The organism is Halobaculum rubrum (assembly GCF_019880225.1).
GTDB classification, from domain to species: domain Archaea; phylum Halobacteriota; class Halobacteria; order Halobacteriales; family Haloferacaceae; genus Halobaculum; species Halobaculum rubrum.
In genome coordinates, this window is the sequence record NZ_CP082284.1 from 725,832 (window position 1) to 779,431 (window position 53,600).

At 69.7% G+C, this 53,600-nt stretch carries 61 protein-coding genes, 1 tRNA gene and 1 pseudogene (2 of these 63 cut by a window edge); 33 read left to right on the plus strand and 30 right to left on the minus strand.

The features are described 5' to 3' along the window. Positions 1–619: the 3' portion of an NAD-dependent epimerase/dehydratase family protein gene (locus K6T25_RS03780; RefSeq protein WP_222916618.1), read on the plus strand. 374 nt of this gene lie to the left of the window's left edge; only the last 619 of its 993 coding nucleotides appear in the window; the start codon falls outside the window, past its left edge; its stop codon occupies positions 617–619. Positions 620–709: 90 nt separating this feature from the next. On the opposite strand, the gene K6T25_RS03785 is transcribed toward K6T25_RS03780, so the two are convergent. Then, a complete protein-coding gene (locus K6T25_RS03785; RefSeq protein ID WP_222916620.1) occupies positions 710–1,405 on the minus strand; it encodes an HD domain-containing protein in 696 nt (231 codons plus the stop codon). Positions 1,406–1,618: 213 nt separating this feature from the next. Between K6T25_RS03785 and K6T25_RS03790 the strand changes: the two genes are divergently transcribed. From K6T25_RS03790 to K6T25_RS03805, 4 genes are all read left to right on the plus strand, one after another. Continuing rightward, a complete protein-coding gene (locus K6T25_RS03790) occupies positions 1,619–2,548 on the plus strand; it encodes an alanyl-tRNA editing protein (RefSeq protein WP_222916622.1) in 930 nt (309 codons plus the stop codon). Positions 2,549–2,678: 130 nt separating this feature from the next. Beyond that, positions 2,679–3,137 carry a FlaD/FlaE family flagellar protein gene (locus tag K6T25_RS03795; protein WP_222916624.1) on the plus strand — a complete coding sequence of 153 codons (459 nt, stop codon included), beginning with the start codon at positions 2,679–2,681 and terminating at the stop codon, positions 3,135–3,137. Between the two features lie 2 nt (positions 3,138–3,139). Then, the gene (locus tag K6T25_RS03800) at positions 3,140–4,213 is read left to right on the plus strand and encodes an actin-like salactin (RefSeq protein ID WP_222916626.1); all 1,074 of its coding nucleotides are present in this window, start codon (positions 3,140–3,142) and stop codon (positions 4,211–4,213) included. A gap of 7 nt (positions 4,214–4,220) precedes the next feature. Further along, positions 4,221–5,105: a hypothetical protein gene (locus K6T25_RS03805; RefSeq protein WP_222916628.1), complete on the plus strand. Its 885-nt coding sequence runs from the start codon at positions 4,221–4,223 to the stop codon at positions 5,103–5,105. A gap of 109 nt (positions 5,106–5,214) precedes the next feature. Here the strand turns inward: K6T25_RS03805 and K6T25_RS03810 are convergent, their stop codons facing one another. The 3 genes from K6T25_RS03810 to K6T25_RS03820 form a co-directional block, all read right to left on the minus strand. After that, positions 5,215–6,357 (minus strand): CBS domain-containing protein, encoded by a 1,143-nt coding sequence (locus K6T25_RS03810; protein WP_222916630.1) that lies wholly within the window; start codon positions 6,355–6,357, stop codon positions 5,215–5,217. A gap of 263 nt (positions 6,358–6,620) precedes the next feature. Beyond that, complete coding sequence (gene nikR, locus K6T25_RS03815; RefSeq protein WP_222916632.1) at positions 6,621–7,040, minus strand: nickel-responsive transcriptional regulator NikR; 420 nt, start codon at positions 7,038–7,040, stop codon at positions 6,621–6,623. 51 nt (positions 7,041–7,091) lie between these two features. Beyond that, on the minus strand, positions 7,092–8,555 hold the full coding sequence (locus K6T25_RS03820) for a globin-coupled sensor protein (protein ID WP_222916634.1): 1,464 nt from the start codon (positions 8,553–8,555) through the stop codon (positions 7,092–7,094). Between the two features lie 313 nt (positions 8,556–8,868). Between K6T25_RS03820 and K6T25_RS03825 the strand changes: the two genes are divergently transcribed. Next, on the plus strand, positions 8,869–9,231 hold the full coding sequence (locus K6T25_RS03825) for a response regulator (RefSeq protein ID WP_222916636.1): 363 nt from the start codon (positions 8,869–8,871) through the stop codon (positions 9,229–9,231). 82 nt (positions 9,232–9,313) lie between these two features. Here K6T25_RS03825 and K6T25_RS03830 read toward each other — a convergent pair. Next, positions 9,314–9,388 (minus strand) — tRNA-Val (locus K6T25_RS03830). A gap of 103 nt (positions 9,389–9,491) precedes the next feature. Between K6T25_RS03830 and K6T25_RS03835 the strand changes: the two genes are divergently transcribed. Further along, positions 9,492–9,743, plus strand: a complete 252-nt coding sequence (locus K6T25_RS03835; RefSeq protein ID WP_222916638.1) for a DUF7120 family protein — start codon at positions 9,492–9,494, stop codon at positions 9,741–9,743. Positions 9,744–9,842: 99 nt separating this feature from the next. Here K6T25_RS03835 and K6T25_RS03840 read toward each other — a convergent pair whose 3' ends face one another. The 3 genes from K6T25_RS03840 to K6T25_RS03850 form a co-directional block, all read right to left on the minus strand. Further along, positions 9,843–10,109, minus strand: coding sequence for a DUF7553 family protein (locus K6T25_RS03840; protein WP_222916640.1), 267 nt, complete (start codon positions 10,107–10,109; stop codon positions 9,843–9,845). Between the two features lie 74 nt (positions 10,110–10,183). Beyond that, on the minus strand, positions 10,184–10,720 hold the full coding sequence (locus K6T25_RS03845) for a cob(I)yrinic acid a,c-diamide adenosyltransferase (RefSeq protein WP_222916641.1): 537 nt from the start codon (positions 10,718–10,720) through the stop codon (positions 10,184–10,186). 11 nt (positions 10,721–10,731) lie between these two features. Further along, complete coding sequence (locus K6T25_RS03850) at positions 10,732–10,971, minus strand: glutaredoxin family protein (RefSeq protein WP_222916643.1); 240 nt, start codon at positions 10,969–10,971, stop codon at positions 10,732–10,734. Between the two features lie 139 nt (positions 10,972–11,110). Between K6T25_RS03850 and K6T25_RS03855 the strand changes: the two genes are divergently transcribed. Further along, a complete protein-coding gene (locus tag K6T25_RS03855; protein WP_222916645.1) occupies positions 11,111–13,255 on the plus strand; it encodes an alpha/beta hydrolase family protein in 2,145 nt (714 codons plus the stop codon). Positions 13,256–13,652: 397 nt separating this feature from the next. Here K6T25_RS03855 and K6T25_RS03860 read toward each other — a convergent pair whose 3' ends face one another. Both K6T25_RS03860 and K6T25_RS03865 read right to left on the minus strand, forming a co-directional pair. Beyond that, positions 13,653–14,825, minus strand: coding sequence for an MFS transporter (locus tag K6T25_RS03860; protein WP_222916647.1), 1,173 nt, complete (start codon positions 14,823–14,825; stop codon positions 13,653–13,655). Further along, the gene (locus K6T25_RS03865) at positions 14,822–15,208 is read right to left on the minus strand and encodes an acyl-CoA thioesterase (RefSeq protein WP_222916649.1); all 387 of its coding nucleotides are present in this window, start codon (positions 15,206–15,208) and stop codon (positions 14,822–14,824) included. Before K6T25_RS03865 ends, K6T25_RS03860 begins: the two co-directional genes overlap by 4 nt. A gap of 105 nt (positions 15,209–15,313) precedes the next feature. On the opposite strand from K6T25_RS03865, the gene K6T25_RS03870 reads away from it, so the two are divergent. Beyond that, positions 15,314–15,484, plus strand: a complete 171-nt coding sequence (locus tag K6T25_RS03870) for a DUF7838 family putative zinc beta-ribbon protein (RefSeq protein ID WP_222916651.1) — start codon at positions 15,314–15,316, stop codon at positions 15,482–15,484. Between the two features lie 38 nt (positions 15,485–15,522). Here the strand turns inward: K6T25_RS03870 and K6T25_RS03875 are convergent, their stop codons facing one another. From K6T25_RS03875 to K6T25_RS03885, 3 genes are all read right to left on the minus strand, one after another. Then, positions 15,523–16,134, minus strand: coding sequence for a DUF2391 family protein (locus K6T25_RS03875; protein ID WP_222916653.1), 612 nt, complete (start codon positions 16,132–16,134; stop codon positions 15,523–15,525). A gap of 104 nt (positions 16,135–16,238) precedes the next feature. Beyond that, on the minus strand, positions 16,239–17,273 hold the full coding sequence (gene aceA / locus K6T25_RS03880; RefSeq protein ID WP_222916654.1) for an isocitrate lyase: 1,035 nt from the start codon (positions 17,271–17,273) through the stop codon (positions 16,239–16,241). Beyond that, complete coding sequence (locus K6T25_RS03885; protein ID WP_222916655.1) at positions 17,273–17,479, minus strand: hypothetical protein; 207 nt, start codon at positions 17,477–17,479, stop codon at positions 17,273–17,275. The genes aceA and K6T25_RS03885 overlap by 1 nt, the downstream gene beginning before the upstream one ends. Before the next feature lie 359 nt (positions 17,480–17,838). On the opposite strand from K6T25_RS03885, the gene K6T25_RS03890 reads away from it, so the two are divergent. From K6T25_RS03890 to K6T25_RS03910, 5 genes are all read left to right on the plus strand, one after another. After that, the gene (locus K6T25_RS03890; protein WP_222916656.1) at positions 17,839–18,237 is read left to right on the plus strand and encodes a fluoride efflux transporter FluC; all 399 of its coding nucleotides are present in this window, start codon (positions 17,839–17,841) and stop codon (positions 18,235–18,237) included. A 29-nt stretch (positions 18,238–18,266) separates the two neighbouring features. After that, positions 18,267–18,650, plus strand: a complete 384-nt coding sequence (crcB, locus tag K6T25_RS03895; protein WP_222917837.1) for a fluoride efflux transporter CrcB — start codon at positions 18,267–18,269, stop codon at positions 18,648–18,650. 81 nt (positions 18,651–18,731) lie between these two features. Then, the gene (locus K6T25_RS03900; RefSeq protein WP_222916657.1) at positions 18,732–19,172 is read left to right on the plus strand and encodes a universal stress protein; all 441 of its coding nucleotides are present in this window, start codon (positions 18,732–18,734) and stop codon (positions 19,170–19,172) included. Positions 19,173–19,268: 96 nt separating this feature from the next. Continuing rightward, positions 19,269–20,786 carry a carotenoid oxygenase family protein gene (locus tag K6T25_RS03905; RefSeq protein WP_222916658.1) on the plus strand — a complete coding sequence of 506 codons (1,518 nt, stop codon included), beginning with the start codon at positions 19,269–19,271 and terminating at the stop codon, positions 20,784–20,786. 96 nt (positions 20,787–20,882) lie between these two features. After that, positions 20,883–21,077 (plus strand): cold-shock protein, encoded by a 195-nt coding sequence (locus tag K6T25_RS03910; RefSeq protein WP_073306691.1) that lies wholly within the window; start codon positions 20,883–20,885, stop codon positions 21,075–21,077. A 173-nt stretch (positions 21,078–21,250) separates the two neighbouring features. Here K6T25_RS03910 and gcvPB read toward each other — a convergent pair whose 3' ends face one another. Together gcvPB and gcvPA are read right to left on the minus strand one after the other, a co-directional pair. Next, entirely contained in the window at positions 21,251–22,765 is a 1,515-nt protein-coding gene (gene gcvPB, locus K6T25_RS03915) for an aminomethyl-transferring glycine dehydrogenase subunit GcvPB (RefSeq protein WP_222916659.1), read from the minus strand. Positions 22,766–22,817: 52 nt separating this feature from the next. Then, on the minus strand, positions 22,818–24,158 hold the full coding sequence (gene gcvPA / locus K6T25_RS03920; RefSeq protein ID WP_222916660.1) for an aminomethyl-transferring glycine dehydrogenase subunit GcvPA: 1,341 nt from the start codon (positions 24,156–24,158) through the stop codon (positions 22,818–22,820). A gap of 167 nt (positions 24,159–24,325) precedes the next feature. Here gcvPA and K6T25_RS03925 point away from each other — a divergent pair, with 167 nt between their 5' ends. Further along, entirely contained in the window at positions 24,326–24,523 is a 198-nt protein-coding gene (locus K6T25_RS03925) for a hypothetical protein (protein ID WP_222916662.1), read from the plus strand. A 15-nt stretch (positions 24,524–24,538) separates the two neighbouring features. Here the strand turns inward: K6T25_RS03925 and K6T25_RS03930 are convergent, their stop codons facing one another. The 3 genes from K6T25_RS03930 to K6T25_RS03940 form a co-directional block, all read right to left on the minus strand. Beyond that, positions 24,539–25,549 (minus strand): hypothetical protein, encoded by a 1,011-nt coding sequence (locus K6T25_RS03930; RefSeq protein WP_222916664.1) that lies wholly within the window; start codon positions 25,547–25,549, stop codon positions 24,539–24,541. A 128-nt stretch (positions 25,550–25,677) separates the two neighbouring features. Continuing rightward, the gene (gene gcvH / locus K6T25_RS03935) at positions 25,678–26,052 is read right to left on the minus strand and encodes a glycine cleavage system protein GcvH (protein WP_222916666.1); all 375 of its coding nucleotides are present in this window, start codon (positions 26,050–26,052) and stop codon (positions 25,678–25,680) included. Positions 26,053–26,105: 53 nt separating this feature from the next. Beyond that, complete coding sequence (locus tag K6T25_RS03940; RefSeq protein ID WP_222916668.1) at positions 26,106–27,323, minus strand: glycine cleavage system aminomethyltransferase GcvT; 1,218 nt, start codon at positions 27,321–27,323, stop codon at positions 26,106–26,108. A 245-nt stretch (positions 27,324–27,568) separates the two neighbouring features. On the opposite strand from K6T25_RS03940, the gene K6T25_RS03945 reads away from it, so the two are divergent. Next, entirely contained in the window at positions 27,569–29,260 is a 1,692-nt protein-coding gene (locus K6T25_RS03945) for a sensor histidine kinase (RefSeq protein ID WP_222916670.1), read from the plus strand. Here K6T25_RS03945 and gap read toward each other — a convergent pair. Next, positions 29,254–30,312, minus strand: a complete 1,059-nt coding sequence (gene gap / locus K6T25_RS03950) for a type I glyceraldehyde-3-phosphate dehydrogenase (RefSeq protein ID WP_222916672.1) — start codon at positions 30,310–30,312, stop codon at positions 29,254–29,256. The genes K6T25_RS03945 and gap overlap by 7 nt on opposite strands. Before the next feature lie 178 nt (positions 30,313–30,490). Between gap and K6T25_RS03955 the strand changes: the two genes are divergently transcribed. Next, positions 30,491–30,859, plus strand: a complete 369-nt coding sequence (locus K6T25_RS03955) for an Hsp20/alpha crystallin family protein (RefSeq protein WP_222916674.1) — start codon at positions 30,491–30,493, stop codon at positions 30,857–30,859. Between the two features lie 36 nt (positions 30,860–30,895). Here K6T25_RS03955 and K6T25_RS03960 read toward each other — a convergent pair whose 3' ends face one another. After that, complete coding sequence (locus K6T25_RS03960; RefSeq protein ID WP_222916676.1) at positions 30,896–31,822, minus strand: ATP-grasp domain-containing protein; 927 nt, start codon at positions 31,820–31,822, stop codon at positions 30,896–30,898. 298 nt (positions 31,823–32,120) lie between these two features. Between K6T25_RS03960 and K6T25_RS03965 the strand changes: the two genes are divergently transcribed. Next, positions 32,121–32,438, plus strand: coding sequence for an RPA12/RPB9/RPC11 RNA polymerase family protein (locus tag K6T25_RS03965; RefSeq protein WP_222916678.1), 318 nt, complete (start codon positions 32,121–32,123; stop codon positions 32,436–32,438). Between the two features lie 83 nt (positions 32,439–32,521). Here the strand turns inward: K6T25_RS03965 and K6T25_RS03970 are convergent, their stop codons facing one another. Continuing rightward, a complete protein-coding gene (locus K6T25_RS03970) occupies positions 32,522–33,241 on the minus strand; it encodes a class I SAM-dependent methyltransferase (RefSeq protein ID WP_222916680.1) in 720 nt (239 codons plus the stop codon). A 581-nt stretch (positions 33,242–33,822) separates the two neighbouring features. Between K6T25_RS03970 and K6T25_RS03975 the strand changes: the two genes are divergently transcribed. The 9 genes from K6T25_RS03975 to K6T25_RS04015 all read left to right on the plus strand — a co-directional run bounded on the left by K6T25_RS03975 (position 33,823) and on the right by K6T25_RS04015 (position 42,257). Next, complete coding sequence (locus tag K6T25_RS03975) at positions 33,823–34,476, plus strand: HVO_0476 family zinc finger protein (protein ID WP_222916682.1); 654 nt, start codon at positions 33,823–33,825, stop codon at positions 34,474–34,476. 96 nt (positions 34,477–34,572) lie between these two features. Further along, on the plus strand, positions 34,573–35,826 hold the full coding sequence (locus K6T25_RS03980; RefSeq protein ID WP_222916684.1) for an MgtC/SapB family protein: 1,254 nt from the start codon (positions 34,573–34,575) through the stop codon (positions 35,824–35,826). A 96-nt stretch (positions 35,827–35,922) separates the two neighbouring features. Continuing rightward, a complete protein-coding gene (locus tag K6T25_RS03985; RefSeq protein WP_222916686.1) occupies positions 35,923–36,369 on the plus strand; it encodes a universal stress protein in 447 nt (148 codons plus the stop codon). 313 nt (positions 36,370–36,682) lie between these two features. Further along, positions 36,683–36,832, plus strand: coding sequence for a DUF7557 family protein (locus tag K6T25_RS03990; RefSeq protein WP_222916687.1), 150 nt, complete (start codon positions 36,683–36,685; stop codon positions 36,830–36,832). 216 nt (positions 36,833–37,048) lie between these two features. Continuing rightward, positions 37,049–38,128: a hypothetical protein gene (locus tag K6T25_RS03995; protein ID WP_222916688.1), complete on the plus strand. Its 1,080-nt coding sequence runs from the start codon at positions 37,049–37,051 to the stop codon at positions 38,126–38,128. A 134-nt stretch (positions 38,129–38,262) separates the two neighbouring features. Next, positions 38,263–39,189 (plus strand): class I SAM-dependent methyltransferase, encoded by a 927-nt coding sequence (locus tag K6T25_RS04000; protein WP_222916689.1) that lies wholly within the window; start codon positions 38,263–38,265, stop codon positions 39,187–39,189. Between the two features lie 248 nt (positions 39,190–39,437). Further along, entirely contained in the window at positions 39,438–40,808 is a 1,371-nt protein-coding gene (locus tag K6T25_RS04005; RefSeq protein ID WP_222916690.1) for a glycosyltransferase family 2 protein, read from the plus strand. Further along, positions 40,805–41,848 carry a glycoside hydrolase family 26 protein gene (locus K6T25_RS04010; RefSeq protein WP_222916691.1) on the plus strand — a complete coding sequence of 348 codons (1,044 nt, stop codon included), beginning with the start codon at positions 40,805–40,807 and terminating at the stop codon, positions 41,846–41,848. The genes K6T25_RS04005 and K6T25_RS04010 overlap by 4 nt, the downstream gene beginning before the upstream one ends. 79 nt (positions 41,849–41,927) lie before the next feature. Further along, on the plus strand, positions 41,928–42,257 hold the full coding sequence (locus K6T25_RS04015; protein WP_222916692.1) for a hypothetical protein: 330 nt from the start codon (positions 41,928–41,930) through the stop codon (positions 42,255–42,257). Positions 42,258–42,273: 16 nt separating this feature from the next. Here the strand turns inward: K6T25_RS04015 and K6T25_RS04020 are convergent, their stop codons facing one another. After that, on the minus strand, positions 42,274–42,567 hold the full coding sequence (locus K6T25_RS04020; RefSeq protein WP_222916693.1) for a MarR family transcriptional regulator: 294 nt from the start codon (positions 42,565–42,567) through the stop codon (positions 42,274–42,276). A 138-nt stretch (positions 42,568–42,705) separates the two neighbouring features. On the opposite strand from K6T25_RS04020, the gene K6T25_RS04025 reads away from it, so the two are divergent. Both K6T25_RS04025 and K6T25_RS04030 read left to right on the plus strand, forming a co-directional pair. Beyond that, complete coding sequence (locus K6T25_RS04025; RefSeq protein WP_225917800.1) at positions 42,706–43,479, plus strand: protein-L-isoaspartate O-methyltransferase family protein; 774 nt, start codon at positions 42,706–42,708, stop codon at positions 43,477–43,479. Positions 43,480–43,588: 109 nt separating this feature from the next. Beyond that, on the plus strand, positions 43,589–45,289 hold the full coding sequence (locus K6T25_RS04030) for an alpha-amylase family glycosyl hydrolase (protein WP_222916694.1): 1,701 nt from the start codon (positions 43,589–43,591) through the stop codon (positions 45,287–45,289). Here K6T25_RS04030 and K6T25_RS04035 read toward each other — a convergent pair whose 3' ends face one another. After that, positions 45,290–47,347 carry a PAS domain-containing protein gene (locus tag K6T25_RS04035; RefSeq protein ID WP_222916696.1) on the minus strand — a complete coding sequence of 686 codons (2,058 nt, stop codon included), beginning with the start codon at positions 47,345–47,347 and terminating at the stop codon, positions 45,290–45,292. A gap of 136 nt (positions 47,348–47,483) precedes the next feature. Here K6T25_RS04035 and K6T25_RS04040 point away from each other — a divergent pair, with 136 nt between their 5' ends. Beyond that, positions 47,484–47,966, plus strand: coding sequence for a MaoC family dehydratase (locus tag K6T25_RS04040; RefSeq protein WP_222916697.1), 483 nt, complete (start codon positions 47,484–47,486; stop codon positions 47,964–47,966). A gap of 75 nt (positions 47,967–48,041) precedes the next feature. Here the strand turns inward: K6T25_RS04040 and K6T25_RS04045 are convergent, their stop codons facing one another. The 5 genes from K6T25_RS04045 to K6T25_RS04065 are packed head-to-tail and all read right to left on the minus strand — an operon-like array spanning position 48,042 to position 50,879. Continuing rightward, entirely contained in the window at positions 48,042–48,230 is a 189-nt protein-coding gene (locus K6T25_RS04045; protein WP_222917840.1) for a PaaD-like zinc ribbon domain-containing protein, read from the minus strand. Beyond that, positions 48,230–48,697, minus strand: a complete 468-nt coding sequence (paaD, locus tag K6T25_RS04050; RefSeq protein ID WP_225917801.1) for a 1,2-phenylacetyl-CoA epoxidase subunit PaaD — start codon at positions 48,695–48,697, stop codon at positions 48,230–48,232. The genes K6T25_RS04045 and paaD overlap by 1 nt, the downstream gene beginning before the upstream one ends. Beyond that, entirely contained in the window at positions 48,698–49,600 is a 903-nt protein-coding gene (gene paaC, locus K6T25_RS04055) for a 1,2-phenylacetyl-CoA epoxidase subunit PaaC (RefSeq protein ID WP_222916699.1), read from the minus strand. Beyond that, a complete protein-coding gene (gene paaB / locus K6T25_RS04060; RefSeq protein WP_222916701.1) occupies positions 49,597–49,938 on the minus strand; it encodes a 1,2-phenylacetyl-CoA epoxidase subunit PaaB in 342 nt (113 codons plus the stop codon). The genes paaC and paaB overlap by 4 nt, the downstream gene beginning before the upstream one ends. A 2-nt stretch (positions 49,939–49,940) precedes the next feature. Then, positions 49,941–50,879 (minus strand): Phenylacetic acid catabolic protein, encoded by a 939-nt coding sequence (locus K6T25_RS04065; protein WP_222916703.1) that lies wholly within the window; start codon positions 50,877–50,879, stop codon positions 49,941–49,943. A 95-nt stretch (positions 50,880–50,974) separates the two neighbouring features. Between K6T25_RS04065 and K6T25_RS04070 the strand changes: the two genes are divergently transcribed. Further along, the gene (locus K6T25_RS04070; protein WP_222916705.1) at positions 50,975–51,613 is read left to right on the plus strand and encodes a helix-turn-helix domain-containing protein; all 639 of its coding nucleotides are present in this window, start codon (positions 50,975–50,977) and stop codon (positions 51,611–51,613) included. A 158-nt stretch (positions 51,614–51,771) separates the two neighbouring features. Then, positions 51,772–51,948 (plus strand): hypothetical protein, encoded by a 177-nt coding sequence (locus K6T25_RS04075; protein WP_159668766.1) that lies wholly within the window; start codon positions 51,772–51,774, stop codon positions 51,946–51,948. A 162-nt stretch (positions 51,949–52,110) separates the two neighbouring features. Here the strand turns inward: K6T25_RS04075 and K6T25_RS04080 are convergent. Continuing rightward, a pseudogene (locus K6T25_RS04080) lies at positions 52,111–52,235 on the minus strand (VOC family protein); the annotation flags it as partial. 321 nt (positions 52,236–52,556) lie between these two features. On the opposite strand from K6T25_RS04080, the gene K6T25_RS04085 reads away from it, so the two are divergent. Further along, entirely contained in the window at positions 52,557–52,862 is a 306-nt protein-coding gene (locus K6T25_RS04085; RefSeq protein ID WP_222916707.1) for a HalOD1 output domain-containing protein, read from the plus strand. Positions 52,863–52,938: 76 nt separating this feature from the next. Here the strand turns inward: K6T25_RS04085 and K6T25_RS04090 are convergent, their stop codons facing one another. After that, positions 52,939–53,600, minus strand: partial view of a hypothetical protein gene (locus K6T25_RS04090; protein WP_222916709.1) — the 3' portion only. Its footprint extends 217 nt past the window's final position; the window shows 662 of its 879 coding nt (coding positions 218–879); its start codon lies beyond the right edge, outside the window; its stop codon occupies positions 52,939–52,941.

The following is a 53,600-nucleotide window of genomic DNA, read 5'->3' on the forward strand; positions in this document are numbered from 1 at the left end:
GCAGGCGACCGACGACTCCCACGAGTCGTACGGCCCGCGCAAAGCCGAGGGCGACCGCGCGATCGCCGCGGCCGCCGAGGAGGGCGTCAACGCGATGAGCGTCCGCCCGTGCATCGTCTACGGCCCCCACGACTACACCGAGCGGCTCGACTACTGGGTCGACCGCGTGCTGAATCACGATCGCGTGGTCGTCCCCGGCGACGGCCAGAACCTCTGGCACCGCGCGTACGCCGAGGACGTGGCGAGCGCCCTGCGGATCGTCGCCGAGAAGGGCGAGCCCGGCGAGGCGTACAACGTCGGCGACCGCACGCTGGTCACGATGGAGGAGATGGTCGACCTGATCGCCGAGGCCGCCGATACCGACGTGGAGGTCGTCCACGCGGGCGGTCGCGAACTCGCGGCCGCCGATCTGGCGGCGGACGACTTCGTCCTCTACCGCGAGTACCCGCACGTGCTCGACACGACCAAGCTGGCCGCGCTCGGGTGGGAGTCGACGCCGCTCGCCGAGGCGATGGAGCGGACCGTCGCCGAGCACCGCGAGAGCGACCGCGACGGGAGCGAACACGACCCCGGCCGGGAGGCCGAGGAGCGCGTGCTCGGCGTGCTCGACACGCTGTAAGCCGGCGGCGACGCCGCCTGCGACCGGGACGCGACTGCTGCTCACCGCGGACGCGGCGGCGACGCGGTCGCCCGGGCGTCACTCTCGGCGTCAGATCTCGTCGAACTCGCGGTCGTGACTCATCTCGCGCACCTCGTCTTCCAGCCACTCGCGGAACCACTTCACGCGCTTGATGCGCTCGTGGGCGATGGACTCGGCGGTGTCGCTCTCGACGCGCGAGGCGTGCTCGCGGCCGCGCTCCAGCACGCGCTGGACCATCTCGGCGGCGTCCATGTGGGTGCGCGCCTCGTAGCCCATCCGGAGGATCATGAGCGTGGTGCCGTTCGCGCCGACCTTGTCGAGCAGGTCCGCCTCGATGAGACACCGCGTCTCCAGCGGGAGGTCGGACAGCGGCCCCTGGTAGGAGTGGTCCTCGACGGCCGAGCACACCTCCGCGACGAACGACTCGGGGTAGTCGCCGTGCGTCTCGAGGTACTGCCGGGCGACGCGGGCGCCCTCCTCGGCGTGGACGTCCTGCTCCGCCTCCAGCTTCGACACGTCATGAAACAGCGCGGCCACCCGCACCACGTCGGTGTCGGCGCCCTCCTTGGCGGCGATCGTCTCGGCGATCTCGACGACGTTCAGGATGTGGTTGAAGCGGTACTCCGCGGAGTGCCACGGGTACCACCGCATCCGGCCGCCGTCGTCCTCGCTTTCGACGGACGCGGCGAGGTACTCGCGGACGAAGTGCTCCATGTCCGCGACCTCCTCGGCGGTGACGCGCGAGCCCTTTATTTCGACGCCCACTGCGGCCACCCCCTTGACGGATCGAGTTGGGAAGAAACGAATGTCGTTCTCATTACGGAACGATACGGCCTGTTCCGTCCTTAGTCGTTACGACAGGCCGGACTCGGCGAACCGGACCGAGGCGGTCGCCCCCGGACCGCGGATGTCAGTGGTCCGTCGGTCGAGACCGCCGCGTCGCGAACCGCTAAGTGCACCCGTCGCCCACGTCCGGGCGTGACCGATCAGCTGTATCTCGCGGACAGCACCGTCGGCGAGTTCGCGGCGACCGTCGAGCGGTCGCTCGACGAGCGCGTCGTCCTCGACCGGACGCACTTCTACCCGACCGGCGGCGGCCAACCCAACGACACGGGAACGCTCCGGGTGGTCGACGCCGGCGGCGGTGCTGACGGCGCGGACGGGGACGGCGGCGACACCGATAGCGACGCCGGCGTCGACGCGGACGGTGACGACGCGGTCGGCACCGAGTTCGCCGTCACCGACGTGGAGAAGGCGGACACGGTGTACCATCACCTCGACGGCGCGGCGCCGCCCGCGGGCGCTCGCGTCCGTGGCGTCCTCGACTGGGATCGTCGACACGCCCACATGCGGTATCACACCGCCCAGCACCTCCTCTCGGCGGTCCTCCTCGACGAGTTCGACGCCCGGACGGTCGGGAACCAGCTGTACGCCGACCGCGCGCGCCTCGACGCCGAGTACCCGAAGTTCTCCGAGGCCGACCTCGCCGACGTCGAGGCGCGCATGAACGCCCTCGTCGACGACGGGCTCCCCGTGCGCCACTACACGATGGACCGCGAGGTCGCCGAGGCGGAACTCGACGCCGAGCGCACGCGGATCGACCTGCTCCCGAGTTCGATCACGGAGCTTCGGATCGTGGAGGTCGGCGGGACGCGGAGCGGCCCGGGGAACGCGAGCGGGGAGGGGAGCGAGGCCGAACGAAGTGAGGCCTCGAAGCGAACGGGGAGTGAAGCGACCCGTGAACAGACCGACCCGCGAGCAGGCGACGCGGACGACCCGTTCGACCGCACCGCCTGCGCCGGCACCCACGTCGAGAACACCGACGCGATCGGCGAGGTGACCGTCCAGGGCCGGACGACGCAGGGCGGCGAGACGGAGCGCGTCGAGTTCACCCTCGCGGACACCTGACGGCCGAAGCGTCGACCGCGGCCGCTTGCCCCCGCGTTCGGTTTCAGCCGTGATATTCAGGGGGGCACATATTTACGCCGTTTCCGGATAGGTGGTAGCAGCGGCACAGGGAGTGCGGACGAACCAGGACATGCTCAGACCGAGCGATTACGACCCGAAGGAGTTGCGAGCGTTGACGGGAGCGGCGGCGCCGACGCACGCCGACGAGGAACCCGCCCGGTGGACACAGCCGGACGATTACCTCGGTCGAGCGGACGCGCGCGTGCGGGCGGCGCAGGTGGAAGACGCCTTCCTCCTTCAGGCGGCGGCCGGCGGCACGAGTAGGCCCTACCTGCCGAGTCTTCCCGACTCGGTGGTCGGGACCCGACTCGTGCTCGACTGGTTACGCTACCTCGTCGGCGTCGGCGGGCGCGAACGCGCCCGCGAGGCGCTCGCCTTCTATCGGGACGTGGAGTGGCTCGACGAGTCCGTCGAGGACGCCCTCGCGGCGTACCTCGAGGCCTTCGACGACACCGACGGCTCTCGGATCTCCGTCGACCATCACCGCACGAGCCTGCTGTTCGTCGCCCGCCTCGCCGCGCTCCGATAACCATGGCAGCAGAATCCGAACCCGCAGACGACGACAGTTTCGAGTCCAGCAACCCAACCCCCATCGGCGTGAAGCTCGGCTCCACGCGAACCGTGCTTCGGTACCCCGAGGACGCCGACAGCGACGAGCTCACGACGGTGCGAACGCTCACGTGTCTCGCGCTGTACGAGGACGCGATCACGGGGGAGGAGAAGGCCCTGTTCGGGGAGCAGGCCGCCGCAGAGTACCCCGACCGGGTCCAGTATATGCTCCGCTCCGGACTTCCGGAGGACGACGAGCGCGCGGAGCTCGCCGGCCGGTTCTTCCGGGAGCTGCTCTCGGCCAACGGCGTTCCCTCCGACTCGGCGGTCGTGTACGCCATCCCGACGATGGACAACGACGCCGGCCTCGAGAACCTCACCGAGGTCATCGAGTCCTCGGACATCGGCGCCCACACGATGCGCGCGTACCCCGAGTCGCTGTGCGGCGCCATCCCCGCGATGGGCGCCGGGGTCGAGGCCGTCGACGACGTGTTCATCTCGGTGAACATGGGGTCGACGAACCTCGAGGCGTGCGCGTACCGCCGCGGCGACCAGCTCGTCCCGTTCTCCACCGGCTCGGTGACCGGCAACGACGTCGATCGGCGGATCGTCGCCAACGTCGAGGAGGAGACGCAGGGGCGCGTCCACGTCGACCTGACGACCGCCCGCGAGTACAAGGAGGAGCACGGGAACGTCGGGAACTTCGAGCCGTTCTCGGACGTGATCCAGCAGCCCGGCGGCGGCTCCCACGAGTACACCATCGAGGACAGCGTCGTCGACGCCCTCGACTGGTACCTCGACGCCGCCGTGAACGAGGTCGCCAACGAGTTCCTGCCGGAGCTCGCCAACGACTACATGAAGGTGTACCAGCTCTCGCTGAACAACGACATCGCCGTCACCGGCGGGATGGCGTGCATCCCCGGCCTCGCCGAGGAGTTCGAGCGTCGGCTCTGTGCGGAGCTCGACCGCGACGTGAACGTGGTCGTTCCCGACGAGCCCGACCTCGCGGCCGCCGAGGGCGCCCGGCGCATCGCCGAGAAGCTCGCCGGCCAGTAGGGGCCCGATGGGCGGCTTCGATCTCGGGGACGACGGTGACGACGACCACGACCGGCCGAACGACGCCGGCGTTCAGCCCGGCGACGACGGCGCCGGCGACGCCGACACCGTCGTCTCGCCCGCCGAGCCGTCGCCGCTCGAGGACCCCGATTCTCTCGGTTCGACACGTGAGTCCGCCAGCGGCGACGGTGGCGACGACGGATCCGGCACCCCCGTCGCGACCCACGACGCCGCGAGCGACGACGCGACCCCGGGAACCGCGGCGAGCGACGACGCCGACCCGACCCCGGACACCGCCCGGATCGAGCCGCTGTTGTACGCCGGCGAGGAGGTCCGCGCGAGCCTCCCCGTCGCCGACGGCCGCCTCGTCGCGACGACCCACCGCGTGCTCGCACACACTCCCGCGGCCGACGAGCGGGCGACCCTGCGCGCGGTCCAGCGCGTCAACGTGACCGACGTGTCGCCGTCGTCGACCGCGACCGACTGGCTCGTCCGTCCCATCGCGTACACCGTCGTCGGCGGTCTGGCGATGGTTCTGGGCGGATCCGTCGTGTCGTTCGATTCGATGGGCGCGTCGATGCCCGACGCCGCCGGCGCGACCGGCGTCGGCGGGCTCCTCTCGATGATCGGCGGCGTGCTCTCGGCGCTCTCGCTCGTCGACGACGCGCTCCGGGTCGCCGGCGCGCTCTCGCTGTTGCTCGGGGCGGCGCTGTTGGGCGTCTACGCGGCCACCCGCGGCCGGGAGGTCGTCGTCGACACCGAGGGCGACGCCGACACGCTCCGCCTCGACGCCGGCGGCGTCGGCGACGACGCGATCGCGCGGTTCCGTGCGGAAGCCGGGATCGACGACGAGTCGTCGAACGGGACGCTGACGCGGCTGTTCGGTCGCTAGCGCGAGCGCGCGGGCCGTCGGAGAACGCGAGACCGAACCCCGAGCGGCGGCGACGATCACGCCGCCGCCGATTCGCCGTGCTGGGTGTGCGTGTCGGGAGCGCTCCCGCTTACAGCTCGCCGAGCTTCCGGAGGAGCTGGCCGCGGTAGCGCTCGTCGGCGGTGACGCCTTTCACCTCGAGGACGTTGCGCTCCAGTTTGTCGAGCGCGACGTGGAAGGCGTGCTCGGCGCCGTACCCCTCGCCCGAGCCGGCGACCTGGCCGTGCGTGGTGCGCAGGCGGATCTGCGCCTGGATGAGCGGCGTGCCGCGGAGCTTCTCTTTGTGCTCGTGGAAGCGGACGTGCGCGTGAACCACGCGCATCTCCTTGTACTTCTCCGCGACCTGCCCGATCGAGTTGCGGATGTCCTCACGCGAGAGCGTGTCGAGCAGGGCGACGTTCGTCACCTGCACGTCCATCGCGTCCTCCTCGGTGAAGGTGAGCGCGCGGAGCACGTCGGTCTTCGTGAGCACGCCCGCGACCAGGTCGTCGCGCTCCTCGGGCGTGACGACCAGACCGCTGATGTCGTTGTCCATCATCAGCTCGACAGCCTCGCGAACCGACTCGTCCGCGGTGACGGTGTGCACCGGCGAGGACATCATGTCGTACACCGGCAGGTCGAGCATGCGGTCGATGTCGCCGCTGCGGTCGCCGCGCGTCTGTCGGTCGTCGTCGCGGACGACGAAGTCCACGATGTCGTGGGTCGTGAGGATACCCCCCAGGCGGCCGTTCTCGTTGACGACCGGGAGCCGCGAGATACCGTTCTCGCGCAGGCGGTTGATCGCCTGACCGACGTGGGCGTCCTCGAGGACGGTGACGACGTCGGCGGTGTAGATGTCCTCGACCGTCAGCGCGTCGAGGTTGTCGAGGACCGCGGCGAGGATGGCGTCGACGGTGATGATGCCGTACAGCCGCTCGCCCTCGTAGACGGGCGCGATCTTGACGTTACCCTCGACGAGGACGCGCGCGACCTCGCGCACGTCCTCGGTACGGGCTACCTCCGGGGCCGACGTCATCAGCGCCGCCGCCCTCGTGTCGTCGTCGACGCGCGAGTTGATCAGCTCGCGCTCGCCGATGACGCCCGCGTACTCGCCGTCCTCCATCACGATGATACCCTTCGGGTTCTCGCGGTCGAAGATGGAGCGGATCTTTCCGAGTCGTTTGCCCGCGTCCACCTCTACGAACTCCGGCACGGCGATGTCTGAGATATCCATAACTCCATTACGTGGGTACGATCCCCCTTGTATTGAAGCTTGGTTCGGATCCCATCGACTGGAGGTGTGCGGACAGGTATCAATACTCGCAGTTCGATCGGCCGACGGCGACCAGTTCGTGGCGAGACCCCCTGCGAGGATCACTCGACAGGACGGCAGTATCGTGTTCGGGTCAGTTCGGTGACGAGCGCTGGGGCGGGCCGCCGTCGATAGCGGTTATTAACGGAGTCCGCAATCGTCCGCCCCGCTGCCGGACCGATCGATCAGACGATGCCCTCGTCGTCGCCGATGGGCGTGACCGAGTAGTCGACCGTCTTGGTGTCGGTCGTCGCGCGGATCTTCCCGACGAACGTCGAGATCTGCTCCAGGTTCCCCTCCAGGATGAACAGCTCCATGCAGTTGTGGTCGCCGACGTGGCTGTGGAAGTTCGAAGCGACGATGTTCTCGTGCTCGTGGCGCAGTTGCATCATGCGCTCTTCAACGTTGGTCCCCTCGTAGTCGAACACGACGGTGACGATGCCCATCAGCTCGCGGTCCTCGAGCTTGCGGTCCTCGAACTCCCCGAGGAGGTCCCTGGCGGCCTCCCGGAGGAACTCGCTGCGACCGGTGTAGCCGTGTTCCTCGGTGAACTCGTCGATCCGGTCGACGAGGCTGTCCGGCATCGAGACGCTGACGACGCCCATGTAATAACACAGGCCGGTTGAGTTACTAAGCTTTCCGTATCGGCGGTCGGATCAGTCCGTGAGTTGGCCGACGGAGTCGCTGACGCGGTCGAGGCGGTCGCGCTGCTCGTCGGCCGCCTCGGCGATCTCCTCGACGTTCCGGCGGACCGCGGCCGCTTCGGTGCTGGCTTCCTCGACCAGCGAGGCGACCTCCTCGGTCGTCGACGCCTGCGAGTCGGCCGCGCGCGCGACTTCCTCGACGCCGGAGGCCGCCTCCCGGATCGCCTCGGCGATCCTGTCGAGACGCTCCATCGCCTCGTCGACGCGGGCGACGCCGTCCTGGATGCGGTCCTCGGTCCGTTCGAGACTCTCGACGGTGTCCTCGGCGCCGGTCTGAATGTTCTCGACGAGCGACTCGATCTCGCCGGCGCGCTGTTGGGACTCCTCGGCGAGGCTCTTCACCTCGTCGGCGACGACGGCGAAGCCCTCGCCCGCCTCGCCCGCGCGGGCGGCCTCGATGTTCGCGTTCAGCGCCAGCAGATTCGTCTGGTCCGCGATCCCGTCGATGACCGACACGACTTCGTCGATCTCGCCCACGCGCTCGCGGAGGTCGTCGAGGTCGTCGGTCACCTCGTCGGTCGCGTTCTCGATGTCCTCCATCGTATCCCGGGCGTCGCCCGCGGCGTCGACGCCCTCCTCCGCGAGCGTCTCGGCGTCGCCGGACACCTGTGCGACCTGCTCGGCGCTGGCGGCCACCTCCTCGACGTTCGCCGAGAGCGTTCCCACCTCGGCCTCGACGTTCCCCATCCGCTCGGCCTGCGTCTCCGCCAACTCCGCCAGTTCGTCCGCGTTCTCGGCGACGCCGCCGGCGGCGTCGCCGATCTGATCGAGCGGCTCCTCGACCTCCCGGGAGACCTCCTCGGAGAGATCGCGACGGCGGTCGATCTCCGCTTCCATCTGCTCGGCGTAGGAGTCGATGTACGTGTCCATCGCGACCTGCTGGTCGAGCAACAGCAGCTTCAACAACGGGAGCAGGTGGTCGGTGAACCGCGAGAGCGCCTCGTCTCCGGGCGCGTCCTCCTCGACGCCGGCCGCCTCCCGAGCCTCGTCGGCGAGCGCGTCCATCAGCCCCTCGTAGTAGATACTGTATCCGGAGAAGTACACCCGCGGACCGAGGTCGAGCATTTCGTGAAGCTTCCCGACCCGCGCGCGTCGCCGAAAGTAGTCGGAGCCGTAGTTCCCGCCGCCGAGATCGGTCAGGTACTGTCGTTGCGTCCGCTTCAGCGCCTCGATCCCCTTGCTCGACCGGTCGAAGATGGCGTTCGTCTCCTCGTGGTCGGTGAAGTGGTCGTAGAACTCGTCGACCAGTTCCGGCGCGAGATCTTCCAACACCGGTTCGAGCGACGAAAGCGTCTCCTCGTCGCTCGGTGAGAGCCGGCCGAATCGCTTGCGAGCCTCGATGTCCGCGTCGTCGAGGCCGAGTCGGTCGGCCAACTCGCCGCCGTCGACGCCGCGGCGGTCGGCGTCGTCCACCATGAATTCGGACGAGCCGCCGGGCGGTCCGCCGGCGGGCGATCCGTCCGGGGGAGACCCGTCCGCGTCCGCGACGCCCCCGTCCGTCCGCGTCCCCGACTCTCCGCCCCGTTCCGTTCGGTCGTCCGCTCGCCCCGCGTTCTCCCGTGGCTCGGTCGTTCGACCGCTATCGCCGCGCGCGTCGGCTCCGTTCCGTGGTTCCCGCGATCCCATGTGTCCGGGCGTCCCCGACAGAGCAACTTAACCCGAATGTCCCGATTATCACGCCCGGATCCGGCGGGTGAACGCTTATTTGCGGGACGGCGGAGTGTCCGCCATGGCGAGACGGATCCTCATCGTGGACGATTCCGGGTTCCAGCGCACGCTCATCCGAGGGATCCTCGAGGACGACTTCGAGATCGTCGGGGAGGCCGAGAACGGCTCGGAGGCGGTCGCCCTGTTCGAGGAGACGCGGCCGGATCTGGTCACGATGGACATCATGATGCCGGAGGTGAACGGCATCGAGGCGACCAGCGACATCAAGGAGCGCGACCCCGGGACCTGTGTCGTGATGTGCACCAGCGTCGAACAGCGCGACCAGATGCGGCAGGCGGTGAAGGCGGGCGCCGACGGCTACGTCACCAAGCCGGTCGAGGAGGACACGTTGCGGTCGGAAGTCGAGAGCGCGCTGGCGTCGTGACCGCACGACCGGCCCGTTCACATCGAGGCGCCCGTTTCCGTTCGCGCCTCGCGCCGCTCGTCGTCGGTGGACCGCAGAGGAGTGGGTTGGGGCGGATTCGAACCGCCGACCTGCTCCGTGTGAAGGAGCCGTCATAACCGGACTAGACCACCAACCCGCATCACGACGTACCCCGGTCGAACGCTTAAGGCTTGTCGTCCGCCGCGGGACCGGCGGGACCGACCCGAGGATTAATCCCGTCCGACGACGGACCAGCGGGCGTGACGAAGATCGAAGTCGACCTGCCCGACCGAATCGACAGCGAGATCTCTCGCCTCGCCGAGCAGGGGGAGTTCCTCAACCGCAAGGAGGCCATCGAGGACTTCCTCACGCGCGGCCTGCAGGCGTACGACGTAGAAAGCGACGAGGCCACCGAGGGGGAGGCCGACGGCGACCTCTTCACCGACGCCGTCGACGAGCAACAGGACCCCGCCGCCCTCGACGACGACATGGGCGACGAGCCGACGTTCTGATCCGGGCGCCGCCGTCGAGTCGGGCGGTCCGACTCACTCTCGCGACGCGCGCTCGGTCCGCTCGCTCGCGATCCGTGTTTCGACCGCCGAGCGCCAGCGCTACTCTCGACTCCGCCCGGATCGGTACTCGTCGACCGTCTCGCGGGCCTGCTGGACCGCCTCCTTCGCCTCCCCCTCCGCCTTCCTCGACAGGTCCGTCAGGTCCGCCTCCAAGCGATCGAGCCGCGAGGGCTCCGGCTCCCTCTCGCGACCCACGATCTCGCGAACCCGCTCTTCGACCGGTTCGAGCTCCTCTTTGACCCCCTCCTTCGCGTGGTCCGCCGCACGACCGAGATAGTATCGCGCGTCCTCGAAGTGCTTGGACATGCCTGTCCCTTGGCTGACGACGGACAAACCGTTTGTGGGGGTCGCGGCCCGCGGTCGCCACAACCACGGCGCCGCTACTCGTAGTCGGGGGCGTCCTCGGGGACGCCGTCGCGAGCGTTGACGGCGCGCGCGAAGGTGAACAGCGCGTCCGACAGGCGGTTGAGATACGCCACCGCCTCGGCGTTGACCGGCTCGTCGTCCGCGAGCTCGACCGCCCGACGCTCGGCGCGGCGCGCGACCGTGCGGGCGTGATGGAGCTTCGCTCCGGCCTCGCTTCCGGAGGGGAGCACGAAGCTCGTGAGCGGTTCCAGTTCCTCGTCCAGTTCGTCGATCCAGTCCTCGAGCTGTTCGGTGTGGTCCTCGCGGACGACGGGATCCCCCTCCTCGGGGTCGGGGTTGGCGAAGTCCGCCTGGAGGACGTGGAGGTGGTCTTGCACGGCGCGCAGCATCTCGTCGATGTCGTCGTATCCCGTCGGGCGGATCGTGCCGATCAGCGCGTTCGCCTCGTCGACGGTGCCGTACGCCTCGATACGACGGGAGGTCTTCGACACCCGCGACATGTCGCGGAGGTCGGTCTTCCCCTCGTCGCCGCGGCCGGTGTAGATGGGCATCGGATCGGGACTCAGGCGAGCGTTCGCTCGACGTACTCGAGGATGTTCGCCGACTCGTTCATCGTCACGCCGCGCTCGTCGTCGACGAGCACGGGGACGCCGCGTTGCCCGCTGACGCGGGCGACCTCGTCGCGCTTCGAGTGGAGCGCTTCCGTCCAGACGGTCTCGTACTCGACGTCGGCCTCCCGGAGCGCGTCGTGGACCTTCTCGCACCACGGACAACCGTCCAGCGCGTACAGCGTTACGGACATGCTCCGACCGTGGGTCGCCGGCGGCAAGTAGCTTGCCACGCCGGCGGCCGCGCTTCCCGGTGCGGTCGTCGAAACGGACGACCGCCACCGAATCCGCTGGTTCCCGAACGGTCAAGTGCCCGTCACCACACCGGCGCGTATGCAGCACGGACTCGATATCGAGTCGTACTACGACCTGCGACTGCTCGCGGAGGTAGCGGTATCCCCCGACGGCGAGCGCGTCGCGTTCACCGCACAGGAGTCCGATCCCGCTGCCGACGAACAGCGGACGGGGCTGTACGTCGCGCCGACGGACGGGAGCCGCGAACCGCACCGCCTCACCCGCGCGTCCACCGCGGCGTCGCCGACGTGGGGGCCCGACGGCCACACGCTCGCGTTTCTCGCCGCCCGCGATGCCGACCTCGATCGCACGCGCGGGCGCGCCGACGAGGGCGACGACGAGACGGACGAGGCGAACGTCGACGAGGATGACGAGGACGAGGAGAACGGTACCGACGGCGAGAACGGCGACGAAAAGCCGAAACAGCAGGTGTGGGCGTTCGACCTCGCGCGCGGCGGCGACGCCCGCCAGCTGACCGCCTTCGAGCGGGGGGTCACGGAGTTCGATCTCGCGCCCGACGGCGACCGTCTCGTCGTCGCCGCCCGCGACCCGACCGACGAGGAGGAATCGTACCTCGACCAGCGCGAGGACGGCGGCCCCATCGAGGTGACCCGCCTCCAGCACAAGCGCGACGGCGCCGGCTGGCTCGACGACGTGACGACGTACCTGTTCGTCGGCGACCTCGACGGCGAGGCCGCCGACGCCGAGTCGTTCGACCGCCTCGACGACGCCTACGGCGCCGGCTCGGCCGAGCCGCTCGCCGGGCTCCAGCCCGCGTGGGGGCCGACCGACCGTATCGCCTTCACCACCTGCGTCGACGACGACCCCGACGACTCCGGCGCCTACGACGTGTGCACGGTCGCCCCCGACGGGTCGGACTGCCGGGTCGTCACCGACGGGAGCCTCCGGTGTGCTTCCCCGACGTGGTCCCCCGACGGCGACCGGATCGCGTTCGACGGCAGCAACTACGACAACTGGTACGAGCCCAACGAGGCGTACGTCGCGCCAGACGAGGCCGACGCCGCGTTCGAGTCCGTCTCCGCCGAGTTGGACCGCACGCTCGCGCGCGACGGGGCGCCGCGCTGGCTGGACGGCGAAACGGTCGTCGTGCCGATCGCCGACGAGGCGTGGACCCGGCTCGCGGTGTGTCCGGTCGACGGCGAGCCGCGGCGGGCGTTCACCCGCCAGGGCCGCGATCGGACGATCGCGGCGTTCGATCTCGCGGGCGACACGGTCGCGCTCGGCCTCACGGGCGCCGACCAGCCGCCGGACGTGTACGCGGTCCCCGGCGCCGAGTTGCGCGAGGACGACGCCGGCGGCCCGACGAGGCGCCTCTCGGCGCTCAACGACGACTGGCTCGACGAGCGCGCCGACGCGCTGCCCGACTGCGAGGTCGTCGCCTACGAGAACAGCGACGGGGAGGAGATCGAGGCGGTCGTCTACTACCCGAGCGACTTCGACGCCGACGCGGACGACCCGGCGCCCGCGATCTGCTCGATCCACGGCGGGCCGATGAGCTACGACGCGCCCGCATACCGCTTCACGCTGAACTACTGGACGAGCAGGGGGTACGTCGTTGCGAAGCCCAACTACCGCGGGTCGACCTCCTACGGCCGCGCGTTCTCGGAGTCGCTGAAGGGGAGCCGCGGGGAGTTGGAGTCCGACGACGTGATCGCGGCGATGGAGCACCTCGTCGACGAGGGGGTCGCCGACCCCGACCGCCTGTTCTGCACGGGCTTCAGCTACGGCGGGATCACGACCGCGCACGTCGTCACACGGACGGACATGTTCGCCGCCGCCGCGCCCGAACACGGCATCTACGACTTCTACAGCAACTTCGGGACCGACGACAACCACAACTGGCACCAGTGGGAGTTCGGGATGCCGTGGGAGAACGAGGCGCTGTACCGCGATATCTCCTCGATCACTCGCGTCGACGAGATCGACACGCCGCTGCTCGTTACCGCGGGCGAGGAGGACTGGCGGTGTCCGCCGACGCAGGCCGAACAGCTGTACGTCAGCGTCCGCAAGCGGGGCGTCGACGCGAAGCTCGTGATCTACCCGGACGAACACCACAACATCGGGACACCCGAGCGGGCGACGCATCGCATCGAGGAGTTGACGGAGTGGTTCGAGAGCCACGATCCGGGCGTGGACGAAGGAGCGAGCGAAGCGAGCGACTGAGGCCACGGTGGACGGCGGCGAGGTCTTCGTGCCGAGCCGCCCACGAAGGGCGTGGACGAAGGAGCGAGCGAAGCGAGCGACTGAGGCCGGTGGACGGCGGCGAGGTCTTCGTGCCGAGCCGCCCACGAAGGGCGTGGACGAAGGAGCGAGCGAAGCGAGCGACTGAGGCCACGGTGGACGGCGGCGAGGTCTTCGTGCCGAGCCGCCCACGAAGGGCGTGGACGAAGGAGCGAGCGAAGCGAGCGACTGAGGCCACGGTGGACGGCGTTCACAAATCGCGGCGCGATGTGTCCGCTCACGAGACCGCAGGTCTCGTGAACGGCGAGGTCTCCGTGCCGCCACGCCCGTATCACACACAAGGAAGGGACAACGACTCTCGCGGGATGTCCTGTCACGATCACAGATCGAGCCCGAGCGCCCGGTTCGCGCCGAGCAGCGCGAGACACGTCGCCAGCAGCGCGACGACGAGACCGTAGGCCGCCGGCCATCCGGCCGCGCTCGCGACGGCGCCGGTGACGACCGACCCGGAGGCGGCGAGGAGCATGTACACGGTTCGCAGTAGACCGAAGGCGTATCCGCGCTCGGCGTCCGTCAGCCGGTCCATGAACCGCGCCTGGATCGGGCCGGGCCAGGAGATCCCGGCACCGAGCACCGCGACGCCGGCGACGGTGCCGACGACTCCGGGCGCGAGCACCAGCGTCGCGATGCCGGCGCTCGCGAGCGTGACGCTGATCGCGACGGCGGCGTCCCGGGAGAGCGCGTCCGACACCCGGCCGTTCACCGGCTGGGCGACCGCGCTGATCGCGAACACCGCCCCGAAGGCGGTCGCCGCCGTCGACGGCGCGAGGTCGCGGTGCGCGACGAGAAACGTCGGCAGGAACGACGAGACGGCCTGAAAGGTGAACCCGCACAGCACGGCTATCGCGGTCGTGTACGCAAGCGGCGGACGGGCGAGCACGTCGGCGATCCGTCCCGGGTCGACGGCCGCCCGGAGGTCGCGATCGGGGTTGGCCGGCGCGAGCGACGGGACGAACAGCAGCGTCGCGACGGCCGCCGGGACCGCGACGCCGGCGCCCGCGCCGACGGCGACCTCCCAGCCGTACCGGTCTGCGAGCACGCCCCCGATCCCGGGGAACGCCGCGCCGGCGACGGCGCCCGCGCCCGTGAGCACGCTCAACGCGCCGCCGCGCTCGTCGTACAGTCGCGACAGCAGCGAGGTCCCGGGCGAGAAGAACAGCCCGGCGCCCGCGCCGAGCACCAGCGTCGCCGCCCCGAACGCGAACATCGACGACGACAGCGCCACCAACGCGGTCCCGACGCCGGCGCCGACGATCCCGGCGAGGACGACCGGTCGTTCGCCGAGGCGGTCGGCGAGCACGCCGCTGGGGAACTGCAACAGCGCGTACGTCGCCCACATTCCGGTGAGCGCCAGCCCGACCGTCGCCTCGGTCGTCCCGAAATCGACGAGAACGAACGGGACGACCGCCCCGAGAAGCACCCGCGCACCCAGTTGACTGAAGTTTCCTGCGCTTACCGCCGCGAGCGCGAGGCGGCGGCGACCGCCGCTCATTCGGCCGCGTGCCGTTCGGCGGCCGCGCGGACCGCGTCCGGCAGCGGCTCGGGGCCGTCCTCGCCGATCGCGACCTGGACGGTCTCGCCTTCGGCGACGAGGTGCCCCTCGTAGTGCAGTTCGTAGCCGAAGGTGAGGCTGGTCGTCCCGACGTCGGTCACGTCGAGCACCGCGCGAACGGCGCCGATTCCCTCGATCGGCGCCCGGAACTCGATCGACAGCGACGCCAGCGCCGCCCGCGAGTCGGCCAGATCGATACCGACCTCCTCGCGGAAGAACGCGGTTCGAACCTCCTCCAAGTAGGTGGCGTAGACGGCGTTGTTCACGTGGCCCATCGGGTCGAGGTCGCGATAGCGGACCGGGATCGTCGTTTCGAAGGTCATACGCGGAGGTCGACCGCCGGGGATTTCGGGCTATCGTTCCCCGGGCGCCCCGCTGGCCCGACGGCGACCGGTGTCTTGAAAGTCTCCGCCCACACAACGACGGGTATGAGCCTCGAGATGGAGTTCTCCTGCCCGCGCTGCGGCGAGGACCGGGACTTCTGGCGCGTCGCCGCGATGACGATCCACTTGGGCGAGAAGACGAAGTGGCGCTGCAACGAGTGCGACTACGGCCTCACGCGTATCAACGGCGACCGCGCGGACCCTATCGAGGCGTAACCGAGCGCCCCCTCGCGCGTCGGAGGACGCGCCCGTCGTTATCCCGGTAACAGATCCCCCAGCGCCGCGCCGACCGCCATCGGGAGCCCCGCCACGACCGTACTCCCGAGCGCGACCGTCGGGTCCGCCCAGTCGATCTGTCCCCACGCGGTCAGCCCGACGACGGCGGTGAACGCGGCGACGCCGAGGACTCCGACGAGTCGACGGGGAACGATCCCGAGGAACGGTCGGTGGACCCGCACGTCCTGAAAGTCCGCGACGTAGACGATCCCGACGACTAGCAGAACCGTCACCAGCGCGGTCCCGACGAGGAACGCGGGATTCGCGCCCAAGTACGCCCCGATCTCCGTCGTGCCGCCCTCGACGAGCATCGGGACCCCGAACAGCACGCTCCCGAGGAACGCCTCCGCGATGTCGCCGCGGTCGAAGCCGCGGACGACCGTCCCGAACACCGACGGCTTCGGGGTCGCCAGATCGCGGGCGGTCCGCATCGCCCCGCGCACTCTCCGGCGCTCCTCCGTGTCGTCGACCACGTCCTCCAGCGTCTCCAGTTCCTCGATCAGGTCCTCGACGGTCGCTTCCGTCGACTCACTCCCGTCCGGGATATCCCCTTCGCCGTCCCGGCGGGCCGGTGCGTCGCTGTGGGTCATCGGTCGGGTCTGATCCCGGGCCCACGTAGTTCCGACGGTGCGGGCGAGGGTCGGAGTGCGGTGGAACTGGCGAAAAACGGTGACGGGTGGACAGCGCGCCGCGATCAGTCGTCGTTCGAGGTGATCGGCTCCGAGCGGTCCTCGGCGAAGCCCTCGGACTCCTCGATGCGGTCCTCCGCCTCGGGGTCGAACTGCGTCTCGATCTCCTGATACCGGTCGACGAACGACAGCGCGTGGTGGCTCTCGGTCTCGTGGCCGATGTAGCGCTCTTCGAGGTCGAACTGCGCCTCCTCGTCGTTCTCGGCGATGTTCTTCATGTCCTCGTAGACGGCGTGCGCGCCCGAGTGCAGCGCGTAGAGGGTGATGAACTGGTACTTGTAACCCAGGTCGCCCAACTCCTCGAACGTGAGCGGGTCCTCCTCGGCGCCCCACTCGAAGGAGGACGAGTAGTTGAACGCCAGATCCAGGTCGGGGTGCGTCTCGTGGATCGTCTCGGCGTACTCGACGGCGTCCTCGCGGCTCGGGTCCGGCATCTCCGGCCAGACCAGGTCGACGCCGGCGTCGGCGTAGATGCGGCCGCGCTCGAGGTGCTCCTCCCAGTCGCCGTTGGCCGACCCGTACGCGTCGGTGCGGGCGATGACGATCGTGTCCTCGCTTTGCTTGGCGTCGACGGCCGCCTCGAAGCGCGAGCGGGCCTGCTCGCGGGAGACGATCTTCTTGCCCGCGATGTGACCGCAGCGCTTGGGCGTCGTCTGGTCCTCGATGTGAACGGCGGCGACGCCGGCCTTCTCGTACTCGCGGACGGCGCGCCGAACGTTGTGGGTGCCGCCGTAGCCGGTGTCGCAGTCGGCGATGACCGGGAGGTTCGTCGCCTCGACCATCCGCTTGGCGTTCTCGACCATCTCGGTCATCGTCACCATCTCCAGGTCCGGGAAGCCGAACTGCCCGAGGACCGTCGAGTAGCCGGACATGTACGCGGCGTCGAGGTCGGCCATCTCCGCGAGCCGGGCGTCGAGCGCGTGGTACACCCCGGGGGCGAACACGTAGTCCTGCTCGTCGAGCATCTCGCGCAGTTTCGCGCCCTGCGGGTTGTCGATGTCCTTCGTGAAGACGTCCTGGTCGAGTTCTGAGGGGTGCATTATTCGGAATCCTCCATGAGCGCGATCTCGAACGGGTCGCGGCGACGGCGGCGCTCGGCGCGGTCGCGTCGGGTGTCTGCGGCGTCGGCGGTGTCGGTCGTCGTGGCGGTGCGGCCCGTTCGCGTCCCCAGGTCCGGGACCAGCGGCGCGTCCGTCTCCTCGGACGGTCGGGTGCCGGTTGTGGGGCGGATGGCGCGACGGCTCATCGGTCGTCGCCCTCCGTGGGGAACAGGCTCAGTTCACGGTCGTCGATCTCGTCGAGGTCGGTCTTGGGGTTCGGGTTGAACGTCATGGGGTGGGTCGTTCGGGTGGTGTGGGTGGCGTCGGTGGGTCGCGGTCGGTCGGCGTAGCCTGTGCATGTCCTGGGGCGGATTTGTGGTCGTGTACACCCATGCTGTGTCGCCTCACCTGTGTTCAGTCGGGAGGATACAATAAATGTAACGAACTATAATGATAATATTCTATAACGGGTTTCTACGCATGGGGACTCCTTAATTGGTATTAGTTGGCACGGCGTCGCGCGACGATCGACAGTCGGATACGATCCACCCGAGAGGACCCGCGTATGTCGCGGGATCTCCGGGCGTTCGCGCTCACGCTCGCGCTCGTTGCGGGCGGCGGCGCCGTCGGCGCATCGGCGCGTCACGCGGTCGGGACGGCGCTTCCCGGGCTCCGGGGGACGCTCGCGGCGAACGTTTCGGGCAGCCTGCTGCTCGGGTTCCTGCTGTACGAGGCGCTTCGCACCGACCGGCTGGGCGACCGCACGCGGACGCTGCTCGCGACGGGGGTGCTCTCCTCGTACACCACCTACAGCACCTTCGTCGTCGAAACCGCTCGGGCGGAGCCGCTCGTCGGCGTCGCGTACCTCCTCGCCAGCTACGGGCTCGGCTTCGCGGCCGCGCTCCTGGGGCGCGACCTCGCCGCCCGCGTCGATCCGCGGGACGACCGGGAGGTGGGAGCGTGAGCGTCGCGACCGCCGCCGCCGCCCCGCTCGTGTCCGCAGCACCGCTCGCGGGCGTATTCGACCCCGCGCTCGTCGCGGTCGGCGGCGCGGTCGGGGCCGTCGCGCGCCACCTGCTCGGGTCGGCGGTCGACCGCGAGGAGTTCCCGCTGGGGACGCTGACGGTGAACGTCCTCGGGAGTTTCCTGCTCGGGCTGCTCGTCTTCTGGCCCGTCGGCGGCGACGCGCTGCTGCTGGCGGGAACCGGCGCCTGCGGCGCGTTTACCACCTTCTCGTCGTTCTCGGTGTCGACGGTGCAGTTGTGGGAGCGGGGCCACCGGAGCCGGGCCGCGCTGTTCGTCGCCGCCAACACCCTGCTCTCGGGCGGCGGAGTCGGGCTCGCCGCCGTCGTGGCCGCCGTCGCCGGCGTGGCGTGACCGAACGGCGCGGGGCAGTTTCGGGTCGGCGAGCCTCCGGTGACCGAAACGCCCGAGTTCCCGCCCCGTGTGGTCGCAACTATGTCACGACGCGTACTGGTTCCGCTCGATCAGTCCGAGCAGTCCACGGAGGCCCTCGATCACGCGCTGGAGGTTCATGAAGGGGCGACGCTCGTCCTCGTCAACGTCGTCGACCCCACCCGGTGGGTGTCCGCCGGCGACGGCGAGGGGATGGACCCGTACTACTCGAAGGAGTTGGAGGAGTCGGCGAAGGACGCGAGCGACGAACTGCTGGAGTCGTCCGCCGAGCGCGCCCGCGACCGCGGCGTCGCCGTGGAGACGGTCCGACTCGTCGGCGGGCCCGCGAAGTCCATCCTCGAGTACCTCGAGGACGAGGGCGACGACATCGACCAGGTGGTGATGGGGAGCCACGGCCGGAGGGGGATCTCCCGGATGCTCATGGGCAGCGTCGCCGAGAAGGTGACGCGACGGTCGCCGGTTCCGGTGACGGTCGTCCGCTGAGAGTCGTCCGCTGAGACGGTCGACGGCGGACCGTCGACTGTCGCGATCGGTTCCGGTCGCCGACACCGATTAGCCGCTCGCGTGCCTCTCGGAACCGTGACCGCTCATCCCGGCTTCCACTCGCTCCACGAGGAGACCGTCGAGACGCTCCCGGTCGAGGGCTCGATCCCCGACTGGCTCGTGGGCAGCCTGATCCGGAACGGCCCGGGCGCGTTCTCGTTCCCCGACGGCAGCGCCGTGGACCACTGGTTCGACGGGTTGGCGATGCTGTATCGGTTCACGTTCGACCCCGGCAACCGGGGCGGAGGCGTCGCCGACGAGGACGCCGGCGGCGCCGGACGCGTCGACGGCGACGCGGTCCACTACCGCAACCGCTTCCTCCGCACCGACGCCTACGAGGCCGCCCGTGCGGGCGCGTTCGACGGCGGCTTCGCGACCGGCGAGACGACCCTGCGCTCGCGCCTGCTCACCTTCCTCCGGGAGCCGTACGACAACACGAACATCGTGGCCGAGCGCGTCGGCGACGACTACCTCGCGCTCACCGAGTCGCCCCGGCGGGTCCGGGTCGACCCGAACTCTCTCGACGTCCTCGGGCACGACGAGTACGAGGGGGACGCGCCGACGGGCCAACTGGCCTGCGCGCACCTCAAGCGCGACCCGGCGACCGGCACCCTCGTCAACGTCGAGACGGCGTTCGGACGCACGAGCCGGTACCACGTCCACGCGTTGACGCCCGACGGCGAGCGTCGCCACGTCGGCAGCGTCGAGACGGAGAAGCCGGCGTACCTCCACAGCTTCGCGCTCACGCCGCGGTACGTCGTGATCGCGGAGTTCCCGCTCCGGCTCGACCCCCTCCGGCTGTTCAAACCCGGCAGGCAGGCGCCGTTCATCGAGCAGTTCGAGTGGGAGCCCGACCGCGGAACGCGGGTGATCGTGCTGGAGCGCACCACCGGCGAGGTGGTCGCCGACCCGGTGACGGACGCCGTCTTCGGCTTCCACCACGTGAACGCCTTCGAGCGCGACGGCGGCCGGGAGGTCGTCTTCGATCTGGAGACGGTCCCGGACGCGACGGCCATCGACTCGCTGTACCTCGACCGGCTCCGCGCGGGGAGTTTCGGCGCCCTCGGCGCGCAGGTGGACCGCTTCGTCGTCGACCTCGGGAGCGCGACCGGGACGGGGCGCTACCGCGCCGGCGACGCGAGCGTGAGCCGCGAGACGCTGTACGACGGCGGCACGGCGCTGCCGACGGTGTCGCCCGCGCGGTGGTGCCGGCGCCACCGCTACGTCTACGCGATGCGCACCGACCGGCCCGTGAACGAGTGGGCAAGGGGGGTCCTGAAACTGGACACGGAAACCGGCGAGACGGTCGAGTTCGGCGACGGCGGCTACTTCGGCGAGCCGATCTTCGTGCCGAACCCCGCGGGCGACGCCGAGGACGACGGCGTCGTGCTCGTGGTGACGCTGGAGGCGGGTTCCGACGCGTCGTCGCTGGTGATACTGGACGGCGAATCGTTCACGGAGCGGGCCAGGGCGCGACTCCCGCACGCCGTCCCCTTCGACTTCCACGGGCGCTACTTCCCGGAGGTGAGGGCGCAACGGGCGGGAGAGGAGTGATCGGATTGAATCCGGTCGAGTCGGATCGAACCGAACTCCCGTGGTACCACGACTCTCGGAAGGGTTATGCCGCGGACGGTCGTACGTATATTTGCAATGGCAAACGGAAAGGTTGATTTCTTCAACGACACTGGCGGCTACGGTTTCATTTCTACCGAGGACGAGGACGACGACGTGTTCTTCCACATGGAGGACGTTGGCGGTCCGGATCTGACGGAGGGTGAGGAGATAGAGTTCGACATCGAACAGGCCCCGAAGGGCCCGCGCGCGACGAACGTCGTCCGCAACTAAGCCGGGTTACTCGTCGCCTCCGGGCGACGGTGAACGGTTACTTCGATTTTCGCGTACACAGCAACGGACGAGCGTTGCGACCGTTCGGTGACACGGCGGCTGCTCGGACTTCGACCGGCGTCGACGGAGTGAACTCGAACGACCCGACAAAACAGACAGCGGCGCGACCGGAACTACTCGTCCGTGCCCAGCGCGTGCCAGGAGAGCCGCGGGGTCCGCGCCGCGGAGGTCTGGTCGACCCGTCGCGACGCGGTCCTCGTCGGCGCCGCGTGCAGTTCCTCGTCGCTGTCGGCGAACGCCTCGTTGAACGCGTTCGCCAGGTTCTCCAGCGAGCGCCTGTTCTCGACCTCCGTCGGCTCGGTCAGCATCGCCTCGGGCACCATCTCGGGCCACTTCGTCGTCGGCGGGTGAACGCCGTAATCGAGCATCCCCTTCGCCACGTCGGCGGCGTCGCGGTCGCCCGCGGTCGCGGCGAACTCGTGGTGGAACGGGCCGTACGGAACCTCCATGTCGAGCAGGCTGGCCAGGTAGTTCGCGTTCAGCGTCGCCTTCGCGGAGGCGTCGAGCAGCCCCTCGTCGCCCAGCCGACGGATGTACGCGTACGCCCGGATCAACACGAGCCAGTTGCCCGAGAAGCCGTGGACCTTCCCGATACTGTGTTCGGGGTCGAACAGCTCGTACTCGTCGTCCGCCGTCGCGTCGTTCGCGTGGCCGTGATCGTGTCCGGCCAGCGCGCCGCCGTCGGCGGCGGCGGCAGTGTCGCCGGCGCTTCCCGCCTCGCCGACCGTCCGGACCCGCGGGCGCGGCAGGAACGCCGCCAACTCGTCGACGACGCCGACCGGCCCCGCGCCGGGGCCGCCGCCGCCGTGGGGCGTGGCGAACGTCTTGTGGACGTTGTAGTGCATGATGTCGAAGCCCATGTCCCCCGGGCGGGCGCGCCCGAGCAGCGCGTTGAGGTTCGCGCCGTCGTAGTACAGTAGCCCGCCGGCGTCGTGGACCATCTCGGCGATCTCGGTGATGTCGCGCTCGAACAGCCCCACCGTGTTGGGGTTGGTGAGCATGAGCGCGGCGGTGTCCTCGGAGACGGCCGCCTCCAGCGCCTCCACGTCGACGCGGCCGTCCTCGCCGGAGGGGAGCTCGACCACGTCGTAGCCGGCCATCGCCGCGGTGGCGAAGTTGGTGCCGTGGGCCGACGCCGGGATGATCACCTCGGACTTGTCGTTGCCGTGGTGCTCGTGGTACGCCTTCGCGACGGCGATGCCGGTGAACTCGCCGGCGGCGCCCGCGGGCGGCTGGAGCGTCACCGCGTCCATCCCGCCGATGGTCGCGAGGTACTCCTGCAGGCCGTGGAGGAGTTCCAGGTTCCCCTGCACGGTTTCGGGGTCGCGGTCGGGGTGGACCGCCGCGTTCGGGTCGGCGGCGACGGCGTCCGCGAACGAGGGGTTGTACTTCATCGTGCACGACCCCAGCGGGTACGGCCCCGCCTCGACGCTCCAGTTCATCTGCGACAGCCGGGTGTAGTGGCGCGCCAGCTCCGGCTCCGAGAGGCCGGGGAGCTCCAGCGAGTCACGCGTCAGGTCGTCCGGGAGCGCGGACCCCTCGCCGGGGTCGACCTCGGTGGAGTCCTTCTCCGAGAGGAGCGACTCGTTGCGCGTCTCGTCGCCGTAGCGAGCCTGGTCATAGTTCACGCGAACCACCCCTGTGGTGAGGGTGAGCTCGTCGGACTACGTCCGACGTAGTTCATCGTACCACCTCCGCGACCGCGGCGACCAGATCGTCGGCCGCGTCGGCGTTCAGGTCGGTCACGCACACCTGCAGCGTCTCGTCGTCGAGGACGTGAACCGCGAAGCCACGCTCCTCCAGCCCGGCGGCGACGCCCGGGGCGTCGTCGACGCCGACGGTGAACTCGCGGAAGTGGTGCCGGTCGTCGAGTGGCGCCTCGACGCCGTCGAGCGCGTCGAGGGAGGCCGCCACCGACGCCGCGTCGCGGACGCAGTCCTCGGCGAGGGCGACGAGCCCCTCCGGGCCGAGGTAGGCCGCGTGCATCGCCGCCCGGAGCGCCACCCACGCCTGGTTCGTGCAGATGTTCGAGGTGGCGCGTTCCTTCCGGATGTGCTGCTCGCGCGTCTGCAGCGTCAGCGTGAACGCCCGGCGGTCGTCGGCGTCCTCGCTCTTTCCGACGAGGCGGCCGGGTACCTGCCGAAGGAACTCCTCCGAACAGGCGAACAGCCCGAGCCCCATCCCGTAGCTCGCGGGGAGTCCGAGGGCGCCGGCCTCGCCGACGACCACGTCGGCGCCGACCGCCGCCGGTTCCTCCAGCAGCGACAGCGCGACCGGGTCCGATCCGACGCAAAACAGCGCGTCGTGCTCGTCCGCGAGGTCGCCGATCGCCGCCAGTTCGGGCTCGATAGCGCCCGTCACGGTCGGCGTCTCGGCGTACACGAACGCGGTGTCCTCGTCGACCGCGCTCGCGAGCGCGTCGAGGTCCGCGGTGTTGTCGGCGTAGGGGTACGTCTCGACGGTCAGATCCGAGCCGTCGACGTAGTTGTCGAGGGTGCCGCGCTTGCCGTCGCGCAGGTCCTCTGGAACGAGCACGGTCGATCCGGTCGTCGAGCGGACGCGATCGGCCAACAGCGCCGCCTCCGCGAGCGCGGCCGCGGCGTCGTACATCGAGCAGTTCGCGACCGGCAGCCCCGTCAACTCGACGAGGATCGACTGGTACTCGAACAGCGCCTGCAGGAACCCTTGCGTGATCTCCGGCTGGTACTGCGTGTAGCTGGTGAGGAACTCGGAGCGCGAGGAGAGGTCGTCGACGACCGCCGGGACGTAATGCGAGTAGTGGCCCCGACCGAGGAACTCGGTGAGGTCGTCGTTGCGTTCGAACGTCTCCCGAAGGTCCGCTCTGACGGTGCGCTCGTCGCGCTGGGGAATGCCGAACTCCCCGTCGAAGGCGACCGTCTCGGGGATGTCGAACAGCTCGGCCTCGTCGTCGACGCCGAGCGCGTCGAGCATCGCCGCCGTCTCGTCGGCGGTGTGGGGCGCGAACGGCGACCCGCCCGTTCCCGCGGACCGTCCGCTCATCGGGTGACCACCCCGACACGTCCGTGTGGGTTGACCGCCGCCGCGTATCCGCGTCTGTCCATAGATATGCCTACGGCGCGCCCACCAAGAGTCGTTCGCTCCCGGGCGGTGCGGCCGGCTGTCGGGGCGAGCGTGAGACGTATCCGTCGGCGGCGCCGAGCGACGGCGTGACCGATCCGGTCGACCCGCCCAAGACCGACCCACTCGACGTCGACGACGAGGCGACGGTGTCGCCGCGACCGTACGCGGATCTCGTCGCGGGCGTGATGGAGGCGCGCGGCTGCGCGAAGCCCGCCGCCGAGGACTGGGTGGACGAACAGGGGCGGGAGGCGGCCGAGCGGTTCCTGCTCGCCCGGTGGACCTGACGAGGACGCGAGTCCCTACCCCTCCGTCGTCGGCGTCTCGGTGAACGCCGACTCGTCCACCTGCAACGACGCCCAGTACACCGTCCCGTCGTAGCGGACGACGTACTCGCCGCTGGCGCGCCGCGACTCGGGGTCGTGCTCCCACTCGAGGACGACCGGGTCGCGCTCGCGGAACCGATCCACGAGCGATCGGAGCGCCTCGCTCGGCTCCTCGTCGCTGGCGACGTGGTACCCCGAGTAGTCGTCGCCGTCGGGCGCCGGCGTCTCGGGATCGATCGCGGCATCGAGGATCTCCCGCTCCTCGCGGGGGAGCACCGCCAGCGAGAAGCCGAACCGCTCGCGGAGGTCCGCGCCGAACGCGGCCGCTGACGCGACGCGCTCGGCCGTCAACTCGTAGGTGTAGACGGTGTACGTGGACGCGCCGTCGACCTCGAAGCGGGCCGGTCCGTCCGGCCAGACGACGACCGGGTACTCGAGCTCGGGGACGAGCACCGACTCCTCGACTGCCTCGGGACGATACGAGAGACTGGTTCCGATCCCGATCGGTCGCTCGTCGTCGTAGCCGCGCTCGGCGAGCACCGCCCTGTCCACCTCCGGAAGGTCCCCGTACCGGATCCGGTCGTTCGGCCCGGGCGTCTCCTCGCCCTCGTCGACCCGGATCGGGTTGATCGTCACGGAGAACGAGCGCAGTTCGCGGGAGTCGACCGTCTCCGCGGCGAACCGGTACACGCCGTCGTTCACGACGACCGGCCGGTCGGTCGGGAGGGGAGCATGGGTGTCCTCGGTCGTTACGGGATCCTCATCGACGACGCGGACCGCGAGGTCGTCGCTGGGCTCCGGGTCGGCCCCACCCTCGGTACCGCTGTCGCCGAAGGTGTACAGCGCCTCGCGCGCGAGGCCGGCGTCGTCCTCGGCGGTCATGCGGAGGGAGGCGGTCGGGGAGGCCGCACAGCCGGTGCAGCCGCCGGTGGCCGTCGCCGCAAGCGTCGCCGTCGTCGCGAGGAACGACCGGCGGTCGAGTGGCATGGCCGACGATACACGACAGATCGGCAAGAAGTATCCGGAGACGAAAACGACGATTGTAGCGATCCGGCGCCGACCGGAGTGACCGCCGTCGGTTTCGGCGGCCGGTCGTCGGTTTCGGCGACCGGTCGTCAGGCGATCTGGTCGCGGTACTCGTCGGCCGAGAGGAGGTCGTCGAGGTCTCCCTCCTCGACGTCGAGTTCGAGCATCCAGCCGTCGCCGAAGGGGTCGTCGTTGACCAGTTCGGGCGCGTCGAACAGTTCCTCGTTGACCGCGACCACGTCGCCGGAGACCGGCGCGTACAGGTCGGAGACGGCCTTGATCGATTCGACGACGCCGAACTCGGCGCCCGCCGCCACGGCGTCGCCCTCGCTCGGCAGTTCGACGAAGACCACGTCGCCCAGTTCGTCCTGTGCGAACTCGGAGATGCCGACGCGGCCCGTCTCCGGGTCGATCCACTCGTGTGACTCGCGGTAGCGAAGGTCGTCGGGAACGTCGAAGCTCATCGTCTATCGGAGTTGCCGGGACGGGGGTACTTGGGTGTATCCGAACCGGCGCGCTACTCGAACGGGACCGCGACGACCTTCGCGCGCTTCTCGCGCCCGCGAACCACCACCCTGACCTCGGTCCCGGGGTCGGTGAGATCGACCGGGAGATACCCGAGCGCGATCGGCTTGTCGAGGCTCGGGCTCATCGTTCCCGAGGTGACCGTCCCGACGACGTGTCCGTCCTCGTTGGTCACGTCGTAGCCGTGGCGCGGGACCCCCCGATCGAGCAGCTCGATGCCGACGAACGTGTCCTCGACGCCCGCCTCCGCCTGCGCGGCGAGCGCGTCGCGCCCGACGAACTCGGCGTCCAGATCGACCGCGAAGCCGATGTCGGCCTCGTAGGGCGTCCGCGGCTCGTCCTCCGGGTCGAAGTCCTGCCCCGAGAGGAGGAACCCCTCCTCGATGCGCAGGGTGTCGCGCGCACCGAGGCCGCACGGCGTCGCGTCGGCGGCGAACAGCTCCCACACCGCCTCGGCGTCCGTCCACGGACACAACACCTCGAAGCCGTCCTCCCCGGTGTAGCCCGTGCGTGCGACCCAACAGTCCGCGCCGGCGAGGGGCGCGAACGTCGCCGAGAACCGCGAGAGGTCACGCACGTCCGGCCCGCCGTCGTCTACCGCGTCCGCGACGAGGTCGGGCGCGTCGGGACCCTGTACCGCGAACATCGCCCAGTCCTCGGTGACGTTGCGCACCTCGCAGTCGAGGCCCCACTCGTCGCGGTGGTCGACCCACCGCTCGTGCATCTGTGCGTCGTGGCCCGCGTTCGGGATGAACAGGTACGCGGGGACCGTCTCGTGACTGTCGCGCTCGCCGGCGTCGTCCCCGTCCGCGTCGACGGGTCCGGCGTCCGCGTCGACGGGGCCGGCGTCCGCGTCGACGGCGCCGTCGGCATCGTCGCCCGTCCGCTCCTCGTCAGGGAGTCGGTAGACGACGGTGTCGTCCAGCATGACGCCGTCCTCACGGGTGATCGCGGCGTACTGGGCGTCGCCCGGCGAAAGGCTGGTTACGTCGTTGGTCGTGAGGCGGTCCAGGAGGGTCGTCGCGTCGGGGCCGGCGACCTCGACCTCGCCCATGTGCGAGACGTCGAAGACGCCGGCCGACTCGCGCACCGCCGCGTGCTCGGCGCGGATCGAGTCGAACTCCACGGGCATGTCCCACCCGCCGAACTCGGTGAACTTCGCGTCGCGCTCGGCGTGGACCTCGCGGAGGGGCGGCTTCCGAAGCGTCATGTCTCCGAGGTCGGTCGGGGCAGAGTAATGGTTTGGTATTCCGGCGCGCCGCTTCCCGACCCCGCGCGACCGTCGCGGGTCGGCGACCGTGGAGTGGAGGACGGGATCGGGGCGGCCCCCGTCCGGACACGTTCGGGGCACGCACGCGAGCGCGGCACCCACCGCGGCCCGATGATCCGTTCTGATAATCCGGGGCGATCGACTAAGTCGACAGAGGGGCCGGCTGTGAACAGATGGTCGAACTCGTGAGTAGCGCATCGTTCTACTGGTATATACTGGCGTACGTCGTCGCGATAGTCGGCTGCGCCGTCGCGCTCCGACGCGCGAGGCGGATCGACGACCGAGAAACGCGCGTGGGGCTGGTGGCGCTGCTCGTCACCAGCGGCAGTTGGGCGACCGCACAGCTGGGGTACCTCATCGCGCCGACCGGGACGCTCCAGTACGCGCTGTACCTGACCGGACTGATCGTCGGACTCACCACCATCGGCGGCTGGCTCTACTTCTGCTCGGCGTACACCGGCCGGTCGTTCCACCGGAACCGGACGTACCGCCGGCTCGCCGTGGCCGTGTACGTCGCGATCGTCGCCGTGAAACTGACCAACCCGTTCCACGGGCTGTATTTCACCGCCGAGCCCATGACGACGCCGTTCCCCCACCTCGCGATCCAGCCGGGGCTGGCCCACTGGGTCGTCACGGGGCTGTCGTACTCGCTTGTCGCGGTCGGCTTCTTCATGCTGTTCGACCTGTTCCTCGAGGTGGATTTCGACACGCGCCCGTTGGCCGCGCTCGTGGGCGCGACTGCGCTCCCCGTGACGTTCGACCTCGTCGAGATGACGAGCACGACGATCCCGGATCTGAGCCTCGAACCCGTGGGCGTCGCGGCGTTCGCGGTCGGGACGCTGTTCGTCTTCGAGGACCGGTTCCTCTCGATACAGCTGTCCGACGGCGTCGACGACGTGCTGATCTACCTCGACGGCGACGGCCGGATCCGGGAGGCGAACGGGCTCGCCCGCGAGCGCTTCCCCGAACTGCGCGGCGCACGCGGCCGGGCGCTGGAGGCCGTGCTCCCCGCCGTCGCCTCGGCCGTCGGCGACGACGAGGGGGTGCTCGAACGCCGGGAAGACGGCGAGGCACGCTACTACCTCGTTTCCACGACGGAGTTCGTCCGCGGCGGCGGCACGCTCGGGAGGCTGGCGATGCTGAGCGACGTGACCGACTCCGAACGGCGCAGGCGGGAGCTGGAGCGCCAGAACGACCAGCTCGAGTCGCTCGCGGCCGCGATGCGCCACGAGCTGCTCAACACCCTCCAGATCGTCGCCGGTCGCGTCGACATCGCCGGGAGGGAGCTGGAGTCCGGAGACGTCCAGTCGGCCCGGGAGTCGCTGCGGACCGCCTCGGGGACCGCCCAGCGAATGCGGGGGCTCGTCGAGGACTTCGCCGACGTGGCCCGGCAGGGCCGGACCGTCGAGGCGACCGAGTCGGTGCCGTTCGACGTGGCAGTCGGGGAGGCGTGGGCCGCGGTCGACACGGCGGACACGGAGCTCGTGAGCGACGGCGAGGGCACGATCGAGGCCGACGCCGACCGGCTCACCTCGCTGCTCGCGAGCGCGTTCCGCTTCGGCGTCCACAACGGCGCCGACCGGATCGCGGTCGAACTCGAGGGGGACGGCTTCTCGGTCGCCGGCGACGGCGACGACCACCACGACATGGACGCGGAGGCGTTCTTCGAGTACGGCGGCGCCGTCCCCGACGCCGAGGCGGGGATCGCGCTGCCGAACGTGCGGACGTTGGCGCGGGTCCACGGGTGGACGGCGACCGTCGACGACGAGTACGACGACGGGGTCAGAGTGGTGATCGAGAACGCGCACACGGAGCCGGCACGGTCGGCAACGCGGTCCGCAGCCGAGCGTGAGCCCGCCGCCTCGAGGGCTCAGTAGGCGTCGACGTACGCCGCCACGTCGAGCAGTCGGTTCGAGAAACCGTACTCGTTGTCGTACCACGTGAGGATCTTCGCGATGCCCTCGTCGTTCTCGCCGACGACGTTCGTCGAACGCAGATCGACGTACGAGGAGAACGGCAACCCGATGATGTCGCGGCTGACGACCTCGTCGTCGGTGTAGCCGAGCACGCCCGCGAGCGGACCGGCGTCGGCCGCGTCGCGGAACGCCTCGTTGATCTCGTCGGCCGACGGCGACGACTCCAGGTCGACGACCAGTTCGGTGAGCGAGCCGTTGGGGACCGGGACGCGCATCGCCATCCCGTCGAGTTTGCCCTGCAGTTGGGGCAGTATCTCCGTCGCAGCCTGTGCGGCGCCCGTCGAGGTGGGAACGATGTTCTCGGCGGCCGCGCGACCCCGGCGGGTCTTCGCTTTCGGGCCGTCGACGAGGTTCTGACTCCCCGTGTAGGCGTGGACCGTCGTCAGCGTCCCGGAGGCGATGCCGAACTCCTCGTCGAGCACCTTCGCGACCGGCGTGACGGAGTTGGTCGTACAGGAGGCGTTCGAGACGACCGACTCGCCCTCGTACTCGTCGGCGTGGTTGACACCGTACACGAGCTGCTTGACCGGCTCCTCGCCCTTCGGCGGCGCGGAGATGATCGCAACGTCGGCGCCCGCCTCCACGTGTCGCTCGGCGTCGCTTTTCGTGCGGAAGACGCCGGTGCACTCCAGCGCGACGTCCACGTCGAGGTCGTCCCACGGGAGGTCGGCGGGGTCCTGCTCGTCGAGGAGCGGAACCGAGGTGCCGCCGATGCTCAGCGCGCGCGCGTCGGCGTCGTACTCGACGCCGTCGAGGCGGCCCATCACGGAGTCGTAGGAGGCGAGATACCGCATCTCCTCGCCGTCCATCACGTCGTTGATGCCCACGAGCTCGATCCGCGGGTCCTCCAGCACCGCGCGGAAGACGTTGCGGCCGATCCGACCGAACCCGTTCAGGCCCACCCGGACCGGCTCGTCTCCGTTGTTGCCCGCTTCGAGGTACGATTTACTCATATCCGAATAACCGATGTCCGGAACCTTATCGCTTGTGGGTCCGTCGGAACGAACCCGCCGGTACGCTGTCGCAGCGGCGGGAGCGCCGTCGCGCCGGCGCACTCGTCGTCGCCGAGGGCGCCGGGACGCTTCCGAGGGGAGAAGGTTTATTCGGGGGAGCGAACTACCTCGGGTGAGTATGCGCGACGACCGCGACGATCCGTTCGGCGACATCTTCGATGAGATCGAGCGGATGATGAGCGAGATGGCCGGCGAGCCCGGCGGCGACGCCGGCTTCGGCGACGAGACCCACGTGTCGGTGTACGAGGAGGGGGAGACGCTCCGTCTCGTGGCCGACCTGCCGGGAGTCGACAAGGACGGGATCGACCTCCAGTGTGACGGCCGAACCCTGACGATCTCCGCGGAGGGCGACGGCCGACGCTTCGACGAGCGGGTTCGGCTCCCCGTCCGTGTCGACGAGCACTCCGCGGCGGCGGCGTTCAACAACGGCGTGCTCGAGGTCACCTTCGACGCGCTGGAGCCCTCCGCCGACATCGACGTCGAGTAACGGCGACGGTCGTCGACGACAGTCCGATCCCCGCTTCTACTGCGCTGCCGTCCGCCGCACCAGCGCCGCCAGATCCGCGTCGAACCCCTCGCGGTACTTCTCGGCGGCGTCGATCGTCGGCCGGGCGTTCGTCTCCGAGACGACGAGTCGACCGTCCGACTCCAGCAGGTCGACCCCGAGCAGCGGGACCCCCAGCGTTTCGGCCGCGCGCTCGGCGAGTCGCCGTGCCGATTCCGGGAGGTCGACGCCCTCGGCGACGGCGCCCCGGTGGACGTTGTGCTTCCACTTCCCCTCGGCCAGCGCCGCCTCGGGGAGTCTGCGCTCCACGGCGCCGGCGTAGGCGCCGTCCAGCACCATGACCCGGTAGTCGGTCGCGGCGGGGAGGAACTCCTGCAGCAGGTACGACTTGTCGCCGGTCGCGCGGTAATCGTGGACGAGGTCGAGGTAGTCCGTCACGCCGAGCAGCGAGTCCGGATCGGTCACCTTCGCGACGCCGACGCCGCGCGTCGTCGAGTTGGGCTTCACGACCAGCGGGTAGCCGATCTCGTCGGCCGCGGCCAGCACGGCCTCGTCGTCGGCGGGGTTCGAGACCAGCCGCGTCGCCGGAACGGGGAGCCCCGCGTCCGCCAGCGTCGCGAGCGCGCCGGCCTTGTTGCGGGAAGCCAGCACCGCGTCCTTGCCGTTCACCCACGGCACCCCGAGGCGGGCGTCGACGACCGCCCCCTCCATCAGCCGCGACGGGTACACCCAGCCGGCGTCGAAGCCGTCGAACTCCGTCTCGGCTTCCGCGTCGGCGGCGGTTTCGGGTTCGCCGCCGCCGGCGACCCGGAGCACGCGCTCGTCCGGCCGGACGTGATCGACGGCGATGCCGTGCGGTGCGAGGCGCTCGCGCAGTCGCTCGAACGTCTCCGCGCGCGTGGTCACCGCGAGCCGGAGGTCGGGGTGGGACGGCGCCGTCGACATCGGTCTGTCGGACTCGACGGTCGCCCGGCGTATAGCGGTTCGGCTCGCGGTACGGGTGACCGACACGACGCCGAAACCCGTGTATGTGGTGTTGTACCCGGAGAACTGTCGGAACACCCACCTCACGACTCCGCGCGGTGGCTTCCGAGAGCCAGAGGAATCCGAGACGATGCTCGAGGACTACGGGGTGGAATTGAGCCCGCCGATACCTCGGTACAGTCAACATAGACAATTGCCAGACATCCGCGACCGATCGGGAATTAATACATATGCCCACAACCGTGTATCCCTCCGTCATATGCAATTCTGTAACGAGTGTGATTCGATGATGCACACGGAGGGCGACACGTGGGTGTGTCGCTCCTGTGGGACCGAGGAGCCGCGGGACTCGCAAGCGGAATCGGCGATGACGACCCGGGATGGACAGCGGGACGACGGGGCACCCGCCGTGGCCGACGCGACACGGGGCTCCGCCGAGACGATGCAAGAGCCCTGTCCGGCGGACGACTGCGAGGGCGAGCGGGCCCATTACGAGATGATACCGAAGCCGGGCGGCTCCTACGAGGTCCGGCTGTTCACCTGTGTCGAGTGCGGCCACAAGTGGCGCGAATCCTGACGGCGCATCTCGCGACCCCCGGCGCGTACATCCGCACAGACCGCCACACCGGACTCTCAACTCCCGTCGAACTCGATCGTCTGTTACACAGGTCTCGCGACGTAGTAGAGTCCCCTCTCGAAGAACCGGAGGGGTGAGTCTCGTTTCCCAATCACGGCCTCCAGTCGGAACCCTGCCCCACGGAGCTGACGCCACTGGTGAAGGGGGTTCGAAAAATAGGTCTCGAGGGCGATGCGGTCGCGCCTGTCTACTTTATATCTGCGCGAGCTCCGGTCTCTGTTCTCCGGGGCCAGATAGAACTTCCGAAGGAACCCCCAGTCACTGACGAGAGCGGGCAGTGTGTACCACGTATTGTGACTGCTGAACGCGAAGGTTCCGTTGGGGTTCAGGACGCGCCAGATCTCGGAGAGCGCTCGTAAGCGCTCGGTGGCCGGGTACGGGTAGTCCAGACCGTTATACGAGAACAACACATTGTCGAATGAGTTGTCAGCAAAGGGGAGCCGAGTCGCATCCGCTATCCCCAGCGCCGCATCTCCGGTCAGAGATCTGGCCGCTTCCACCATTGGTTCGCTTACGTCTACCGCGACGACATCGAGGCCGCCGTCCACGAGTTGCACCGTGGTCCGACCGGCCCCACACCCCAGGTCCAGCACGGATTCCCCCGCAGAGAAGTACTTTTCAGCGATCTCCCGCTCTTGTGGAAAGAGCCCATCTTCGAGTTGCCCCTCAGCCCGGGCGATCTTTTCGGTCGTTGAGAACGCATCCACGTTTCCCCCGTGATCAGTCTGTGAGTGGTCGTCCATGCATTTTGGGAGTCGGGCGTTCGGAGGCATCGCTCAGTTCGCTCGCCCGCAGAGCTTCGAGACGATCCGTCCATCCAGCGTCTTCGTAGTCAGCGTCGGGCAGGAGTGCAACTCCGGTTCAGACTTCGCGTTATACGAGGACAGGCGGGAATTATTCGCCCCGGCCTACCGGGGTCGGCTCGATTCTTCTGTATTCTCTGTGGTGCTGTCGGCCCCGCACCATCGGGTGAGGTGAAGAGATCCCCTCGAATCATCTTCACTCTGGGGGAGTTGGTCGCTCTCACTTTACTACAGACAGCATACTGTTCTGGAATGTGGGGCGGTTGCTGAGTAGACCCTCTGTATCTCGAACCGAGTTTTTCATACTGTATCGATAGGATTCTACTCCGGATCGGTAGCGGATCAGCTGTACGTACCGATCCCTACCGAACCCATCCTCAGTCGAAGTTCTCGGCAGATCCGTTCAGTCCCGCCCTTGCCGCGACGCGCGCTGTGCTCCTGACTCGCTCGGCTACGACACGCCCCCACACGCGCATCCGGAGAAACGAGGCTTCTTACGGCGCGACGCGGTATCGAGGGGTATGAGCGATTCCGACGTTCCCTCGCAGGTGCCCGTGGAGTGCCCGGGCTGTGGCGAGGAGACACCCCACGAGGTGCTGAAGCCCGGCGGCCACGCCACGGTGCAGTGTACGGTCTGCGGCCACACCCACAAGGTCGAGGTGCCGGAGCCGACGACCATCGACGTGGACGTCGTCGTCTCCCAGGACGGCGAGTCGTACACCGCGACGCTCGATGGCGAGCCCGACCAGCAGGTCGAGGTCGGCGACGAGTTCATCGTCGAGACCGAGGCGGCGATCCAGCAGGTACGCGTCACCTCGATCGAGCTGTCGGGCGACCGTCGCGTCGAGGAGTCCGACCTCGACCACGCCGCGACCGTCTGGACACGCGTCGTCGACAACGTCGCCGTCAACATCACCGTCCATCCCAAGGACGGCCGTCGCGACGAGACCCGGAGCCTGAAGGTGTACGTCCCCGGCGACTACGAGTTCACGGTCGGCGAGACGGTCTCGTTCGGCGACGACGAGATCGAGATCGAGGGCGTCCAGGTTCGCGACGAGTCCGCCGACACCTACCGCCACGAGAAGTTCGACCACGAGGGCGACATGGTGTACGCGAAGGACGTGAAGCGCGTGTACGCCCGCGACACGAAGACGGCCGCCTGGTCGGCCTGGTAAGGCCCGGTCCGCCCGGGAGCGTCGGGCGGTCCAACGGCGGCACGGCGGACCGACTAGTACCTAGTTTGACAACCCGCAAGCGCGACGCGTCACTCGATGGTCGTGCCCACCGCCGATCCGGTGGTCGAGGTGCTCGTCCCCCTGCTCCTCGCGCTGGCGCTGGGTGCGCTCGTCGGCCTCGAACGCGAGCAAAGCGAGTCCGGCGGGTCGTTCGCGGGGAGTCGGACGTTTCCGCTGTTCGCGCTGTACGGCGCGCTGGTTCAGGCGTTCTTTCCGAGCGCGCTCCCGCTCGCGGTCGGGGTGATCGTCGTCCCCCTCACCGTCGCGTACGTCGGGAAGGTCTGGTACGAGCGCGACATCGGCCTGACGACGCTCGTGGCCGCCCTCCTCACGGTCCTGCTCGGCGCGATGACGACCCACTCCGACCGCGGTGCGGTCGTCGCCATCGTCGTCGCCGGCGCGGTCACCGTGCTGCTGTCGGTGAAAGACCCCGTCCACGAGTTCGCCGACCGGATCGATCCCCACGAGCGGCGGGCGTCGGCGAAGTTCGTCCTCGTCGTCCTCGTCGTCCTCCCGGCGTTGCCCGACCGTTCGGTCGACGCGCTCTACGGGCTCAACCCCCGGTTCGTCTGGCTGATGGTCGTCTTCGTCACCGGCCTCGGGTTCGTCGCGTACCTGCTGGGACGCGTCCTCGGGACCGAACGCGGCATCGCCGTCACCGGGGTCGTCGGCGGGTTCGTCTCCTCGACCGCGACGACGGTGTCGATGGCGGAGAAGACGGTCCAGAACGCGACTCTGTATCACGTCTGCGCGTTCGCGGTCGTCACCGCCTCGATCGTGATGTTCCCGCGGGCGCTCATCGAGGTCGCGGTCGTCAACCCCGCGTTGCTCCCGAGCGTCGCGCCGCCGCTCGGCGCGATGACCGCGGTGGGCGTGGTCGCCGCCGGGGTGCTCTACTGGCGGACCGCCGCCGAGGAGACGGTCGAACCGGAGGAGCTCAAGAACCCGTTTCGCCTCCGACCGGCGCTCCTGTTCGGGGCCGTGTTCGCGGTCGTGTTGCTCGTCGCCGAGTCCGCCAACGAGTGGTTCGGCTCCGCCGGCGTGTACGCGACGGCGTTCTTCTCCGGACTGGCGGACGTCGACGCGATGACGATCACCCTGAGTCGGCTCGCGGCGGACGGAACGGTCCCGCCCGAGGTCGCCACGACGGGGATCGTCATCGCGGCCGTCGCGAACACCCTCGTCAAGGTCGCACTGGCGTGGCTCATCGGCACCCGTGAGCTGGGGAAACTCGTGACCGTCGTGCTCGGCGTCGTCGTCGTGAGCGGACTCGTCCTCCTCGGGGTCTGATCCCGGAGTTCCGGAGCGACCGCGGTCGCGACCGTCGATTCCCATCGGTTCGGAATGGCGCGGTAGCGTTTGTGCCTCGGGGTGAAACAGTTGGATATGTACTCGACGGTCCTGATCCCGACCGACGGAAGCAAGGGAACCGACGGCGCCATCGACCACGCTATCGACGTCGCCACCACGTACGACGCGGCGCTCCACACGCTCTACGTGGTCGATACCGATATCGGCGTCGACGCGTCGATCGCCGGGACGTTCGACGCCCTCGAGGACGTCGGGCGGGACGCGATCGACGAGGTCGTCAGCCGCGGGGAGGCCGCCGGCGTCGACCAGATCGAGGGCGCGATCGCCCAGGGGAAGCCCCACCGCGCGATCCTCGAATACGTCGACGAGCACGACGTCGATCTGGTCGTGATGGGCACCCACGGCCGCACGGGGCTGAACCGGTACCTGATCGGGAGCGTCACCGAACGAGTCGTCAGGCTCTCCGACACGCCGGTGTTGACGGTTCCGATGCGACCCGACGACGCCGAGGAGCCGTCGTGACCGGCCGAGCCAGGCGACCAAAGCGCGTCGTCGTCGAGTTCGCCGACGAGGAGGACGTCGACCACATCGCCCCGGAGCACACGCGCGGACGACGGCGGAACGGCCGGCGGACGGGGTGCCACGGGGATCGTCGCCCGGCCGCCGAGCGCTCCCGTGTCGCTCGTCCGGCGACCGGACTGCCGCTCGGTACCCCCGGGGCCCAAAGTACCGGTCGGTGCTTACCGACGGATGAGAACGGCTGGCGGGATATATAGATCGGGTCGGCGTCACACCGACCGAGCCGGTGCACCACGGCGACTGACGGCCTTCCACCATGACATACACACTGGAGATCAGCGACGAACTCAGGGACCGACTGGACGACCACCTCGAGGCGGACGAATCGTACGAGGAGTTCATCGCGGAGTTGGTCACCGTGTACGAGACCGAGGGGACGTTCCTCCAGGAGGGATACTCGGAGTGATCCGGCGCGGCGCGTGAGGATGCCGAGGACGAACGGGTGACGTCGGTCCGGCGTCGCAGGAGGAACGGCGCATACAAGTGTGAACTGTTCGACACAAACGCGCTTCAGCGAGCCCTTTTGAGGTCATCTACGGAACCACCGACCCATGCGATCCACGCCAGGACGTCGAGATCGACGATCGAGCGGTCGAGTCCGGCCCCGCCCCGGAGGCCGACGATGAGCGAGTGGCGAGTCGCGGACCCGAGCGCCCGGCTCACCGATCCCGATGCGGCCGAGCAGCCCCGAGAGACGACGTTCGCCGACGCGGCGGGTCGCGCGAACTTCGTCGTCCACGAGCCGACCGCGCTCCCCGACGACTGCGCGGTCGAGACGGTGACGTATCGACCCGAACAGCCGCCGGGCAGACCCGAGGGAGTCGACGCGGCGGACATCGGGCAGACGCCGTGGAGCGACGGCAACCCAGCAAGCGTCCGGGCGGTCGTCCGCGGCGACGGACGGGCGCTGCGTATCAAGCAGTTCCTGTACGACTGGGCGCCGCCGGCCGCCGGCGTCGCGCCGCTGTGGCGGACCCCCAACCCGACGCCCGTCGAGTGCGACGACGCCGTCGGCTGGCTCGGGACGGACTACGAGGGCAGACGCGGCGCGTGTCTCCAGCGCGAGCGCGCACAGATCGAGATCTCCGTCACCGACGGCGCGTTCGACGACGACGAACTCGCGGCGGTGCTGCGCGGGTTCGCCCCGGCGGACGCGGCCGCGAGCCGCGGCGTCCGCGAGGCGCCGTTTCACGCGCTGCACTACTGGGTCAGGTACGGCTGTCGCCCGCCCGCCGTCCCCCACGGCCTGTGGGACTATTCGGGACCTCGCCCGTACGACGAGAGCCGACCCGTTTCCATGAACGCGCTCGCGCGCGAGCCGCCCGCCCGGCCGCTGGTTCCCGCGGACGACGACGCGTTCGTCCTCGACTCTGCGCTGGCGTTTCCCGACGCGGACGCGGTCGAGGTCGTCCTCCGGAGCCGGGCGAACGGGAGCGACCACCTCTGGATCACCGCCGCGGCCGAGGGAAGTCCGCTCGCGCCCGCCATCCCCCCGGAGCCGGCCGACCAGTCCTGCGAGCGTCGCGGGCGGATCGACTGCCGCGACACGGCCGTTCACTACGCCGCCCTCGACGAGGCGTACGGCGCGTGGGAGGCGCTGTGGCGCGAGGAGGGAACCCGATACGCCGCGTGGGCCGGCCCCTCGCTCGCGCTCGACGGCGCCGGGGTTCGCGACGTGATCGACGGGATGACCGTGCCCTGAGTCGGAGGAGATCGCCGCCGGCGCCGGCCGCCGAACGCTCCCGCGATTTCTCCGCCGGAATCCCCGATCGAACCCCGGTTGTCACGCCGGAGGGATGGCCTTTTATCGGTCCGGCGAAGCGTCGTGGACAAGCCATGCCGAGCGACGAGCGGACGGGGCTGACTGTCCACGAGCTGTTCCTGCTGTGGGCGGCCCGACGGACCGGGATACTCGAGGCGCTGCTGTCGACGGCGGGGACGCCGGCGGCGGTGGCCGCGGCGACCGACGTCGCCGAGCCGTCCGCCGAGCGCGTCGTTCGGGCGCTCGCGCGGATCGGGTTCCTCGAGCGCGTGGGCGACGAGTACGAGCCGACGAACCGAGCGCTCGGGCTGCTCGCCAAGCGCGACGTGCGCTCGATCGGGCCGATCCCACACGAGCTCGACCGACTCGACGAGCTGGTCGAGCTGCCCGAAACGCTGGAGACGGGCGTGGCGCCCGAGCGTCACGACGAGTGGGGGGCGAACGCGCTGGGAGCCCACTACGCCACCGACGAGGCGACCGTTCGCGCGTCCGTCACCGCCGCCGTGCGGGCCCTCCCCGACGCCCGGTCCGTCGTCGACCTGAGCGGCGGATCCGGCGTGTACGCCCGCGAGTTCGCCGCTCGCGGTCTCGACGCGACGCTGGTCACGTCGCCGGCGACGGCCGAGCGGCTGGGCCGAGTGCACGGCGATCGCGTCCGGATCCACGCGGACGTTCCCGCGACGCTCGACTCCGGCTTCGACGTGGCGTTTCTCGGCGACGCCCTCTCCGCGATGGGTCCCGCTGCGGCGCGCGCGACCTGCTCGGTCGCCGCCGACCTCCTCGGCGACGACGGGGCCGTCGTCGCGACGGACGTGTTCGCCGACGGGGACGACGTGGCGGCGGTCACGGCGGAGGTCCGCGGGCTCGCGGCCGACCACGGCGGCGCCCACGCGCCCGAAGCCGTCCGCGACTGGTTGATCGACGCCGGGCTCGCCGACGTGCGAGTGTCAGCGATCCCCGGAACGGATCGCGGCGCCGCGATGGGAACACTCGACACCTGATCGTCGATATCCGACGTTCTGTAGTATGTTTCCGGTCAGACACCACCAATAGCGGTGTAAAACCCATGTTTTGTCGTGTGATCTCGCGTTCGATTTCGTCGATCCCGCTCCCACGGATCGGCGATCTGTTTTAAGCCAACACGACGCGTGCAGTCACCGTGAGTTCCAGATCGGTTCGGGATACCGATCTCGTAGTGTCAACCGGACGAACCCAGTCCCCTTCGAGATCGATCGAGAGTGTTCCGCTCGTGAGCGCGGGCGTCGTGTCACCGGAGACAGTTCGAGTCGTCGGGGACGGGTGGGAGTTCGTCGTGTCGTCGCCCGAGGTGTTCGTGGCGTTCGTCCTCTGGCAGCTGTTGCTGTTGTACACCGTTCCGGTAGCGTTCTGGGACTACGAGGTGCTCGTGTACGCGGTCCATTTGTGGCGCCGCGAACGGAGCAGCGACCCCACCGTGTCGTGGGATCTCGACGCCGTCCAGGTGCGTGTCCTGACGATCGACAACGAGCGTGTCGTTCAGCGGACGGTCGACTCGCTGCCAGACGGGATCGTCGACGTGGTCGTCGTCGCGGAGGCGCCGATCGCCGTCGACGGCGCGGAGGTGCTCGTCGTCCCGGAGGAGTTCAGCTGTACGGCGACCCACAAGGGGCGGGCCGTCGAGTGGGCCCGACGCTATCACCCTACCGACCGTGAGTACGTGCTGTATCTCGACGAGGACACGGACGCGTCGGCGCTGACGTGTATCCCGTCGAACGCCGACGTGGTCCAGTTCCGCGAACGTCCGTCCAGAAGCGACGGCCTCCTCCCGTTCCTCGCGGAGATCCACCGGATCGGCTTCAACGTCGAACAGCGGGCGTTCCCGTTCTTCGACGTCCCGTTTTACGCGTGGGGCGGCGGTATCGCGATCCGCCGGAGCCTGGAGGAGCAGGTCACGTGGGACACCCAGACGATCGTCGAGGACTCCGTGTTCCTCTGGCGGGCGGTCCTGGAGTTCGGGGCGACGCTCGAGATCGCCGACGTGTACCTGCGCAACCAGGCACCCCCGTCCGTGTGGGCGATGATCTCACAGCGCCGTCAGTGGCTTACCGGCACGCGGTCGCGGTCGAACCTGCTTCCGCGGGACTACCGGTCGCTGTATCACCTCCGCGATCTCGGGTGGGCGCTGTCGACGTTCGGGCCGCTCCTGTGGGTCGCATCGCTCGCGAGCTACCTCGGGTACACGGATCTCTCGCTGCTTCCGGTGTTCTTCCCGGAGGCGTACACCGCGCTGTCGCTGCTCCTGCTGGGACACGTGTACGCGTGGTCGGTGATCGGGCTGGTCGCCTACCGGCCGCATCCGGCGGTGTGGGTGTTCCTGCTCGTGTTCACGCCGTTCGTCGTCACCCTCCACTCCGCAGGCGCGCTGTACGGGATGGTGCGGCCCGCGAAGTCGTTCGCGGTCACACGGAAGGTCGTCGACGTCGCCCCTGCCGCCATCGAGGACGCACTGATGGACGCACTCGACCTCGACGAGAACCAGCCGAACGCCGAACCCCCCGTCGAGAGCGACGGCGGCGAACACGTACTTCACGAGGCGTCGGCGGACGGGGATCGCCTGTCCCGGACGAAGAGGTCACGATGACGACACGGCGAGGACGACAGGGTGCCCGAAACGCTCGAGCCGGCGCCTCGAGCCGCCCGGCGATCGACGGGTCGGACGGTCGTCTCGGCGGCGCGTTTCTCGGAACGGCACCCGAGTCGCTCGAACGGGCCGCCGCCGCGGAGGCGTGGCTCTCGACCCGACTGGACGTCCAGACCGTCTTCGAACCGTGGGCGACGGCGCCGGCGGCGATCGACGATCTGTTCGACAGGCTGGGGACGCTGTGGGACGCCGGGCGGACGCCGCTGCTCACGTGGGAACCGTACACGCGAACGCCCGCCGAGACGCCGGACGACCTCCTCGACCGTCTCGTCCGCGGCGGGTACGACGAGTACCTCTCGCGATGGGGTCGCTCGCTCGCGGCGTGGCTCGCGGGTCCCGACGGCGAGCACGACACCGACGACGATCGTGGCCTCCTGCTCCGGCCGATGCACGAACCCAACGGCGACTGGTATCCGTGGGCTCCGGCGGCGGCCGGCGTGCCGGCGACGACGTACGTTCGGGCGTGGCGACGGATCCACCGGATCGTGACCGACGAGCTCCCCGCCGGCGCCGCCGTCTCGTGGGTGTGGGCGGTCAACCACGTCGACGTGGGCGACGTTCGCGCCGAGGCGCTGTTTCCCGGCGACGACGTCGTCGATTGGGCCGGTGTCGACGGGTTCAACTGGGGAACGAGTCAGCCGTGGAGCGAGTGGCACAGTCCGGAGGAGGTCTTCGGGCCGATGCTCGTCCGCATCGCCGCCTGTACGACACGCCCGCTGTGTGTGCCCGAGTTCGGCTGCGGTTCCGAGCGCATGGACGGGTCGGACCCGGACGCGAAAAGCGCGTGGCTCGCGGCGGCGTTCGAACTGTTCGGGGACCGCGACGTTCGCCTCGCGAGCTACTTCGGGACCGACAAGGAGACCGACTGGGCCGTGTTCGGCGGCGAACACGGCGCGAACACGTTCCGCATCGGCGGGACGCCGTACCGGACGTACCCGGGGTTCAGACGCGGCTACCTCGCGTTCGTCGACCGCGACTGAACAGTGTCGACCGGTCGTGGCCGCGCGCACCCCTACGCCCGCCGACAGCTGTTTGTCACCTCGGACCGATCTCCGGACGATGCCCTCCAGTCGTGCCCGCGTCGGCTCACGAACTGCACCGACCGCCCGCGCGACGCTCGGCGTGACCGCCGCGTTGCTGACCGTCCTCGCGCTCGCTCGGGCCACCCCGCTCCCCGCGGAGACTACCGTCGTCGCGTGGCCGGCGCTCGCGGCGGCGTTCCTGCTCGATACGGCGTTGTACAACGAGGCGGGGATCGTCGTCGGCGACGCAGGCTTCTGGGCGCTGGCCGTCGTCGGCTGCTACGTCGAGGCGATCGCGGTCGTTGCCGTCGCACGGTGGGTACGGCGCCGTGTCGGTCCGTCGCGACGCGGCGAGCCGTCGTCCTGATCCGGATCCGCCGGGGTCAGCGGGCCTGGGCCGACGATTCTGGCGCGATACCGACCGCCGTGTCGTCGGTCGGCTCCTCGGCGTCGGCGAGCGAGTAGAAGCGCTGGCGGGCGTCCATGATGTTCAACTCCTCGTGCAACACCTCGGCGTCGCGGAGTTCCTCCAGCGCGTACCGCACCGTGCGCTGGGGGAGCAGCGTCTCCTCGGCGAGCGCCGCCTGAGTCAGGCGCTCGTGGTTCTCCAGGACGACGAACACGAGCTTCGCGCTCGGGGGGAGGTCGGCGACTGCCTCGCGGCGGTCTGCGTTCATCGTCTCGGTTCACAGGCGGCACCGCAAAGACGCTCGCCGTAGAGTGCGCGTGTCGCGCACAGCCGTTCCCTGCAGGCCGGGCCCAGTCGTCCGACGCCTAGCGTGCGGTTCATATTCGACGAGCGCCTTCGCCCGATAATGGACGGACCCGACCCGGCGCTGTTGCGCGAGGACATGCTCGACTCTGTCGAGCACAGCCTCGGGCGGTCGATCGCGCCGGCGGTTCGCGAGGCGATGGCGACGGTTCCCCGCGAGGAGTTCGTCGCCGAAGCGCCGTACGCGAACCGTGCGGGCGAACAGGGGGGAGCGCGCGTGCTCTCGCCGGCGACGGTCGCGCGGCTGCTGTCGACGCTCGAGCCGGCCGCGGGCGAGGAGACCCTCGTCGTCGGCGCCGGCGTCGGCTACACCGCGGCGGTGCTCGCGGAGGTCGCGGGAGCGCGCCACGTGCACGCCGTCGACATCTCGCGGCGGCTGGTGTACGACGCGCGCCAGAACCTCTCGGCGGCCGGCTACGACGCCGTGCTCGTCGACCGCGCGGACGGCGCGCGCGGGCTGCCGGCGTACGCGCCCTTCGACCGGATCGTCGTGGAGGCGGCCGCCGTCGAGCCGCCGCCCGACCTCGTCGACCAGCTCGCGCCCGACGGTCGCCTGGTGCTCCCGCGCGGCCGCGGCGCCGACCAGTCGGTCGTCGCCTACGAGTCCGACGACTCCGGGAGCGTTCGCGAGGCCGAGACGGCCGGACCGGTGTCGCTGTCGCCGCTGCTCGTCGAGGGCGAGCAGGCCGGCGCCGGCGTCCGGAACCGTACCCGCCGGGAGGACGCCGAGTTCTCCGAGCAGGGGTACTTCGCGAAGACCGGCTGGGAACACGAGTGGATCGACTGGGACGACCGGCTCGCCGGAACCGACCGCTGAGTCGGACGGTCCGCGCTCGGGTCGTTCACGCCGCCGCGCAGTCGGGGTCGCGTCCTCGTCGCGTCGCTCCGAGGGATTTTACCGCCGGCCGTCCCCACGAGCGAGCGACATGGACGCCGACGCCGCCGACGCGTTCGCGCCGCTCGCCGACGGGGGACGGCCGGAGTGGTACCGCGACGCGGTCGTGTACAGCCTCGACGTGAAGACGTTCCGGGACAGCGACGGCGACGGCTGGGGCGACTTCAGGGGACTGATCGACCGCCTTGACTACCTCGAAGACCTGGGCGTCGACTGCCTGTGGATCCGGCCGTTCTACCCCAGTCCCCTCCGGGACAACGGCTACGACGTGGCCGACTACCGCGACGTGGACGAGCGCCTGGGATCGCTCGACGCCTTCGACGACCTGGTGGCCGAACTCGACGCGCGCGGGATACGGCTGATCACGGACCTCGTGCTCAATCACACGTCCGTCGAGCACGAGTGGTTCCGACGCGCCCGCGAGGACCCCGACTCGAAGTACCACGACTACTACCTGTGGACGAGCCACGTCGACGAGGCGTACCACACCCAGAACATCTTCCCCGAGTTCGAGGACGGCGTCTGGTCGTACGACGAGGTCGCGGGCAAACACTACTTCCATCAGTTCTACGGCTACCAGCCGGACCTGAACGTCGCCAACCCCGACGTACAGGAGGAGCTGTTTTCGATCGCGGAGTTCTGGCTGGAACGGGGCGTCGACGGCTTCCGCATCGACGCGGCCCACCCGATGATCCTCCCGAAGGGGCACGACGCCCACCGGCTGGAGGACCCGCAGCGGCTCTTTCGCGAGCTGAAACGCCGCGCCCGTGCGGTGAACGACGAGGCCGTGCTGCTGGCGGAGGCGGACGACGAACCCGACCGGCTGGACTTCTACTTCGACGGCGGCGAGGGGTTCGACGCGCTGTTCAACTTCGTCGGCAACTCCCACGTCACGTACGGCGTCGGCGTCGGCGACGCCTGGCCGCTGTACCGGATGTTCGAGCAGATCCCCGACGCACAGCCCGACGGTCACGTCTGGTGGGCGAACTTCCTGCGCAACCACGACGAGTGGAACCTCCTGAAGCTCCCGCACGAGGCGCTCGAGCACGCCCGCGAGGAGTTCCGTCAGGGCGGCGACGGGGGCGACTCGTGGATCTTCGGCCGGGGCCACCGCCTCCGGCTGGCGGACCTGTACGACGGCGACCACGACCGGATCGCGATGGCTCACTCGCTTCTGCTGTCGTTGCCGGGCACCCCGATCGTGAACTCCGGCGACGAGATCGGCATGCACGCCGATCTGGCCCTTCCCGAGCGGCAGGCCGTCCGCACGCCGATGCGATGGGACGGCGCCGAACCGAACGCGGGCTTCTCGACGGCCGACCCCGAGGACCTCGTGATCCCCGTCGACGGCACCGGCTGGCCGGGCGTGTATCAGGCGGACGCCGCCGGCCAGCGGGGGCACCCGGGCTCGCTGTTCGAGCGCGTCGCGAGCGCGGTCGACGCCCGGAAGCGGTGCCCCGAGATCGCACGCGGCGACTGTTCGATCGTCCACGTGGAGCCGGACGACCTGTGGGCCCACCGCTTCGATCACGACGGTCGCGTCCTCCTCGCGGTCCACAACCTCGCCAGCGAGCCTCGCGAGGTCCTCGTCGGGTTCGACGTCGATCCCGGGGACGCCGAGCGCGTCCTCGGGGACGCCGACTACCGCGTCGACGACGGCTGCGTCACGGTGACGCCCGACGGGTGCGGGTACCTCTGGCTGCGGGGCGAGACGCGACACAGCGACGGGTGATCACTCCCCGCCGTCGGCGTCGGCGACGATCGGGAACCGAGCGATGACGACCGCGCCGCCGTCCGGGCCGTCCTCGTAGCCCGCGGTTCCGCCGACGGCGTCGATCGTCCATCGAACGAGCCACAGGCCGACCCCCTGCCCGTGCTCGGTCGGAGTCTCGGCGCCCGACTCCAGGGGCGCGCGGCTGTCGAGGGTGATCCCCGGCCCGTCGTCGGCGACGCGAAGCACCGCGTCGTCGCCGTCGACCGACAGCGAACCCCGAATCGTCGGATCCTCCACGTGTTCGATCGCGTTCGAGATCAGCTCATCCGTCACCAGCGAGATCGGGGCGGCACCGGCGACGGTGACCGGCTCGTCGGGCGTCGACACGAGAACCGCCGCGTCGTCGGCGTCGGCCGCGAGCGCGCTCGCGACGTCGACCACGACCGCCGCCGCGTCGACCGGGTCCGAGTCACCGTCGACGGCGACGTCCTCGCGGAACCGACGGGCGCTGTCGGACAGATCGAGGATGTCGGCGGCCGCGTCGCGGATCCGGTCGACGTCGGCTCGCACCGAATCGAGGTCGACAGCGTTCGACGATGCGTCGGAGTCGGGCCGACCGTCCGGTACCACGGCCTCGATCTCGGCGAGTGCGTGGTCGACCTGCTCGGCGTAGCCGAGCACGACGTTCAGTCGGTTGCGGACGTTGTGTCTGAGGACACGATCGAGCACGGTGAGCCGCTGCTCGTGGGACACCCACTCGGTCACGTCGCGCTGGAACCCGAGGTAGTGCGTCACCTCCCCGTCGGGACCACGGATGGGCGAGATATCGAGCGCGTTGTACCACTTCCGGCCGTCGCTGCGCGTGTTCAGCAAGACGACCGACGCCTGCCTGCCGGCGTCGATGGCGCGTCGGAGCCGTGCGACCGGCTCCGGGTCCGTCGCGCCAGTCTGGAGTATTCGGGGGTTGTGTCCGAGGAGTTCGTCGTCGTCGAGCCCTGTGAGCCGCTTGAACTCGTTGTTGGCGTAGATGAGCTGCTCCTCTTCGGTGGAGTGGTCCGCGATGGTGATCCCGACCGTCGCCTCGTCCATCGCGCGCCGGTACAGCGCCAACCGCTCCTCGCGCTCGCGGCGCTGACTGAGGTCGTGGGCGACCACCTGTACGTCGCCGGCGCCGGCGTCGATCGCGGTCAGCTCGACCGGAACCCCGCTCGGCGGACCGGCAGTGGGCTCGATCAACGGCTCCGGGGCCGGCTCCTCCGCGGTGTTCGCGTCATTCGATCCGACATCGACCGTCGACGGCGCCGCACCCGCTCCGGAGTCGGCTGTCGACTCGGCCCCTCCGTCGGCGTCACGGACCACGGTGCGACACAGCGCCGTCTCGACGGGTTCGCTGCGTCCGTTCCGCGTCGCGGCCTCCAGCGCGCGGGCGACGCTGTCGCGGTCGACCGAGGGGACGAGGTCCACGAAGTCGCGGCCATGAACCGCGTCCGCGTCGACACCCAGGATCGACGCGGCGGCGGGGTTCGCGTACGCCACCCGACCGTCGGCGCAGACGAAGACGGCGTCCGGCAGCCGGCGGACGATCCGCCGGTTTCGGTCACGGCTCTCCTCGAGCCCGGTCGCGAAGCGGCGCGCACGGGCGAGCGTCCGTAGTCGTCGAGCGAGCCTCGCGCGCCGGATCGGCGCGTCGATCACGTCGGCGACGTGGTCGCCCGTGTCGCCGAGACGGGAGAGGACGGACTCCGCGTCGTCGGAGCGTTCCGGGACGAACAGCAGCGTCGGGATGTACGTCCCTGTCGACTTGCGGTGGGCGGCGAGCGCGTCGGCGACACCCCGTAACCCGTCCACGTCGAACAGGCAGACGTCGAAGGTCGCATCGAACGGGGCCGGGGCGTCGGGATCGACGATTCGCGGCTCGAGCCCGTCGCCGTCGGCGAGCAACTCGCGGAGCAGGCCGCGGTCGGCGTCGTCTTCGACGACGAGCAGCACCGTGATCCGGGACGGCTCCGCCGGCGCGACCCCGTCGCTCACTGGAGCCTCCGTCCCGTCCGGGTCGGTCGTCGGGTCGTCGGTCATCGACCAACTCCGGGGTGCCGGAGAGGGCGCCGTGGAGGACCGGTCATGGAGGCATCAAGGGATCAGCGTACTTAATCATGAGGAATAGAGTCGTGACACGCGAAACGGTTTTCACGTGATCGAGTGACACGCCGACATGGCATACAGCTACGAACCGCACTACTTCGAGGACTTCGAGGAGGGACAGGAGTTCGTGAGCGTCGGGCGCACCGTCACCGAGTCGGACTTCGTGATGCACTCGGCGCTGACGGGCGACTGGACGGAACTGCACACGAACGCCGAGTACGCCGAGGACAACGCCTTCGGCGAGCGCATCGCCCACGGTCCGATGACGTTCGTGCAGGCGACGGGGTTCGTCTATCGGTCGGGCATCGTCGAGCGCACCGCCCTCGCGTTCCTCGGGATGAACTACATGGACCTCCCGAACCCCGTGTTCATCGGCGACACCATCTCGATGGAGATGGAGGTGACGGAGACGAAGGACGTGTCTAGCCGCGACGACGCCGGCCTCGTCGTCATCGACTGCGAGGTGACGAAGGGGGACGGCACCGTCGTCCTGCAGGGCGACATGAAGTTCCTGATCAAGACGCGCGCCGATGCCGACGACCCGCACGCGTAGTCGAGGAGCGGCCCCGCGGCGACGATCAACGCGTCCACAACACGGTCAACGCGCCCGCGACGACGACCGCGTCCATCAGCCGAACCGCTCGAACGGCTCGCCGCACTCGCGACAGACGTGCATCGAGCGGCACAGGCCCGGCCCCTTCGGGTGCTCGCGCTCGGTGTCGGTCGAGCCGCAGTACGGGCACTCGGCGGGGTCGTCGTCCGCGTCGCCCCCGGCGACCCCCGCGGCGACGCTCGGGTCGGGAACGTTCCGGCGCATCACACGCTCAACCCGAACTCGCGGAGGGCCTCCCGCCCCGCGTCGGTCACCATCGCGACGGTCCACTCCGGCGAGTACCGCAGGCGAACGTCGGCCGCCTCGACGCCCGGCGCCGTCTCGGCCGCACAGCGCACGTCGTTCGTGATCATGTCGCGGGCGGGACAGCCGGTGTAGGTGAGGGTCATCTCGATCTCGCAGCGCCCGTCCCCGTCGACGGCCACGTCGTAGATCAGGCCGAGGTCGACGACGCTGACCGGCATCTCGGGGTCGTCAACCTCGTACAGCGCGTCCCACACGTCCGCCTCGACGCCGGTGGAACCCGCGCCGGTCTTCGGGTACGCCTCGGGCGCCTCGCCGTCCTCGTAGGAGGTGTGCGCGCACGCCTCCGCGTCGGACGGGGCGCCCGTGCCGTCCGCGGCGTCGCCGGCGGACCCGCCCGGCACGTCCGTCGGCATGTTCGTCGGCATCTACGCCTCCTCCCCCCGCAAGCGCGCGGGACGGTCGAAGTCGACCTCGCGGTGCGTCGCGGTGAACGCCTCCCGCAGATCGACCCACGCGTCCGTGTGGCTCCCGTCGCGGCCGCGGGCCTCCGGACGGGTGACCTCGTCGGGCTCCGGGACGACGAGCCCGTACCCCTCCAGCGTCGGGACCACCGTGTCGAGCCACTCCTCTCGCATCGACGCGAGCGACTCGCGGCGGAACCCGGCGGTCCGGATTCCGGCCTCGTGGTCGCCCGGATACCACAGCGACAGCGCGTGCGGGAACAGGTCGTCGAGGGCGGCCTGCAGGCGCCCGCGGGCCTCGTCGTCGCTCGCGAGGCGTTCGAGCCAGCTCAGCGCGTGTTCGCGGTGATACTCCTCCTCGGCGAGCGCCTTGCCGACGCGGTCGGCGAGGGGGGCGTAGCTGGTGTCGACCAGCGCCTCCAGACGGATGCGCTCGGCCACGTCGTACAGGTACGTGCGGACGACGACGTCGCCCCAGCCGTCGTCGGCGAAGGGGCGCTCGACGAGCGTCGCGTGCGTCCAGTCGTCGGCCGGACGGCGCCAGATGCACTCCTCCTCTGAGTAGCCGAGCTCCTGCAGGAGGTCGTACCACAGGCGCGCGTGGCCGAACTCGTCTTGCGCGACGTTGGCGAGCGCGAGGTCCGACTCGATGGTCGGCGCGTAGATCTGCCACTCGGTGAGTCGCTCGGCGTGGACGAACTCGTCGTCCGCGAGGCGGAAGAGCAGCCCCTCCAGCGCGACCTGCCCTTCGGGGGTGAGATCGCCGCGGTCGAGGGAAGCGACAGCGGGCGCGTCGGTCTCGTCGGTCGTGCCGCCGTCCGCGACGCGCTCGGCGTCGCCGTCGGTCGCGTCGTCGCTTCCGCTCATAGCTCGCCCTCCGATTCGAGCTGCTCGCGACGCTTCCGGGCCGCCTCGCGCTGTTCGGCCTCGCTGTCTTCCACTTCCTGGGCGAACGACGCGTCGATGTCGTTGTACGTCATCGCCCAGCGGTAGGACTTGTCGGTGCGGCCGCCGAGGGCGGCCTCCTCCGCGTCGACCTCGCCGATCTCCGACTGCGGCACCACCCACAGGGAGTTGGTCTGCATCCGGCGAGCGTGCTGGATCTGTGCGAACAGCTTCGCCATCTCCCGGTCGGGCGCGTGGACGTTACCGACGTGGCGGTGGTAGTCCCCCGGCTTCTCCTGTCTGAACACTTCCCAGATCATGGTCAGTCGGCCGCCTGCGGCGTTCCCGGGGCGCCGCGCTCCCAGCTGTCGAGGCTCTCGCGGACCCACGCGACGGCCTCCTGCCGGCGGGCGCGCGAGCCGATCTGTTCGTGGCTTCCCTCAAAGTCGTTCTTCGCGATGGTCCAGAACTCCTCCCAGTCGAGGTCGTCCTCGCGGACGGCCATCGTTCCGTCGTCGCGCTCGAAGACCCGGGGATACTCGGGGATCTCCAGGCCGTACTTCTCTGCTTTCGGGATGTACATGTTCAGAAACGAGTTGCGGAGCTCGTCGTTGGAGGTCGTCTTGAGGCCGACCTCCTGTGCGAAGTCGTTGTGGGTGGACTCGTCGTTCGTCGGCCCGAAGAACTGGAGGATGCGCGGCCACCACTCCTCGAACGTCTCCTGCGTGCGCTCCTGTGTCGCCTTCGACCCCCGCATCAGCTCCCGCAGGATGGACTCGCCGTGCTTGACGTGGAACCCCTCCTCGAAGCACACCTTGTCCATCGCGTGGGCGTACGGCGTCCAGCTCGTCGACTTCAGGGTGGCCTGCCGGCGCATGGCGCCGCCGTCGACGAAGAAGTCGATCATCGGCGCCTCGTACCACGAGTCCACCGGGTAGTGGAAGCAGTTGAGGAACGTTCCCTCGCCCGTTTGCAGTTCCGCGAGCATCTCGTCGCGCGTCTTCACGCCGAGCGTCTCGGCCGCGCGGTACAGCAACTGCGCGTGGCCGATCTCGTCTTGCACCTTCGCGGTGTTCGCCAGCTTCCGGTCGAGCGACGGCGCGTGCCGGGTGAACTCCTTGTCGAGGTAGCCGCCCATCACCTCGCTGTTGGCGTGGAACTGGATCATCCGGGTCGCCGCCCGACGGTACTCCTCGGGCATGTCGTCGTTCGGACCGAACTGCCGCGGTCCGGCCCGGTCTTTGACCGCCTCGATGTCCATGATGATCGATCCTTCACGTTGTTGGCCTTACCGATTCGCCCGTTCATACGGGTGTTTTATATGTTGAACACGCTACCGTCCCACACGATCTGCCAATGATCGAGGAGTGTCTCGCCGTCGAGGTGCGCGTGAGCGGCGACGACTGCCCGCTCGCCGAGGCGACGGCGGCGACGCGGGTGCCGGTGCGCGCGGAGCCGCCGCAGTTGCGCGCCGACGGCAACGTCCTCCTTCGGTTCGGGGCGCCGCGCGACGACGACCTCGCGGCGCACCTCGACGCCGACGACCGGATCCGCTACCTCCATCGCTCGCGGGCCGGCGAGCGCGACACCTATCGGTGCCTCTCGAAGCACCCGTGCGCCGTCCACGAGCTCGTCTCGGCGGGACTGCTCGTCGAGGACGTGAGCTACCGCGACGGCGACGCGACGGTCACGGGGGCCGTCGTCGGTCACGAGGTGCTGCGCGGCGTGATGGAGACCGCGGGCGAGACGGTCGGCGTCCGCCTGACGCGGACGTATCCGCTGCGCGAGGAAGCCGATCCCGTCGCCGGACGGTTCGGACTCACCCCGCCACAGATAGCGGCGCTGCGGGCGGCGGTCGAGGCGGGGTACTTCGACGTGCCCCGAGCGACGACCTCAGAGGCGGTCGCCGACGAACTCGGCGTCTCGAAGAGCGCGTTCCTCGAACGCCTCCGGCGGGCGGAAGCGACGCTGTACCGGGAGCTGTTCGGGAGCTGACGAGTGACGAACGGCGGCGCCGCCGAACCGCGGATCAGATCGCACGCCCGCGTCGACACGGTGAATGTTTCCGATTCTCGAATCGCCGTAAAGCGGCGTATCCGGGGCTGAAACACTGGAATCGCGCCAGTTATACCCGCTCGACGGAAACCGCTAGTGTGACGCGAACAGACCTCGATACAGCCGACCGCCCCGTCTCCCTCTCGAGCCACGCCTATCGGATCACCGTCGACGACGGGCGAGAGACGTTCGACGCCCTCGAGATCTGCGACGAGCAGCGTCCCGAGGCGTATCTGATGTCCGACACGGTCCGCTCGCTCGACGCAATGCGGTGACGGACGGGCTGAAGTAGCTTCTCGCGCGCATCGACGTCCAGTTCTCATCGGCGCTCACTCGCCCAGTCGGTCCGCCAGCAGGTCGTCCAGCCACGCGAACTCGTCGTCGGTGACCTCGTGGCCGACGCCCTCGGTCACGTTACCGCCGAGCGCACGGAGCACGTCCCCGTGGTTGACCGTCCGCTTCACCAGTCGGAGGCCAAGCGTCCCGACGTAGAAGTCGAGGTTCGCCTGTGCGTCGCCGACCATCGACGTGACGTGATGGATGCCCGAGTGTCGGTGAACATTCGAATACCGTCCGTTAGGAGCACAGCGTGTTACGTGGCAGCGGCGACGACACCGTGGTCACCGATCGGACGGTGCGCGGTAGACGAGACAATCGAGGGATCGGCCAGTTCAGGCGAAAGAATCAATCACGAGCGCAACGTCCGGTCAGTTATGAACGACGTTGTCGATCGGCGTGGGTTCACTCTCGGCCGTCGATCCGACAGGGTCACCGTCGCCCGTCGACCGACCGGCGGCGACGCGTTCGACCTCGGGGGGACGGTCGGCGGTTCCGACGGTTCCAACGACACCGATAATCGCCCGACCCGCGGCGGAGGCGACCGGTGAACCCCGACCCCGCCGAGTCGGTGTCGGTTACCTACGACGAGGAGACCGGCGAGTACACTGCCACGTTCGACGCGGACGCCCTCGACGCGAGCATCGCGGTCGTCGAAGCGACCGCGTCGATCCGCCGCGAGGCGCCCGATCGCCACGCGCCGCTGTTCGAGGTCATCGATCCGGACGCCCTCGACCGGATCTGTGAACGCAGCAGCAACGACGACACCTTCGTGGAGTTCTCGTATCTCGATCACCGGGTCCGCGTCCGCAGCGGCGGGAACATCTCCGTCGTTCCGAAACCGGCGAAATAGCGTCGCCTGGACTCCAGGCCGTACCCCGGCCGTATCTCCGGCCGCGCCTCCGCCCGTCAGTCTTCGCCGCCACGCGCTACGCTTTTTCGCGTCCACCCTCGTCGCGCGTCGGCTCGTCCGCCGGCACCGTCCCGAGTTCTTCGGGGGGCTGTGTACCGAACGCGTCGCTGTGCGGATCGACGTCGGCGACGAACCGCATCGTCGCGAGGTTCCCCGCGAGGCCGAGGACGGCGCCGAGCGGGAGCCCCACCGCCAGGCCGACGAGCGGAACCGAGACCACGAACGCCGAGATCACCGGCGAGACGACGACGACCGCCGCCACGAACCCGACGGCGTACGAGAGGTACGCCCCGCCGTCGACCGCGAGCGCGTAGGACGCCCGCGTCGCCGAGAGGAGATCCGTCTCCCGAAGGACGAGGAGGTACGGCGTCGCGTACAGGAGGTAGGTCGCGACCGCGATGGCTACCAGCGCGAACAGCATCACGACGATACCGAGTCCGGACGACGCACCCACGAGGAGGACGAGCGGCGAAAGCGCGATCACCGGCGCCACCGTGAACACGAGGAACGCGGGTAGGTAGCGACGGACGTGCCCGCCGAACCGGTAGGGTTCCCCCGCCAGCGCGTTCGCGAGCGACCCGAAGTAGCCCGCGGACAGCGCGCTCGACACGAGCAAGCCGCCGACGGCCAGCGCGAGGGCCGCCGGGCTCCGGACGGCGCTCGGCGGGACGCCGGCGT

Excerpts from the sequence above, each read along its gene's own strand:
- K6T25_RS03975 (WP_222916682.1), top strand. The coding sequence starts at position 33,823 with ATGAGCGATTCCGACGTTCCCTCGCAGGTGCCCGTGGAGTGCCCGGGC.
- K6T25_RS04000 (WP_222916689.1), top strand. The coding sequence starts at position 38,263 with ATGCCGAGCGACGAGCGGACGGGGCTGACTGTCCACGAGCTGTTCCTG.
- aceA (WP_222916654.1), bottom strand. The coding sequence starts at position 17,273 with ATGCACCCCTCAGAACTCGACCAGGACGTCTTCACGAAGGACATCGAC.
- K6T25_RS03980 (WP_222916684.1), top strand. The coding sequence starts at position 34,573 with ATGGTCGTGCCCACCGCCGATCCGGTGGTCGAGGTGCTCGTCCCCCTG.
- K6T25_RS03940 (WP_222916668.1), bottom strand. The coding sequence starts at position 27,323 with ATGACGCTTCGGAAGCCGCCCCTCCGCGAGGTCCACGCCGAGCGCGAC.
- paaC (WP_222916699.1), bottom strand. The coding sequence starts at position 49,600 with ATGAGCGGAAGCGACGACGCGACCGACGGCGACGCCGAGCGCGTCGCG.
- K6T25_RS03800 (WP_222916626.1), top strand. The coding sequence starts at position 3,140 with ATGGCAGCAGAATCCGAACCCGCAGACGACGACAGTTTCGAGTCCAGC.
- K6T25_RS03930 (WP_222916664.1), bottom strand. The coding sequence starts at position 25,549 with ATGCCACTCGACCGCCGGTCGTTCCTCGCGACGACGGCGACGCTTGCG.
- K6T25_RS03960 (WP_222916676.1), bottom strand. The coding sequence starts at position 31,822 with ATGTCGACGGCGCCGTCCCACCCCGACCTCCGGCTCGCGGTGACCACG.
- nikR (WP_222916632.1), bottom strand. The coding sequence starts at position 7,040 with ATGGGCGTCGTCAGCGTCTCGATGCCGGACAGCCTCGTCGACCGGATC.
- K6T25_RS03805 (WP_222916628.1), top strand. The coding sequence starts at position 4,221 with ATGGGCGGCTTCGATCTCGGGGACGACGGTGACGACGACCACGACCGG.
- K6T25_RS03900 (WP_222916657.1), top strand. The coding sequence starts at position 18,732 with ATGTCACGACGCGTACTGGTTCCGCTCGATCAGTCCGAGCAGTCCACG.
- K6T25_RS03820 (WP_222916634.1), bottom strand. The coding sequence starts at position 8,555 with ATGGTGGACGACGCCGACCGCCGCGGCGTCGACGGCGGCGAGTTGGCC.
- K6T25_RS03965 (WP_222916678.1), top strand. The coding sequence starts at position 32,121 with ATGCAATTCTGTAACGAGTGTGATTCGATGATGCACACGGAGGGCGAC.
- K6T25_RS04020 (WP_222916693.1), bottom strand. The coding sequence starts at position 42,567 with ATGAACGCAGACCGCCGCGAGGCAGTCGCCGACCTCCCCCCGAGCGCG.
- K6T25_RS03985 (WP_222916686.1), top strand. The coding sequence starts at position 35,923 with ATGTACTCGACGGTCCTGATCCCGACCGACGGAAGCAAGGGAACCGAC.
- K6T25_RS04065 (WP_222916703.1), bottom strand. The coding sequence starts at position 50,879 with ATGGACATCGAGGCGGTCAAAGACCGGGCCGGACCGCGGCAGTTCGGT.
- K6T25_RS03990 (WP_222916687.1), top strand. The coding sequence starts at position 36,683 with ATGACATACACACTGGAGATCAGCGACGAACTCAGGGACCGACTGGAC.
- gap (WP_222916672.1), bottom strand. The coding sequence starts at position 30,312 with ATGAGTAAATCGTACCTCGAAGCGGGCAACAACGGAGACGAGCCGGTC.
- K6T25_RS03910 (WP_073306691.1), top strand. The coding sequence starts at position 20,883 with ATGGCAAACGGAAAGGTTGATTTCTTCAACGACACTGGCGGCTACGGT.
- paaB (WP_222916701.1), bottom strand. The coding sequence starts at position 49,938 with ATGATCTGGGAAGTGTTCAGACAGGAGAAGCCGGGGGACTACCACCGC.
- K6T25_RS03855 (WP_222916645.1), top strand. The coding sequence starts at position 11,111 with ATGCAGCACGGACTCGATATCGAGTCGTACTACGACCTGCGACTGCTC.
- K6T25_RS03865 (WP_222916649.1), bottom strand. The coding sequence starts at position 15,208 with ATGACCTTCGAAACGACGATCCCGGTCCGCTATCGCGACCTCGACCCG.
- K6T25_RS03885 (WP_222916655.1), bottom strand. The coding sequence starts at position 17,479 with ATGAGCCGTCGCGCCATCCGCCCCACAACCGGCACCCGACCGTCCGAG.
- K6T25_RS04025 (WP_225917800.1), top strand. The coding sequence starts at position 42,706 with ATGGACGGACCCGACCCGGCGCTGTTGCGCGAGGACATGCTCGACTCT.
- K6T25_RS04015 (WP_222916692.1), top strand. The coding sequence starts at position 41,928 with ATGCCCTCCAGTCGTGCCCGCGTCGGCTCACGAACTGCACCGACCGCC.
- K6T25_RS03995 (WP_222916688.1), top strand. The coding sequence starts at position 37,049 with ATGAGCGAGTGGCGAGTCGCGGACCCGAGCGCCCGGCTCACCGATCCC.
- K6T25_RS04070 (WP_222916705.1), top strand. The coding sequence starts at position 50,975 with ATGATCGAGGAGTGTCTCGCCGTCGAGGTGCGCGTGAGCGGCGACGAC.
- K6T25_RS04035 (WP_222916696.1), bottom strand. The coding sequence starts at position 47,347 with ATGACCGACGACCCGACGACCGACCCGGACGGGACGGAGGCTCCAGTG.
- K6T25_RS03810 (WP_222916630.1), bottom strand. The coding sequence starts at position 6,357 with ATGGATATCTCAGACATCGCCGTGCCGGAGTTCGTAGAGGTGGACGCG.
- K6T25_RS04045 (WP_222917840.1), bottom strand. The coding sequence starts at position 48,230 with ATGCGCCGGAACGTTCCCGACCCGAGCGTCGCCGCGGGGGTCGCCGGG.
- K6T25_RS03825 (WP_222916636.1), top strand. The coding sequence starts at position 8,869 with ATGGCGAGACGGATCCTCATCGTGGACGATTCCGGGTTCCAGCGCACG.
- gcvPA (WP_222916660.1), bottom strand. The coding sequence starts at position 24,158 with ATGAGCGGACGGTCCGCGGGAACGGGCGGGTCGCCGTTCGCGCCCCAC.
- K6T25_RS03840 (WP_222916640.1), bottom strand. The coding sequence starts at position 10,109 with ATGTCCAAGCACTTCGAGGACGCGCGATACTATCTCGGTCGTGCGGCG.
- K6T25_RS04030 (WP_222916694.1), top strand. The coding sequence starts at position 43,589 with ATGGACGCCGACGCCGCCGACGCGTTCGCGCCGCTCGCCGACGGGGGA.
- K6T25_RS03970 (WP_222916680.1), bottom strand. The coding sequence starts at position 33,241 with ATGGACGACCACTCACAGACTGATCACGGGGGAAACGTGGATGCGTTC.
- K6T25_RS03955 (WP_222916674.1), top strand. The coding sequence starts at position 30,491 with ATGCGCGACGACCGCGACGATCCGTTCGGCGACATCTTCGATGAGATC.
- K6T25_RS03845 (WP_222916641.1), bottom strand. The coding sequence starts at position 10,720 with ATGCCCATCTACACCGGCCGCGGCGACGAGGGGAAGACCGACCTCCGC.
- K6T25_RS03860 (WP_222916647.1), bottom strand. The coding sequence starts at position 14,825 with ATGAGCGGCGGTCGCCGCCGCCTCGCGCTCGCGGCGGTAAGCGCAGGA.
- K6T25_RS03850 (WP_222916643.1), bottom strand. The coding sequence starts at position 10,971 with ATGTCCGTAACGCTGTACGCGCTGGACGGTTGTCCGTGGTGCGAGAAG.
- K6T25_RS04040 (WP_222916697.1), top strand. The coding sequence starts at position 47,484 with ATGGCATACAGCTACGAACCGCACTACTTCGAGGACTTCGAGGAGGGA.
- K6T25_RS03875 (WP_222916653.1), bottom strand. The coding sequence starts at position 16,134 with ATGACCCACAGCGACGCACCGGCCCGCCGGGACGGCGAAGGGGATATC.
- gcvH (WP_222916666.1), bottom strand. The coding sequence starts at position 26,052 with ATGAGCTTCGACGTTCCCGACGACCTTCGCTACCGCGAGTCACACGAG.
- K6T25_RS03890 (WP_222916656.1), top strand. The coding sequence starts at position 17,839 with ATGTCGCGGGATCTCCGGGCGTTCGCGCTCACGCTCGCGCTCGTTGCG.
- K6T25_RS04010 (WP_222916691.1), top strand. The coding sequence starts at position 40,805 with ATGACGACACGGCGAGGACGACAGGGTGCCCGAAACGCTCGAGCCGGC.
- K6T25_RS03870 (WP_222916651.1), top strand. The coding sequence starts at position 15,314 with ATGAGCCTCGAGATGGAGTTCTCCTGCCCGCGCTGCGGCGAGGACCGG.
- paaD (WP_225917801.1), bottom strand. The coding sequence starts at position 48,697 with ATGCCGACGAACATGCCGACGGACGTGCCGGGCGGGTCCGCCGGCGAC.
- K6T25_RS03795 (WP_222916624.1), top strand. The coding sequence starts at position 2,679 with ATGCTCAGACCGAGCGATTACGACCCGAAGGAGTTGCGAGCGTTGACG.